We start from the raw sequence: 54,780 nt of genomic DNA, 5'->3' as shown, positions 1-54,780 counted from the left end.
TCGATCTGGCGACTGCACAGGGGAACTCGGGTTTCCGGCACTTAGCCGCTGCCAGGCCTGGAGGGGCGTGATCATCGATAGCGTCCTTTCGCGTTAGTTGAAGTACTCGGGGCGGCTGACGTAGGTTTCGGTCACGAACATCACTCCCGACGTGGCGTCCAGAAGCGGACGCAGACCGACGAGTAGTGCGTCGACCTTGGTGTCGGGTACGACCGTGATGATCAGTTCGAGGGTGGCCTGCTGGTTGAACAGAAGTCGGCCCTGGTGGTAGCCGTCATGGCCGAGGCCGGAGACCCCCGACAAGCTGGTGTATCCGGTGGCGCCGACACTGCCGATGAGTTCTCGGACGGCCGGGGCCTCGGCACCGGTGACGACGACTTCGACCTTGGTCATCTTGGTCAGGGCGGGTGTCATGAAATCATCTCCTTGTTGTGAACGGTTTCGCGACAACGGCTCTGGGGCCAGAGCTGCCAGCCGTCGCGAGTCCAGCGTTGCCACGGTTCGGTGGGGTGTTCGCGGGCCGCGAGGAAGACCCAGTCATTACCGAACATCTGCTGCAGGATGGTGTTTCGGTCGATCACGGCGTCTATGCGTTCGAGGGGTGCTTGCACGATCGCGAGCAGCCGTTGCGGCTCGTGCACCAGCCGATCCCGGTGTCCTACGGACTGCCACGGTAGGCCCAGGCGCAGATCTCCGACGTGGCCTGCGATGACTCCGGCGTTCCCGACGACATTGTGGACGGTCTTCGTGCCTGCGCCGAAAACATCCGGGGCGACGGCGGAGAAGTAGTACTGGCAGTTGATCCACTGCGCCACAACCAGAGGCGCGGTCAAGATGGTTTCCAGGGCGGTGCCGTCAGCATCCAGGGTGGCGTCGTAGGAATGCAGGAAGGTCCGCCGTTGCAGATCGACGTCGCGGGTGAGTTCTCGAGGCGCGATCACGAATGCGGCGTTTCCAGCCAGCGCCCACTCGGGATACACCTGGGCCCAGTCCACCGCTCTTCGCAAGACGTGTCGTGCCGCGGCGCGCGGCGACGTGGTTTTGGCACCGGGTAGCGTGGCGCAGCGCTCGGCGGCCAGTGCGCGGCCTGCGCGGCCGAGGTCGGCTCGGAGGCGGTCGACGTCGGCGCTATGGCTGGTGGGAATGAGATGGGCGTCGAGGATGGTGATCCGGTCCGTGGCAGTGTCATGCAGGGCCGCCAGGACGTGGGTGTGCTCGGAGATGTCGATGCCGGCGGAACGCAACTCGTCACGCACCTCGGTCTGGTTGAGAATGCGCGCCGCGGTGCGGGCGTTGGGACCACCGCCCTGACCGCCGCAGGCCCCGCAGTCGAGGGAAGCCTGATACGGATTGTTCTCGGTGGTGCTGTGGTGGGCGCACAGCACGATCAGCCGGCCGAAGTCTCTGGTCAATCCGATCGTTGTCAGGGTCACCTGCGCGAACAGGACCCGCTCCGCCAGCGACATCGCGTTCACGTTCAGTAGCGACTCCGCGGGGGGTGCTATCGCGTCCCGCAGCCTCCGCCGCAGGTTGCCGACGGCCGCGGGCGCCAACGTTTTGGCCGCTGCGAGAGGGGCGGCGATCCAGCCGGCGGCTTCGGCGAGGGCGAAAGGCGCAGCCACCGACTCCTTGGCGGAGTGGAAGGCCGACTCGGCCCCGGCCAGGTTACCGGTGCCGGTTACCTGGCGAACGGCGGTGCCGTGGGCGTGGGGGGCGGGTTGCTCGGTGATGTCGTGGCTTGGCGAAATCAGTACCGGGCACAGATCTGCCGGTGCGCCATTCAGCAGATCGGTGAACCGGATGGCGACGGCGAAGAAGCCGGCGAAGCCGAAGGTCTGATATCCACGGCATGCTTCGAGGTGCCGGCGTAGTCCCTCGGAGCGGGTGTCGATGCAGGTGACGAGGTGGGTGTGCGCGGGCGGATCAGTGGGCGGCCGGTGGGCTTCCAGATCGCTGAGGAGTTGATCGTGGTAGTGAGACTCGAAGGCGTTCTGCCACAGCATGAGTCGGGCGGGTATGGGGACTGCGGCGAGAATTCGAGCGGCCGTGGTGACGTCGCCGTCGGTAGCCTCGGTGACGCCCCACACCCGCAGCAGGTGTTCGGCGCGTTCCCTGGCGGTGGGCGGCGTCGGCTGCGGTGACGTTTTCGCGCTGTGCCCGCTGTGGTGTCGGAGCAGCGCTGCTTCGTAGCTCAATCGCATTGCCAGGTACTGCAGTAGGTCGATGCCCACGCCCCGGTCGGCGCTCCACTGCACGTGCGCGGCCCAGCCCGGTAACCGCGTCAGGTGGGCTTGCAGGTAGGTGATCCGGGCGTCGTCTGCGACGCCCAGGGCGTCCAGTGCTTCCAGTGCCGCATCGTCGGAACGTTCGGCGACGGCGCGCAGCGCCTTGCGCGCGGTGCGTGGCAGACTCCGGTCACCGGGTGCCAGCGTGCGCCATGCCGCGTAGAAGCCGAGTTCCCGGCCGGGCATCGGCCAGCTCGCCTGGCCGAAGAACGCGGCCGACCACTTCGCGGCGTGTGCGTCGATGTTGTCGGCCACGTGAGGGGCGAGTTGCTCGGCACGAATCCGCGAACGTCTGATCGGGTCCGGGGAGATGTGGCCGAACAGCAGATCGGCCCGCAGCAGTTCGATGGCCGTGAAGGTGCGCTCGGCCAGTCTCAGATCGGGTTCGTCGGCGAGTATCGGATAGCGACGGATCAGTGCGCTGTCCAGATCGGTGTCGGTGATTCGGCCCTGGCGGTAGAGCGAGCGAAAGGTGCTCTCCGGCAGAGTGCCGAGCGTTCCGTACAGGTCGCCTGCGCGTCGGATGGCCTGTTCGAACGGCATGGTCTGCAGACCTGCCAGGGGGTTGACCGCGATGAAGGTGCCCAGCGGATAGTGAGTCGGCAGTAGTCGGCCGGCAAGCCGGATGTCGCTGCGAAGCCGGGCTCGCCGGTGATCGGGCGGAATCAGGGTGCTCTCGGTCATCGGTGTGCTCCTGGTGTGACGGGGTTTATCGTTCCGGCGCTGAGGGCGTGGGTGTAGACGGCGCGGTGCAGTGCGGTGGCCGCCGGAGACAGGCGCAGACCCGCTAAGGCAGCGAGCAGGATCGCCGCAGCCCCGATGATCGGCCAGACGGCAGATACGGGAACGGTGGCGGTTGGCAGGGCGGGGTCGAGGAAAGCGCTGACAGCGTTGACGATGGCTATGTAGACGGCGGCGGATGGCAGCAGCAGCGCTGCGGCGTACAGTGCGCCGGTGATGTTCGGCCGGCGCTGCAGCCAGCCCCAGGTGGCGACTGCGCCGGTAACCCAAGCGAACAGCAGCAGGGCGTGTTGTGCGGCGTGATGGGTCCACGCGGGCACCAAATGTATTGCGGTGTAGAGCGCGACCGCCGGTAGCGTCATCGCGGCAGCCGCGCACAGCCCCCGGCGGTGTCCGGTGGGCCGGGGTGCGGCGGGCAGTGCGGCATGCCGGCGGATGCGGGCGATCGCAGAGCCGGAGGATAAGAACAGAGTGGCTTTGTAGAAGCCGTGGGCGAACAGGTGGAACACCGTGGCCGCCCAAAGTCCCAGTCCGCAGGTGAGGATCATGAAACCCATCTGGGCCATCGTCGAATAGGCAAGTGCCCCTTTGATGTCCGGCTTGACCAGCATGATGGCCGCGCCGTACGCCATGGTGGCGGCTCCGGCGGTGACAATGAGACCGGTCGCGACAACGGGACTGGGCAGGGGGCTCAGCCTGACCAGCAGGATCCCTCCGGCGTTGACCACTCCGGCATGCAGCAGCGCGGACACCGGAGTGGGCGCCGCCAGGGTGGCGGGCAGCCAGCGGTGGAAGGGAATCTGCGCCGAGCGCGACAGCGCGGCAACCACGACCAGCACGGCCGCGACTACAGCCTCGGGGCCCTGGAACTGCGTGGTGGGAAGCTCGGCCAAGGCCACGGAGCCCGACGAGATGCTGATCAGTGCGACCGCCAACCACAGTGCTGCATCGCCGATCAGGAACGCCACGGCGGCACGGCGGACGCCGTCGCGTGCGCTGGGATGCTGCCGGTAGGTACCCAGCAGCAGGCACAGCGCGATGCCGGCCACCGTCCAACCCGCAGCGATGCCGACCAGGGTGGAAGCGCTGACCAGCACCGCGGAGGCGGCGGTGAGAAGACTCGCCCCACCGGTGAACCACCCGGCTCGCGGGTCCCCCGCGAGATAGCGGATCGCGAACGTCTGCGTCACGGTGCTCACTCCGAAGATCAACATGAACAGAGCGACCGCGAGTCGGTCGGCGGCGAGGGCGAACACCCCTGCCCCTGCCGAGGCGACATCGCCGCGCGCTGCAGCCAGCCCCAGCGCTGCAGCGAGCAGGAAGCCCGAGCCCGCGGTCACGGCGCCGAGGCGCGCGGTCAACACGGGTGCCCGCCGGCCCAGCACCGAGGCCACCGCCGCCATCAGCAGAGGGGCCAGCACCAAAGAGATCAGCGCCGCTGTCTCGGTCCGCGTCCACATGCGAAGTAGATTACGTGTATTGTGTTGCATGTGTCAAACTTCGTGAGAGTTACGCCGCATGAGGGCGGACCGTCGGATGCCTCGCCCTATCGCGGGTGTGCGCTGGCCGTCGGCACCCGTCACGGCAAGGAACGTCAGTTCGCGCCTGCCTTCGACGAAATCCTGGGCGCACGACTGGTGGTTCCCGTCGATCTGGACACCGACCGGTACGGCACGTTCTCCGGAGAGGTTGCTCGCACTCGTCCGGCGGTCGAGGTGGTTCGCATGAAAGCCCGCCTGGGCATGCGCGCTACGGGGTTGAGACGCGGACTCGCCAGTGAAGCGAGCTATGAGCCTCTGGTGGGGTTGGGCTGGTCACTGCACGAGGAGATTCTGTTGTTCGTCGATGACGTCGACGGGTTCGAAGTTCTCGAAGGGTTGCGCGCCGTAACGCTTTTGACCGATAGCTATCGGGTCCGGTCGATTGCGGAACTCCCCGCCGCGGTACTCGACGCCGTAGCCGAACAGGCGCTCATCGTGCGACCTTCCGCCGCTGGTGGCACCGGTGAGATCACTAAGGGAATCACCAGGATCGACGAGCTGAGGACCGCCATCATGGTCGCGGCGCAGGCATCTGTCGATGAATCGGCAGTGGTCGAACCGGACCTGCGGGCCCACCACAACCCTGGCCGTCAGCAGGTGTTGAGGCAGCTGGCCTACCGGCTCGCGCGGCGGTTGGCGACGCCGTGTCCGTCCTGTGGCAGCCCTGGCTACGGCCGGACGGAGGTGGAGCGGGGATTGCCTTGCCGTGGTTGCTTGTCACCAACTGACCTGCTGCTCAACGAAATACACGCCTGCGCTGTCTGCACGTACCGCATCGCGGTGAAGGTGGCCCAGTCTGACGCGGACCCGGGCACGTGCACGCGTTGCAACCCTTGAACGACAGCCACCTCGGCCGGCGACAGCGGATCGCCAACTCGTCGACCGAATCGACGCTCAGTCATGCTTGGCCGCAACACCAGACACCACGGCTGACCGGGCGACACTATGTTTTTGGCGAAACCGATTACCTGAATCAGACCAGTAATATGTCGGCAATGATCGCCTCGTCGAGACGGACGCCGAAGAAAACCGCGCGGGCAGGTAGGCCGAAGTCGGTCGCCCAGTCACGAGCCGTCCGCAATCCGACGCCGGATATCGGGGCCGAGAGCCCCGCCCGCGGGTGGACGTTCTTGACTAATCACGCCCACGTTCTGCTGTGCCTCGCGCACGCCGGTTCACTGACCGCGCGGGAATTGAGCCTGCGTATCGGGATCACCGAGCGCTCCGTCCAAGCCATCCTGTCCGACCTGGTTGCAGACGGATACCTGGAGAAGACGAAGGTGGGCCGGCGCAACGATTACGCGGTGAACGAGTCCGGACGCCTGCGCCACCCGTTGGAAGCAGCGCACACAGTCGGAGAGCTGATCGAGGCGCTGACGTGACGTCCTGACAACGCCGGCCGTGTCGGGGGACGGCACGCTTAGCTGCTGATTCCGCCGCTCCAGTCCGACGCCGGGACACGCCGCATGACTCGAATCGTTACCCCGCTGTGGTCGTTCGGAAAGCGACTTGTAACCAGTGTGGCTGATGGTGCAAATGGGGTTTCTGCGACTAGGCTTACCGGCATGGCAAGTAAGACCGTCAGCCGATCTGGCTCGCGAAACCCCAGGTCAGGGACGGGCTCTCGCAGCACGGCGCGACCGAAGTCGGCCAAGCGGCCCGCACCGCCGCGGCGCAAGCCCGCGAAGCGCTCGGCCGCCGGGTCCGCCGGTGCCGCGCTCGGCCGGACCACGCGCGCCGGCTGGCTGATGCTCGCGAAGGGGGCGGGCACCACCGCGAGGTCGGTGGGCCGCGCCCGCGACCTCGAACCGGGCCACCGTCGCGACGGCATCGCCCTCGCACTGCTCGGCATCGCAGTCGTCATCGCCGCGAGTTCGTGGTTCGGGGTGGCCGGTCCCGCGGGGGAGTGGATCGACACCGCCCTGCGCACCGTCGTCGGCGCGGGCATCAACGTCGCGCCGATACTCCTCGGCGCGATCGCCGTCATCCTCATGCGCACCGAGCCCCATCCCGAGGCGCGTCCCCGGCTGGTGCTGGGCGGCGCGATGATCGCCCTGCCGATCCTCGGGCTGTGGCACCTCTGGTCGGGGGCGCCCCAGGATCCGGCGGGCCGCCAGCACGCGGCCGGCTTCGTCGGGTTCGCCATCGGCGGCCCGCTGTCCGACGGCCTCACGCCGTGGATCGCCGCGCCGCTGCTGATCATCGGAGTCCTGTTCGGGCTGCTGCTGATGACCGGCACCACCATCCGCGAGGTGCCCGCGGCGCTCAGCAGCTACCTGGCCATCGGCCGCGGACGCGAGTACGACGACGACTTCGACGATGACGAGTACTACGACGACACCGCGGAAGCGCCGGAGGACTTCTCCGACGGGTACTACGACGATCCGGCCAGCATCCGGTCGGACGAACAGCAGTGGCCCGTCGCCGCGTCGGCGACCCCCGCGGGCAGCCCGATGGACAACTACCCGCTCGACGAGCCGCCGACGGTTCCGGAGCCCGCGTTACCCGTCGCCCCCAAACGCAAGAAGGCGAAGAAGTCGGACACGCTGGTGCTCGACCGCGTTGTCGAGGGTCCGTATCACCTGCCGTCGATGGAACTGCTGATTGCGGGTGACCCCCCGAAGCGCCGGACGGCCGCCAACGACCAGATGACCGAGAGAATCACCTCGGTACTCGAGCAGTTCAAGGTCGACGCCGCGGTGACGGGCTGCACGCGCGGCCCGACCGTGACGCGCTACGAGGTCGAACTCGGCCCCGGCGTGAAGGTCGAGAAGATCACCGCGCTGCACCGCAACATCGCCTACGCCGTGGCGACCGAGAGCGTCCGCATGCTGGCGCCCATCCCGGGCAAGTCGGCCGTGGGCATCGAGGTGCCCAACACCGATCGCGAAATGGTCCGGCTGGCAGACGTTCTCACCGACGACGACGTCCGCGGCGACCACCACCCGCTGGTGATCGGTCTCGGCAAGGACATCGAGGGCGAGATGATCTCGGCCAACCTCGCGAAGATGCCGCACCTTCTGGTCGCCGGTTCGACGGGGTCGGGTAAGTCGAGCTTCGTGAACTCGATGCTGGTGTCGCTGCTGACGCGGGCCACCCCGGAGGAGGTCAGGATGATCCTGATCGACCCGAAGATGGTGGAACTGACGCCGTATGAGGGCATTCCGCACCTGATCACCCCGATCATCACGCAGCCCAAGAAGGCGGCCGCAGCCCTGGCGTGGCTCGTCGAGGAGATGGAGCAGCGCTACCAGGACATGCAGGCGTCGCGGGTCCGGCACATCGACGTCTTCAACGAGAAGGTGCGGTCCGGGGAGATCACGACACCGCTCGGTAGCGAGCGCGTCTACAAGCCCTACCCCTACATCCTGGCGATCGTCGACGAACTCGCCGACCTGATGATGACCGCCCCGCGTGACGTCGAAGAGGCGATCGTGCGGATCACCCAGAAGGCTCGAGCCGCGGGCATCCACCTGGTGCTGGCAACCCAGCGGCCGTCGGTCGACGTCGTCACCGGTCTCATCAAGACCAACGTGCCGTCCCGGCTGGCGTTCGCCACGTCGTCGCTGACCGACAGCCGCGTCATCCTCGACCAGCCCGGCGCCGAGAAGCTGATCGGCATGGGCGACGCGCTGTTCCTGCCGATGGGCGCGAACAAGACGATCCGCCTGCAGGGCGCGTTCATCAGCGACGAGGAGATCCAGGCCGTCGTCCAGGCGTGCAAGGACCAGGCGGAGCCCGAGTACACGGAAGGCGTCACCAAGGCCAAGCCCGCCGGTGGCGACCGCTCCGACGTCGACCCCGACATCGGCGACGACATGGACGTGTTCCTCCAGGCCGTCGAGCTCGTGGTGTCCAGCCAGTTCGGCTCGACGTCGATGCTGCAGCGCAAGCTGCGCGTCGGGTTCGCCAAGGCAGGCCGTCTCATGGACCTGATGGAGACCCGCCAGATCGTCGGGCCCAGCGAGGGCTCCAAGGCGCGCGAGGTGCTGGTCAAGCCGGACGAGCTGGCCGGCACCCTGGCGCTGATCCGGGGCGGTGCCGACGCGAACGGTGCCGACGCCGACGCCGACGAGGATTTTTAGAGGGTGAGCAGCATGCGGGTGTTGCCGAGGATGTTCGGCTTGACGTAGGACAGGTCGAGGAACTCCGCCACGCCGGTGTCGTAGGACCGGCACATCTCGTCGTACACCTCGGCGGTGACCGGGGTGCCCTCGATCTCGGTGAAACCGTGCCTTCCGAAGAACTCGGTCTCGAACGTCAGCACGAAGATGCGTGCGAGGTGCAGGTCGCGGGCGACGTCGAGCAGACGTTCGACGACCGCGTGTCCGACGCCGGTGCCCCGGACCTTCGGGTGGACTGCGACCGTGCGCACTTCGCCCAGGTCGGACCACAGAACGTGGAGTGCGCCGCAGCCCACGATCTCGCCGTCGAGCTCGGCCACCTGGAACTCCTGGACCGCCTCGTAGAGGTTCACCAGGTTCTTCTCGAGCAGGATGCGGCCCGCGTAGATGTCGACGAGCGCCTTGACCGCGGGGACGTCCGAAGTGCGGGCGCGACGGACGACCAGCCCGGTCGGATGGGGCGCTTCGGTCACAGCTGCGAGGGTATCGGCTGGCGCAACCGATATTCTGTTGCGGTGCCGGGCCAGTCTGAAGTCAATCCCGTGGTTCCGCGTGTCGGGGTGGCCAACGTCGCCAACATGCTCACGGGTGTGCGCATGGCGCTGGTCCCGGTCTTCCTGGCGGCGCTCTTCGTCGGCGACGGCCATGAAACCACTTGGCGGATCGTGGCTTTCGCGATCTTCGCCACGGCTGTGATCACCGACCACGTCGACGGCCGCATCGCGCGGTCGTACGGAATGGTCACGGAGTTCGGCAAGCTGGCCGATCCGATCGCCGACAAAGCGCTGATCGGGGCCGCCCTGATCGGACTTTCGCTGCTCGGTGACCTGCCGTGGTGGGTCACCGCCGTCATCCTGGTGCGTGAGATCGCGGTCACCGTGCTGCGATTCGCCGTACTGCGGCGCGGTGTCATCCCCGCCAGCCGCGGCGGCAAGCTCAAGACCCTGGTTCAGGCGATGGCGATCGGCCTGTTCGTCATGCCGCTGTCCGGTCCGTGGCACTCCGGAGCATGGGTGATGATGTGGGCCGCGATCGTCCTGACGGTGGTCACCGGGGTCGATTACGCCGTGTCGGCGGTCCGCGACGCGCGCGACCGACCGGCCGATCGCTGACGAACACGCCGGCTCGGGAACTGAATCGCGTCGTGTGCGCGTTCTGACTCGTAGAACCCCAGTCGGAAGGAGAGCGCGATGACCGCATTGCTGCGCGAGGTGATCGGCGACGTGCTGCGTCGCGCCCGGATGGAGCAGGGCAGGACGCTGCGTGAGGTGTCCGATGACGCGCGCGTCAGCCTCGGCTACCTCTCCGAAGTGGAGCGCGGCCGCAAGGAGGCCTCCAGCGAACTGCTCAGCGCCATCTGCGGCGCCCTCGAGGTGCCGCTGTCGCGGGTGCTGACCGATGCCGGTGAGGAACTGGGTCGCCAGGAACTCGTGCTGGCCGACGCACCGGCTTCGAGCGCCACGAACATCGACGTCAGCACCAAGGTCGTCATCCCCCAGGTCGTGACGATGGCCGTCGCCTAGGTCGGTCCGGGTCGGCGGGTCCGAAATCGGCGGCAGGGGTGTGGACACCACCGCGAAACCGATAAGTTGGCACTAGCGCAACCACAGGGCCCGCTCCAGGGCAGACAAGCACGACACGAAGGCGGACACGTTCTCATGGCCAACCCGTTCACCAAGGCGTGGAAGTACCTGATGGCGCTGTTCAGCTCCAAGGTCGACGAGTACGCCGATCCGAAGGTGCAGATCCAGCAGGCCATCGAGGACGCGCAGCGGCAGCACCAGGCGCTGACCCAGCAGGCGGCCCAGGTCATCGGCAATCAGCGTCAGCTCGAGATGCGCCTCAACCGGCAGCTGGCCGACATCGAGAAGCTCCAGGTCAACGTCCGGCAGGCGCTCACGCTCGCCGATCAGGCCACCGCGTCGGGTGACGTCGCGAAGACGACCGAGTACACCAACGCCGCCGAGGCGTTCGCGGCGCAGCTGGTGACCGCCGAACAGAGCGTCGAGGACCTCAAGACCCTGCACGACCAGGCCCTGCAGGCCGCGGGTCAGGCCAAGAAGGCCGTCGAGCAGAACGCGATGATGCTGCAGCAGAAGATCGCCGAGCGCAGCAAGCTGCTGAGCCAGCTCGAGCAGGCCAAGATGCAGGAGCAGGTCAGCGCGTCGCTGAACTCGATGAGCGAGCTCGCCGCCCCCGGCACCACGCCCAGCCTGGACGAGGTGCGCCAGAAGATCGAGCGACGCTATGCCAACGCGATGGGCGCAGCGGAGCTGGCGCAGAACTCCGTGCAGGGCAGGATGATGGAAGTACAGCAGGCGAGTGTTCAGATGGCGGGACACTCGCGGCTCGAGCAGATCCGGGCGTCGATGCGGGGCGAGGCGTTGCCCGCCGGCGGAGCGGCGGCTCCTGCCACCCCGGCCACGCCCCCGCCACTTCAGAAGCCGGAAAACCCACTACCCCAATAAGTCTCGAGGTTGATAGCAGTGGACGTGAAGACTGGACGCGCGGAGACCTGGCGGACGCTGCTGCAACGCGGTGTCGACACGGCCGCCGAGCTGTCCGACGGGCTGGCCCAGAAACTCGGAGCCGCGGCCGACCCGCGCGCCAAGCTGCTGCGCAAGCGGCGCTGGGCGCTGCGCGCCGGCTGGTTCTTCACGTTCGCGACGGGATTGTGGACCGCGGTGACCGCCGTGCTCGCGATGTGGAGCACACCCGTCTGGGTGCTGATCATCACCGGGTGCATCGCCGCGGGCGCCGCGTTCTGGGCGACGCTGGCCTTCCTCCGGTATCGGTGGCTGCGGGCGACCCCGCTGCCGCCCGAGCGCACGCTGCGGCGGTTGCCCCCGTGGGGATCGGCGGCGCGCCAGCCCATGGCGGCGCTGGCGTCCGCTGAGCGCGGGCTCTTCTCGCTGCTGGGCGTGATGCAGCGCAGTCAGATGCTGCCCGCCGACGAGTTGGCGGAGGTGACGCACGCCGCCTCGCTGACGGCGGCCGCGATGGCGTCCACCGCCACGGAGATCATGTCGCTGGAACGCGCGATGAACAACGCGCCGCAATCGCGCTCCCATCTGGCGCCGACGGTCCGCGCGTTCGCCGCACAACTGGACGCGGGTGCCCGGCAGTACAACGAGATGGTCACCGCCGCAGCACAACTGGTATCCACGGCCCCTGGACCGTCGACGACGGCGCAGCGCTACCGTCATGAACTGTCAGGTGCCACCGACCGCCTCACCGGCTGGGCGCAGGCGTTCGACGAACTGGGCCAGTTGCGCCGCGCCTGAGCCTCACACGTCGTGGCTGTACGACGGCCCCTCCCGTGGGCCGTACTTCTCGATGTACGCCTCGTGGATGTGGGCGTTGCGCTGGCGCGAGATGTAGTCGACCAGCGCCGGGTCCAACCCGTGTTTGCGCAGCATGTGTCTGCGCCACACCTTGTTCAACGCGTGCGAGAAGAACACGAACGGGATCAGGATCGGCAGCGTGGTCGACAGGTGCAGGTACAACGACATCGGGATGAGCCAGAACGGCGTCAGGATCAGCACCGCGGGGATGAAGACGCGAACCATCATGCGCACCGTCGCCCCGCGGCCGGCCAGATCGTCGGCCACCCACTGCTTCATCGAGTCGGGGAGCCGCCGCCCGTAGCAGTAGGTCACGTACTCCCACGCGTTGGGCCTGCTGCGTGCGGTGTCGGCGGCGGTCACATCTTCGGGCGCAGGGCGGGAACGGCGATCCCGACGAGGCCGCGCACCGTGGCCTTGAACATGTCGAAGAAGTCGAAGTAGTCCCGCCACAGCGTGATCCGGCCGTCGTGCACTTCGAACACCCCGCACACCCAGAACTGCAGGCGCAACGGTCCGAACACCATGGCGTCGGTGCGCTCGTTCAGCACCGTCGAACCCTCTGCGACGTTGCGGTGGAACTTCACCTCGAAGCCCATCCGGCCCTCCATACCCCGCATCAACTTCACCACCTTGACGCGGCCGTTGATGGTGGGCAGGCCGACGTTCTGGTACACGACGTCGTCGGCGAGCAGCGCGTCGATGGTGGTGAAGTCCTGGTCCTGCAACGCGTCGAGGAAGGTTTCGACCACCAGCGCATTGTCCGGGACGGTCGATGTCTGCTCAGTCATAGCGCCGAGCGTAGTGCGCCGGGCCTGTGGCAGGGTAGGCCGATGCGTGTCGCGGTGGTCGCCGGACCCGACCCCGGCCATGCCTTCCCCGCTCTCGCGCTGTGTGTGCGATTGCGCGCCGCGGGCGACTCGCCGATCCTGCTGACCGGCGTCGAATGGCTGGACACCGCGCGCGGTGTCGGCGTCGACGCCGTCGAACTCGCCGGCCTGGACGCCGACGACGACGATGACGACGCGGACGCCGGAGCGAAACTCCATCGGCGCGGCGCGCGGATGGCGGTGCTCAACCGGCCGGTGCTCGAGCGGATCGCGGTCGATCTGGTGGTGTCCGACGTCATCACCACCTGCGGCGGGATGGTCGCGGAGTTGCTCGGGTTGCCGTGGGTCGAACTGAGTCCGCACCCGCTGTACCGGCCGTCGCGTGGGCTGCCTCCGCTCGGCAGCGGCCTGGCGCCGGGCGTCGGCCTGCGCGGTCGGGCGCGCGACGCCGTGATGCGCAGGCTGTCCGCCAGGTCGTTCCGGGCGGGGCAGCGACAACACGCAACCGCCCGCGTCGGAATCGGTCTGCCCGCAACCGGTCCGGGGCCGGCGCGGCGACTGATCGCGACGTTGCCCGCCCTGGAGGTGGAGCGCCCCGACTGGCCCGCCGAAGCCGTCGTCGTCGGGCCGTTGCACTTCGAGCCGACGGACACCGTGCTCGACGTGCCGCCGGGGGACGGCCCACTGGTGGTGGTGGCCCCGTCGACCGCGACGACGGGTACGCGGGGCCTCGCCGAGGTGGCACTCGACGTGCTGCAGCCGGGGGTGGCGCTGCCGCCCGGTGCGCGGGTCGCGGTGTCACGTCTCGGCGGTGCCGACGTCGCGGTGCCGCCGTGGGCCGCGGTGGGGCTGGGCAGGCAGGACGAACTGCTGTCGCGCGCCGACGTCATCGTGTGCGGCGGCGGTCACGGGATCGTGTCGAAGGCGCTGTTGGCAGGGGTGCCACTGGTGACGGTGCCCGGCGGGGGCGACCAGTGGGAGATCGCCAATCGCGTTGTGCGACAGGGCAGTGGACTGCTGGTGCGACCGCTGCGTGGCGATGCGCTCGCGACCGCGGTCGCCGACGTGCTGGCATCGCCGGCCTGTCGTGCCGCCGCGCGGGCGGCGGGCGCCTCCGTCTCGGCGGTCGCCGATCCGGTACGGGTGTGCCATGAAGTGCTGGCGTCCCGCGCGTAAGTTGGTCACGTGCGGTTGACGGAATTCCACGAACTCGTCAGGGGGCGGTTCGGCTCGGTGCGCGGTGGTTCGATGCTCGTCGACCACGTTCTGACCGCGTTCGGAGGCCGGACCGCGGCGCAGGCCATCGAGGACGGTGTCGATCCGCGGGAGGTCTGGCGCGCCCTGTGCGCGGACTTCGACGTCCCGCGCGAGGAGTGGTGACGACCGGTTAGGCCGAGGGCGTCAGCACCGCGCTCAGGAAGGCGAGTTGATCCCGTTTGACGCGCGGGTCGTGGTAGATGTCGAAGTGGCCGTACGGGTAGCGCCGCAACTGCCCACGGGGAGCGCGGCGGGCCGCCTCGACGGACGGGCCGGGTGGTGTGACCACGTCGTCGTCGCATACGCAGAAGAGCACCGGCATCCGCAGGGTCGCCGCCTTGCGGCCGGGCCGATCGAACGGGAACGCGAACATCAGACGCGCGGCGAACTCGTTGCGCCACAGCGAATGTGCGTCCACTATCTTCCTGAAGCCGGGTTCGGCGTCCGGGGAGGTTATGGCGGCGACGGTGCCGGGGGCGCCGACGGCCGGCACCACGTGCGGCGGACGTCCGCGCCAGGCCCGGAACTGGTCCTTGACGGCGGCCAGCACGATCGGCGGTATGTTGCGCGCGGGCACCTCGCGGAGCACTGCGATGGCGTCGGTCATGGGCGCCTGAGCGATCACCGCGGCGATTCGGGGATCCTGCGCCGCGACGACGAGCACGTGGCCGCCGCTGAAGGACGAACCCCACACCACGATCCGGTCCGGATCCACGCCGTCGAGGTGCCGCGCCCAGGCGATGACGGTGTGGTAGTCCTCGCGCTGTTCGGCGATGTCGAGGAGTTGGCGGGGTTCGCCCGTCGAGGCGCCGAAGTGGCGGTAGTCGAACAGCACCACGACGTAGCCGGCCTCGCAGAACGCCTCGGCGTATGCGGGTAACCCGTCGTCGCGGGTGGCGGTGAAGCCGTGTGCCATCACCACGCAGGCGGTGTTCTCCCCGGTGCCGAGGGGACGGTAGAGGTAGGCGGCGATGTGGCCACCTGCGGCTGGGATCCGAACATCCCGTCGCGTCGACATGTGCAGAAAGTAGCCCACCGGCGTGTCCACTTGAATCGAACACCTGTTCGTCTACTGTGGTGTGAGTTCGACCGGACGGCTTGTCGGTGGCCTCGCCTAGCGTCACAGCCAACCGATCGAGAACCGGTCGACAACGACTACCTGAGAGGTATCACAATGCCGCAAGCACCAGACCGCGAGAAGGCCCTGGAACTGGCTCTCGCTCAGATCGAGAAGAGTCACGGCAAGGGATCGGTGATGCGCCTCGGTGACGAGGTCCGCCAGCCCATCTCGGTCATCCCGACGGGATCGATCGCGCTCGACGTCGCGCTGGGTATCGGCGGGCTGCCGCGCGGCCGCGTCGTCGAGATCTACGGCCCGGAGTCCTCGGGTAAGACCACGGTCGCGCTGCACGCGGTCGCCAACGCGCAGGCCGCAGGCGGCATCGCGGCGTTCATCGACGCCGAGCACGCGCTCGACCCCGACTACGCCAAGAAGCTGGGCGTCGACACCGACTCGCTGCTGGTCTCCCAGCCCGACACCGGTGAGCAGGCGCTTGAGATCGCCGACATGCTGATCCGGTCCGGCGCGCTGGACATCCTCGTCATCGACTCGGTGGCCGCGCTGGTACCGCGCGCCGAGATCGAGGGCGAGATGGGCGACAGCCACGTCGGCCTGCAGGCCCGCCTGATGAGCCAGGCGCTGCGGAAGATCACCGGTGCGCTGAACAACTCGGGCACCACCGCGATCTTCATCAACCAGCTCCGCGAGAAGATCGGCGTCATGTTCGGTTCGCCTGAAACCACCACGGGCGGTAAGGCGCTGAAGTTCTACGCCTCCGTCCGCCTGGACGTGCGGCGCATCGAGACGCTCAAGGACGGCACCGACGCGGTCGGCAACCGGACCCGCGTCAAGGTCGTCAAGAACAAGGTGTCGCCGCCGTTCAAGCAGGCCGAGTTCGACATCCTGTACGGCAAGGGCATCTCCAAGGAGGGTTCGCTCATCGACATGGGCGTTGAACACGGTTTCGTGCGCAAGTCCGGGTCCTGGTTCACCTACGAGGGCGAGCAGTTGGGGCAGGGCAAGGAGAACGCCCGCAACTTCCTGCTCGAGAACCCGGAAGTCGCCGCCGAGATCGAGAAGAAGATCAAGGAGAAGCTCGGCATCGGAGCCGTGCTGACCGACGAGCCCGGCAATGTCGAGCCCCTCCCCGCTCCCGTCGACTTCTGAGTCGCAGGGTGAGCAGGCGCGGGCCCTGTGCCTGCGCCTGCTCACCGCTCGAGCTCGGACCAGAGCCGAGTTGGCCGGCCAGCTGGCCAAACGGGGGTACCCGGACGACGTCAGCGAGCGGGTGTTGGACCGGCTCGCCGACGTCGGCCTGATCGACGATCGCGACTTCGCCGAGCAGTGGGTGCGCTCCCGTCGCGTCAACGCCGGGAAAGGCAAGCGCGCCTTGGTCTCCGAATTGCGAACCAAGGGCGTCGACAACGAGGTGATCGACGCGGCGCTGGCCGATGTCGATCCGGAGTCCGAGCGGGCCCGCGCCGAGCAACTGGTCGTCGACCGGTTGCGGCGCGAGAAGCTGACCGATGACCCCGGTGACGACGCCAGGTTGGCTCGTCGACTGGTCGGCATGCTGGCTCGCCGCGGCTACGGACAGGGTCTGGCGTTCGACGTCGTGAAGGTCGCATTGGCCAACGAACGCGAACGCAGGCGCGTCTAGCTCGTCGCGTAGTCGGCCGACAGGCTGATCGCCCGCCACGCCTCCTGATCGCGGGCGGTGCGTTCGAGCTTGCCTGCCACGTCGTTGACGGCGTTGGCGCCCAGCTGGATTCGTTCAGGCAGTTCGGCGTACGACGCCAGGTCGACGATGATCTTCGCGGCCATCAGCGGGTCACCGTTCTGCCCGTAGTTGGAGTCGACGGCCCACTCCCTGGCGGCGCCGGCGGTGTCGGCGTAGTCGTCGATCCGCGCCTCGGCGACCGAGAGGCTGGTGCCGTCGAGGAAGTTCGTGCGGAACGGTCCCGGCTCGATGGCCACCGACGTGATGCCCAGCGGCGCCAGCTCGTGCGTCATCGCCTCCGACAGCGCTTCGACGGCGAACTTCGTCGCCGCGTACACACCCCAACCGGGCCAGGCGACGAACCCGCCGACCGACGACAGGTTGACGATCAGGCCGGAACGCTGCGAACGCATCTGCGGCAGCACGGCGTTCGTGACGGCCAGCAATCCGAACACGTTCACGTCGAAGACGGCACGGGCTTCCGCGTCCGACGTCTCCTCGACGGCGCCGACGAGGCCGCGGCCCGCGTTGTTGACCAGTGCGTCGATCCGCCCGAAGCGGGCGATCGCGGCGTCGACCGCGTCGGTGATCTGTGCGGGCACGGCGACGTCGAGCTGGACGGCGAGTAGTCGGTCCCCGCCGCCGGGGATCGCGTCGAGGACGGTCTGCGGATTTCGGGCCGTCGCCACGACGCTGTCGCCGCGCGACAACGCCTCACGGGCGATTTCCAGGCCGAAGCCACGGGATGCTCCGGTGATGAACCACACGGTCATGTCGAGTCCTTTCGGGATTCACGCTGAGTGTCTGTGACACCCGAATCAACACCACCGGCAGGCGAATCCACCGCGGTCAACGCGCCCCGCTGAACCCGGGTCTGTCAGACCCCGGCGGAATCGTCGATAATCGGCGGGTGGCCGCGCGTCAGGACGAGCTCTCGGAGTTCCTGAAGTCGCGTCGTGCCCGACTCGCACCCGCTGACGTGGGCCTGCCGGCGGCGGCGAATGGACGACGTGTCGCGGGCCTCCGCCGTGAGGAGCTCGCGATGCTCGCCGGCGTCAGCCCGGACTACTACGCGCGCCTAGAGCAGGGTCGAGCCACCAACGTCTCCGATCAGGTGCTCGACGCCGTGGCGGGGGTGTTGCGGCTCGACGCGCTCGAACGCCGTTACCTGGCCGCACTGGTGAGGCCGACGCGGACGACGGCCACCGCCCCGCCGCGGGTGCGGCCCGCGCTGCGCTCGATGGTGGCCGCGCTCGATCCGACCCCCGCCGTGCTGCACGGTCCGAGGCTCGAGGTGCTCGCCATCAACCGCGCGGCAGCGCTGCTGATCCACGACTTCGACGCGTTGCCGGTGCCCGAGCGCAACATGGTGCGGTGGATGTTCACCGACGCACGAGCACGCCGGGTCTACCCGGACTGGCGCGATATCGCCGCTCAACTGGTGGCGATTCTGCGGCTGAACGGCGGACAGAACGGCGCCGATGCCCACCTCACCGATCTCGTCGCCGACCTGTCGATGAGATCGGCCGAGTTCGCGACGCTGTGGGCTGACCGGAAGCTGTTCCAACACACGCACGGGCCCAAGCGTTTTCACCACGACGGCGTCGGTACGTTCACCGTCAACTACGAAACCGTGCACCTGCCCGACGACCCGGGCCTGTCGCTCATCCTGTACTCGGCGGACGCCGGATCGCCGGGGGAGGCGAAGCTGCGCGAGCTGCTGGCCTAGACGGCCTTCGCTCCCGGCGCGCCCTCCTGTTCGACGTTCTCGACCTCCAGGGGGGCCGGCCCCTTCGCCGACCGGCGCATCCTGGCCTCCAGCCGCACCGCGAGCGAGGACAGCGCGAAGTTGACGGCGATCATGAGGACGGCGACGACGATGAGCGCGGGCAGGTAGTTGCTGAACGACGCGCCGATGTTCTGTCCCGCCGACAGCAGTTCGGAGTACGTGATGGCGATGCCGATCGCGGTGTCCTTCAACACGACGACCAACTGGGACACCAGCACCGGCAGCATCGAGGTGATGGCCTGCGGCAGCAGGATCGAGCGCATCGTCTGGCCCCAGCGCAGCCCGAGCGACCACGCGGCCTCCGACTGCCCACGGGGCAGGGCGTTCACGCCGGCCCGGACGATCTCCGCGATGACGGCGCCGTTGTACAGGGTGAGACCCGTGACCACCCCGGCGAGTGTCGAGTACTCCGAGTCGAAGACGTCGTACTTCGAGTAGACGAAGTACGCGAAGATCATCATGATCAGCACCGGTACCGCGCGGAAGAACTCGACGAACACCGCGCACGGCACCCGGATCACCCGATGCGTCGACAACCGCCCGACCCCCAGTGCCACCCCGAGCACCAGGGCGAGCACGATCGAGATCGCCGCCGCCGTCAACGTCCCCTCGATGCCGGGGACGATGTAGTTCACCCACACGTCCGGTGTGACGAACGGCTCCCACTTCGCCGCGGTGAACTGGTCCTTGGTCCACAACTGGTACAGCACGAACGCGAGCACCGCCGCCACGACCAGCACGGTGATCGCGGTGGAGATGTGGTTGCGCACCCTGGCGCGCGGGCCGGGTGCGTCGAAGAGAACCGATGAGCTACTCACTACCGCGCCACCGCCATCCGCTTGCCCAGGTACCCGAACAGCAGCCCGAGGGGCAGTGTCAGAACCACGAATCCGGCGGCGAACAGACTGCCGATCAACAGCAGCGCCGACGAGTTCTCCACCCACTCCGACATCAGCAACGACGCCTCCGCCACGCCGATCACCGATGCGATCGTCGTGTTCTTGGTGAGCGCGATCAGCACCGAACCCATCGGGATGATGGTCGCCCGGAAGGCCTGCGGCAGCAGGATCAGCCGCAGGTTCTGGCCGAAGGTCAGGCCGAGCGAGCGGGCCGCCTCGGCCTGACCCAACGGGATCGTGTTGACACCGGACCGCAGCGTCTCACACACGAATGACGCCGTGTAGACCGACAATCCGAGCACCGCGAGTCGGAAGTTGTTGTCCACCAGGAAGGTCGGGGAGCCCTCGCTGGCCAGCGAGACACCCAGTGATGCGTACAGCCCCAGCGAGGTGAACAGGATGATCAACGTCAGCGGGGTGTTGCGCACCACGTTGACGTAAGTGGTGCCGAGCCAGTTGAGCACGGGCACCGGCGACAACCGCATCGCCGCCAGCACCGTGCCGAGGATCAGGGCCCAGAAGGCCGAGAACACCGTCAACTGGATGGTGACCCAGAACGCTCGGAAGAACGCGCCCGGATCCTCGGTGAAAACCTCCATGTACGCTCCGCGCAGCGACCGTCGCCGGCCGTCAGCCGATGGCCGGGGGTTCCGGGGTCTTGATACCGGCGGGCCCGAGGTTCTTCTCGAACGCCGCGGTCCAGGCGCCGTCGGACTCCATCTTCTTCAGCGCGTCGTTGATCTTGGTCTGCAGCTCGGTGTCGCCCTTCTTCAGGCCGATGCCGTAGTTCTCGGTGGAGAACGTTCCGCCGACCAGCTTGAACGCGCCGGGGCTCTGCGCGGCGTAGCCGGCGAGGATGACCTCGTCGGTGGTCACCGCGGCGACCTTGCCCGTCTTCAACGCCTCGACGCACGCCGAGTAGTTGGGGTACTCCTGCAGCTGCACCGTCGGGAACTCGTCCTTGATCTTCTGCGCGGGCGTCGACCCCTTGACCGAGCACAGGATCTTGCCGCCCAGCGAGTCCTTGCTGGTGATGTCGTTGTTGCTCGCCTGGACCAGCAGGCTCTGCCCGGTGACCAGGTACGGCCCGGCGAAGTCGACGCGCTTCTTGCGCTCGTCGGTGATCGAGTAGGTCGCCACGACGTAGTCGACCTGATCGTTGTCGATCAGGTTCTCCCGTTGGGCGGAGACCGCTTCCTTCCACTCGATCTTGTCGGGCGCGTAGCCGAGCTGCTCGGCGACGTAGGTGGCGACGTCGACGTCGAAGCCGCTGTAGGTGCCGTCGGAGTTCTTGATACCGAGGCCGGGCTGATCGAACTTGATGCCGACGGTGATGTTCTCCTTGTCGCCGGACGCGGCGCTGCCGCCGGAGTCACCGCCACCGCACGCGGTCAGGGTGAGGGGGAGTGCGACGGCCGCGACGGCCGCCGCCAATCGAATTCGCATGGACGGCATAGCTGGAATTCCTTTCGCCGGAGCGGTTTCAGTGGTTGAGGATCTTGCCGAGGAAGTCCTTGGCACGGTCGGATTTCGGGTTGGTGAAGAACTCCTCGGGCTCGGCGTCCTCGACGATCGCGCCGTCGGCCATGAAGACGACCCGGTGGCTGGCGCGGCGTGCGAAACCCATCTCGTGGGTGACCACGAGCATCGTCATTCCGTCCTCGGCGAGCGACGCCATCACCGCGAGGACCTCGTTGATCATCTCCGGGTCGAGCGCGCTGGTGGGCTCGTCGAACAGCATCACCTTGGGATCCATCGCCAGCGACCGCGCGATCGCGACCCGCTGTTGCTGGCCGCCCGACAGCTGCGCCGGGTACTTGTCCTTCTGATTGGCGATGCCCACCCGCTCGAGCAGCTCCATCGCGCGGGCCCTGGCCTTGTCCTTGGACGCCTTGCGGACCTTCATCGGCGCGAGGGTGACGTTCTCGAGGATGGTCTTGTGGGCGAACAGGTTGAACGACTGGAAGACCATCCCGACGTCCGCGCGCAACTCCGCCAATCCGCGACCCTCCGCGGGAAGCAGTTTGCCGTCGATTCTGATCGTTCCGGAGTCGATCGGTTCGAGACGATTGATGGTGCGGCACAACGTCGACTTGCCCGACCCCGAGGGACCGAGCACCACGACGACCTGCCCGCGGGCGACTTCGAAGTTGATGTTCTTGAGCACGTGCAGATCGCCGAAGTGCTTGTCGACGGCCTGCATTGAGATCATCGGCTGGTCCACCGACGCCGGTTCGCTCGATGCGGTCGCCGACTCGTCGATCACCATGCGCCCAGACCTTACCCGGGAACGGCGCGGTCCGCCGAGGTCTGGGCAATCCGGCGAATTTGGCCTGCGAGTGCGCCCCCGTAGGATTGGACCGTGACTTCGATGGTGACCGACGATGCGCGGGCGGCCTCCCCGCCTGTCGGCGACGTGGCGCGCACCTACCAGGTCCGCACCTACGGCTGCCAGATGAACGTCCACGACTCCGAGCGCCTCGCGGGCCTGCTCGAACAGGCCGGCTACCGGCGCGCCGCCGACGGAACCGACGCCGACGTCGTCGTGTTCAACACCTGCGCCGTCCGCGAGAACGCCGACAACAAGCTGTACGGGAACATCAGCCACCTCGTTCCGCGCAAGGAGGCCAATCCCGACATGCAGATCGCCGTCGGCGGCTGCCTCGCGCAGAAGGACCGCGAGGCGGTGCTGACGCGGGCGCCCTGGGTCGACGTGGTGTTCGGGACGCACAACATCGGGTCGTTACCGACGTTGCTCGAGCGGGCCCGGCACAACCGGATCGCTCAGGTCGAAATCGCCGAAGCGCTACAGGAGTTCCCGTCGGATCTGCCCACCGCTCGCGAATCCGCTTACGCGGCCTGGGTTTCCATCTCCGTCGGCTGCAACAACACGTGCACGTTCTGCATCGTGCCCGCGTTGCGCGGTAAGGAGGTCGACCGCAGACCCGGTGACATCCTGGCCGAGGTGCAGTCGCTGGTCGACCAGGGCGTGCTCGAAGTGACGCTGCTGGGCCAGAACGTGAACGCCTACGGGATCTCCTTCGCCGACCCCGACGTCCCGCGTGATCGCGGTGCGTTCGCCGCACTGCTGAGGGCGTGCGGTTCGATCGCCGGTCTCGAGCGGGTGCGGTTCACCTCGCCGCATCCCGCCGAGTTCACCGACGACGTCATCGAGGCGATGGCCGCCACCCCGAACGTGTGTCCGACACTGCACATGCCGCTGCAATCGGGATCGGATCGCATCCTCAAGGCGATGCGGCGGTCTTACCGCGCCGAGCGCTACCTCGGCATCATCGACCGCGTGCGCGCCGCGATTCCGCACGCCGCCATCACGACCGACCTCATCGTCGGATTCCCCGGCGAGACCGAGGCCGACTTCCAGGCCACCCTCGACGTGGTGGAGCGGGCGAGGTTCGCGAGCGCGTTCACGTTCCAGTACTCCAAGCGCCCCGGCACACCGGCGGCTACGCTGCCCGATCAGCTGCCGAAAGCCGTTGTGCAGGAGCGCTATATGCGACTCGTCGAGCTTCAGGAGCGGATCTCCTGGGAGGAGAACCTCGCGCTGGTCGGAACCGGGGTGGAACTGCTGGTGGCCACCGGCGAGGGACGCAAGGACTCGAGTACCGCGCGCCTGTCCGGCAGAGCGCGTGACGGCAGGCTGGTGCACTTCGCGCCGGGCGACCGTGACGTGCGCCCTGGCGACATCGTGTGCACGACCATCACGGGCGCCGCACCGCACCATCTGATCGCCGACGCCGACGTGGTCGAGCACCGGCGCACCCGTGCGGGCGATGCGCACGCCGCGGGCCACCAGGTCAAAACCGTGGGACTGGGCGTGCCGGGACTCGGCCTTCGCCCCGCGCAGCCCGCGGCGAAGGGATGCGGCGCATGACGAATTTCGATGAGTTCAAGGGCGACCTCGACGCGGTGGAACGCCGAATGGCGCGCGAAATCGATCCCGGCGCACGGGCTTTGGTCGTTTCGATCCTGGTGTTCGTGGTTCTGGTCAGCTTCCTGCTGCCGCACACCGGCAGCGCGCGCGGGCTCGACGTCCTCGTCGGCAGCGACGCCGCGGTGCGCGAGGCCATCGCCCTCCCGTCGCGGGTGTTCGCCTGGCTGCTGCTGGTGTTCAGCATCGGCTTCTCGATGCTGGCGCTGATCACGCGGCGGTGGGGGCTCGCGTGGGTCGCACTGGCGGGTTCCGCGGTGGCGTGCTTCATCGGCATGCTCGCGGTGTGGTCGCGTCAGACGGTGGCCGCCGGTTACCCCGGACCGAGCTACGGCCTGATCATCGCGTGGATCGCCGTGATCCTGCTGACCTTCCACTGGGCGCGCGTGGTCTGGTCGCGCACCGCGGTGCAGCTCGCGGCCGAAGAGGAACGCCGCCGGGCCGCGACCGCGAAACAGGGCAGGGGCCTTCTCGACGATCTGGGCCCCGACTCCGCCGAGTAGTCGCTAGCGCTTCCTGCCGAGGGCCTCGACGGCCGCCTCGGCCCACTCCCGCCACTGCGTGGCGTTGGCTCTGGCCTGCTCGGCGTCCTTGGTCTTGCCCGCCGCCTCGGCCTTCTCGGCCTGCCGCTCGTACTGCTCGGCGCGTTCGCGGAACTGGTCGGCCCTGGCCTGTGCCTCGGGGTCGGGTCCGCTGGTCGCGGCGTCGCGCACCTTCTTCTCGACGGCCCGCAACCGGCGCTCGAGGTCGGTGCGCTCCTTCGGCACCTTGCCGATGGCGTCCCACTTGTCGCCGATGACGCGCAGCGCCTTGCGGGCGGCGTCGGCGTCCGAGATGTCGATGGCCTCCGCTTCGGCCAGCAGCGCCTCCTTGGCCGTCGCGTTGGCGCCGAACTCGGCGTCACGTTCGGCGTTGTTGGCGTTGCGGGCCGCGAAGAACGTGTCCTGCGCGGCCTTGAACCGGGCCCACAGCGCGTCGTCGAGGTCCTTGGCGGCGCGACCGGCCGCCTTCCACTCGGTGAGCAGGTCGCGGAACTTGCCCGCCGTCGGACCCCAGTCGGTCGAGTCGGCCAGCGCCTCGGCGCGCTCGCACAGCGCCTCCTTCGCCTGCTTGACGCCGACCCGTTCGCGGTCGAGTTCGGCGAAGTGCGACCCGCGGCGGCGGTTGAACGTCTCCCTGGCGGCGGAGTAGCGCTTCCACAGGGCGTCGTCTACCTTGCGATCCAGCCCGGTGATCGTGCGCCACTCCTCGAGGATGTCGCGCAGCCGATCGCCCGCGGCCTTCCACTGCGTGGAGTTGGCGGCGATGTCCTCGGCCTCGACGGCAAGCGCCTCCTTGCGTTCGGTCTGGGCGGCGCGGTGCTGGTCGCGCCGCTCGCGCTCCGCCGCGGCGGCGGTGTCCGCGGTGTCGGCGATCGCGGTCAGCCGGGCCGCCAGCGCGTCGACGTCACCGAGCACCGCGGCGGTGGGCAGGCTCTCCAGCAGTGTGGCCGCCGCGCTCTTGATCTTGCGGGCGTCGCCGGTACCGGACGACAGCCGGCCCTCCATCAGCGCGATCTCGGTGTGCAGGTCCTCGTAGCGCCTGCCGAAGTGCGCGAACGCCGCCTCGGTGTCACCGGCTTGCCAGGACCCGATGGTGCGCTCGCCCGCCGCCGTGATCAGCCACACCGTGCCATCCGGGTCGACGCGGCCGAACCGGTGCGGATCGGCGGGTGGTGGCGGAGCCGGGACGGGCGGGGCCGCGCTGGGCCGTGGGGCGGGACGCGGCGGTCCGGGTCGGGGGGTGGGCTTGGGCGCGCCGCCTGACTCACTGATGGTCATATCCGTGTTCCTCGTACCCTCCGCGCGGAACCCGCGCATCTGCCGCGCGACGCGGCGCCTTTAGCTGTTGTCCGCCCGCTATTCAAACAGGTCGTCGTCGCGCGTGCGCACGCCTTCGCTTTAACCGTTGCCTAGGCTGAGCGCCGAGGAACGGAGTGGAGCGTTGGACGTGGCGTTGGACCGAGCGGACATCGCCGCCCTGCTGGCGCTGGGCGCCGCGCTCTTCATCGCCGTAGGGGACGTCATCCACCAGCGCTCGGCGCACGAGGTGACCGACGAACCCGTCGGCCACCTCGAGTTGTTCACCCGGCTACTGCGGGATCGGCAGTGGTGGTTGGGCAGCACGGTGTCCGCCGTCGGGTTCGCCCTCCAGGCAGCTGCGCTGGGCTTCGGGTCGGTGCTGCTGGTCCAGGCGATTCTGGTGACCTCGCTGCTGTTCGCGCTGCCCATTCACGCGCGCCTCAACCGGCGCCGCGTCACGCGCTTCCAGTGGACGTGGGCCGCCCTGCTGGCGTCGTCGGTCGTGATCATCGTGACCGTCGGCAACCCCAGCGCCGGGGACTCGCGGGCGTCGCTGGAGACCTGGTCGCTGGTCCTGCTGGTCCTGGGGCCGGCCCTCCTGGCCTGCGCGATCGGCGCCCGCCTGCTGTCGGGACCGATCAGCGCCGTCCTGCTGGGCTGCATGTCGGGGGCGATGTGGGGCCTGTTCGCCGTCCTCACCAAGGGCGTCGTCGACCGCCTCGACGACGGGGTGTGGGAACTGCTCAAGACGCCGGAGCTCTACGCGTGGGCGCTGGTGGCGACACTGGGCACCGCGTGGCAGCAGGCGTCGTTCCGCGCCGGCTCGCTGACCGCGTCGCTGCCGACGATGACCGTCGTCGAACCCGTCGTCGGCTCGGTGCTGGGTGTGGTCGTGCTGGGTGAGACCCTGCGACCGGACGACGTGGGGTGGGTGACCCTGACCGTCGCCTTCGCGGTCATGATCGTCGCGACCGCGGCACTGGCCCGCGGCGAGGCCGCCGCTAGCGTGGCGGAATGCTGAGTGCCGTCGCGTGGGTCCCGTCCGCGCCCGTCATGGTGCCCGAGCTCGCCGCCGGTGCCGCGTCCGAGCTGGCCGAACTGCGCACGGCCGTCGTCGCCGCCGCGGCCGAGCTACCGGATCGGTGGATCGCGGTGGGCGTCGGCGACGCCGACGGCGTCATCCCCCCGAGCGCGGTGGGTACGTTCGGCGGTTACGGAGCCGACCTGCCCGTCGCGCTGGCACCCGAACCGACCGGCGCTGCGACACGACTTCCCCTGTGCGCGTTGATCACCGGATGGATTCGCGGCTGTGTGAATCCGGCGGCGCGTGCCGAGGTTCGCGTCTTCGCGGCCGCCCTGGACGCCACCGCCGCGGGCGACGCGGGCCGCGCCCTGCGCGCGGAGATCGACGCCGCGCCCGAGCCGATCGGTGTGCTGGTGGTGGCCGACGGCGCGAACACCCTGACCCCGCCCGCGCCGGGCGGTTACGACCCCGAATCGGTCGCCGTGCAGGAGGCCCTCGACGCCGCGCTGGCCGCGGGCGACGACGCCGTGCTGGCGGCGCTGCCCGACGGGATCGTCGGTCGGGCGGCCTATCAGGTGTTCGCCGGGTTGGCGGCGCCCGGCGCCGTGCGCGAGCTCTACCGGGACGCACCGTACGGGGTGGGGTACAGCGTCGGCGTCCGGGCGATCGGCCCGTGACCAGGCCCGTCGCGGTCGTCGGACCCACCGGCACCGGCAAGACCGCGCTGGCGCTCGAGCTGGCCGAGCGGCTGGGCGGCGAGATCGTCAACGCCGACGCCATGCAGCTCTACCGCGGGATGGACATCGGCACCGCGAAGCTGCCCCCCGGCGAACGGCGAGGCATCCCACATCACCAGCTCGACGTTCTGGACGTCACCCAGACCGCGACCGTCGGCCGCTACCAGCAGCACGCCGCCGCCGACGTCGAGGACATCGCCGCCCGCGGCCGGGTGCCGGTCGTGGTGGGCGGGTCGATGCTGTACCTGCAGTCGCTGCTCGACGACTGGGCTATTCCGGCCACCGATCCGGGCGTCCGCGCCCGGTGGGAGACCCGCCTCGCCGAGGTCGGCGTCGGGGCGCTGCACGGTGAGCTGGCCGCCACCGACCCCGCCGCGGCCGCGGCGATCCTGCCCACCGACGGCAGGCGGATCGTGCGCGCGCTGGAGGTCGTGGAGCTCACCGGTCAGCCGTTCGCCGCGAGCGCCCCGAAGATCGGCACGCCGCGCTGGGACACGGTCATCGTCGGATTGGATTGGGAGACAACGGTTCTGGACGAACGACTGCGGCGTCGCACCGATGTCATGTTCGCCGACGGCCTGGTCGACGAGGTGCGGGCGCTGCGCGAGCACGGCCTGCGCGTCGGTGTCACGGCGTCCCGCGCGCTCGGTTACGCGCAGGTGCTGGAGGCGCTGGATGCGGGCGGGGGAGCCGACGCGGTGGCCGAGGCGCGGGAGCGGACGTTCATCGGCACACGGCGCTACGTGCGGCGGCAGCGGTCGTGGTTCCGCCGCGATCACCGCATCCACTGGTTCGACGGCGCCTCCGGAACCCTCGCGGACGACGCCGCACGTATCCTGAACAGGTGAAGTTCGCCAAGGGGCACGGCACGCAGAACGATTTCGTGATCCTGCCCGACCTGGACGCCGCGACGGAACTTCACCCGTCGGCGGTCGCCGCACTGTGCGATCGGCGTCGCGGACTGGGCGCCGACGGCGTGCTTCGGGTGACCACCGTGGGCGCGGCCCTGGCCGCCGGCGTGTTCGAGCGCGTCCCCGAGGGTCTGGCCGACGACCAGTGGTTCATGGACTACCGCAACGCCGACGGCTCGATCGCCCAGATGTGCGGTAACGGCGTCCGCGTGTTCGCCCACTACCTGCGGGTCAGCGGGTTGGAGTCGCGCGATGAGTTCGTCGTCGGCTCGCTCGCCGGTCCGCGCCCCGTGGTGCTGCACTCGGTCGATGCGCTGGCCGCCGACGTCACCGTCGAGATGGGCAAGGCCAACCGGGTGGGGACGGGCAGCGCCGTCGTCGGCGGCCGCACGTTCACCGGGCTGGCCGTCGACGTCGGCAATCCGCACCTCGCCTGCGTCGCCGCGGGCCTGACCACGGGCGACCTGGCCGCCCTCGACGTCGCGGCGCCGGTCGAGTTCGACACCTCGCTGTTTCCGGAGGGCGTCAACGTCGAGGTGCTCACCCCGCCCGAGCAGGGCACGGTGACGATGCGGGTGCACGAGCGCGGCGTCGGTGAAACCCGTTCGTGCGGAACGGGAACCGTCGCGGCCGCGGTCGCGGCGCTGGAGTACCGGGGCGAGACCACGGGCACGCTCGGGGTGCGCGTCCCCGGCGGCGAGGTCACGGTGACCGTCACCGACGCGACCAGCTACCTGCGCGGACCGTCGGTGCTACTCGCCCACGGAGAGTTGTCGACGGAATGGTGGATGGCGCAGCAGTGTTAAACGAGGTGCATGAACACCGAATTCCGTGCGAACCTGTATTCGCCTATGACATTTCCTGATCCCACCACCCCCAGTACCGGCGAACTCGCCCTCGAAGACCGCGCCGCCCTGCGCCGCGTCGCCGGGCTGGGAACCGAGCTCACCGACGTCTCCGAAGTCGAGTACCGCCAACTTCGCCTCGAACGCGTGGTGCTGGTCGGCGTGTGGACCGAGGGCAGCGCCGCCGACGCCGATGCCAGCATGGCGGAACTCGCCGCACTCGCCGAGACCGCGGGCTCCGAGGTGCTCGAGGGCCTGGTGCAGCGGCGCGACAAACCCGACGCGGGCACCTACATCGGTTCCGGCAAGGCCCAGGAGCTACGGGACATCGTCGTGGCCACCGGTGCCGACACCGTCATCTTCGACGGCGAGCTGACACCCGGCCAGCTCAACGCGCTGGAGAAGATCGTCAAGGTCAAGGTCATCGACCGCACTGCGCTGATCCTCGACATCTTCGCCCAGCACGCCACCAGCCGCGAGGGCAAGGCGCAGGTGGCCTATGCGCAGATGGAGTACATGCTGCCGAGGCTGCGCGGCTGGGGTGAGTCGATGTCGCGCCAGGCGGGCGGCCGCGCGGGCGGCGCGGGCGGTGGCGTGGGCACGCGCGGACCGGGCGAGACCAAGATCGAAACCGATCGCCGTCGCATCCGCGAGCGGATGGCCAAGTTGCGGCGCGACATCAAGGACATGAAGAAGATCCGTGACACGCAGCGCAGCGGAAGGCGGCGCAGCGAGGTCGCGTCGGTCGCGATCGTCGGCTACACCAACGCGGGTAAGTCCAGCCTGCTCAACGCGCTCACCGGAGCCGGGGTCCTGGTGGAGAACGCGTTGTTCGCCACCCTCGAACCGACTACGCGTCGTGGACATTTCGAGGACGGCAGGCCCTTCGTCCTGACCGACACCGTCGGGTTCGTGCGGCACCTGCCGACGCAGTTGGTCGAGGCGTTCCGCTCCACGCTGGAGGAGGTCGTCGACGCCGACCTGCTGGTGCACGTCGTGGACGGCTCCGACGTCAATCCGCTGGCGCAGATCAACGCCGTCCGGCAGGTGGTCAACGAGGTGGTGGCGGAGTACGACATCGCGCCGCCGACCGAACTGCTGGTGGTCAACAAGACGGACGCGGCCAGCGGGTTGATGCTGGCGCAGTTGCGCCGTGCCCTGCCCGACGCGGTCTTCGTGTCGGCGCGCACCGGTGACGGCCTCGAGAAGCTGCGGTCGCGGATGGGTGAGCTCGTCGAGGCGACCGACAGCACCGTCGACGTCACGATCCCGTACGACCGCGGCGACCTCGTCGCGCGCGTGCACGCCGACGGCCGGATCGACGCCACCGAGCACACCGAGTCCGGCACCAGGATCAAGGCCAGGGTGCCGGTCGCGCTGGCCGCCAGCCTGCGCGAGTACGCGACGTTCTAGCCCAACGGCTCGCAGTACCGGTTCTGGTTCTCAAAACGCTTGTGCGCCGGTGCTTTCGCGCCGAAGCTCGTCAGCCGATCGTAGGCGTTGTCGAGCCGCTCGACGCCCCGTACCAGCCCGCCGAGGACCCCGAGGTCCGCGTGAGCGTCGGCGATCCGGCGGCGCGCCTCGGTCTGCAGGTGCAGCCGGGCGAACAGCACGTCGCTTTGGTAGTCGGCCCAGCGGCGCCGCCCGTCCGCGTACGCCGGGCTGTCCCGATAGGCGATCACCACCCGGGTTCCGGCGTGCAGCCGCCGCCTCGGCGTGCCGTCGGCGCACGGGAGTTCGACGGCGTCGGTGAGCTTCAACGTCGCCATCGAGAGCTGACCGTCAGTGCGATTGCGGACTTCGCCGCATTCGCGGAACCGGTCGATGGTCACCTGCGCGGCGTAGCAGTCGGCGGGCCGCACGCCCACGATCTCCAGATACGCCGTGAGCACCTCCTGGCCCGACGACGGCAGATACGGGAACGGCGACGGCGCCTCCGGTGGCCGCTGTGGCCGGGGATGCACCGCTCGAGCCACCGCCCCCCAGTTCAGCACCTCGACGTGGGTACCCGGCACGCCGTCGGACGGCACGGCGACCTCGCCGGCGGGTGCGGGAACGTCCGCGGCGAGCAGCACGCTGACGCCCTGCACGCGCGCGAACACGTCCGCGTCGGGGTTGGCCACGTCGCTGTCGCCGAACCAGCCGTCGCTGAGTTGCATGACGACCTCGCGGGCCACCCCGAGGCAGCGTTCCGGGCCGATCCGCACCGACGACAGCCACGCGATCGCCAGGTCCTCGTCGAGGACGGCCCGCTCACCTTTGCGCCGTGACACCCATCGCGTCTCGCCGTCGAAGCGGTACCGGCGCGGCGGGTGCGCGGGCGGCAGAGATCGGGCCGAAGCGTGGGCCGTGTGCACGACGTCCCACTCGACGACGCGGCTGGCCTCCGAGCCCGGCATCTTCGGGTCGAGCCGGTCGGGCACCCGGTAGAGCCCGAACACCAGATCGGGGCGCGCCGCGAGCCCGGTGCGCGCGAGAAACGCCGCCACGTCCTCGAACTGGCTGTCACCGCGCGTCGCGATCCTGGTGATCGCCGGCGGGATGCGGTCCGGCGCGAGATACGGGTGGCGTGCGGTGTCACGGGCCGCTCGTTCGCGATGTTCGACCTGTCGACGTTGCTCCGGGGTCAGGTCGGGACCGAATTCGCTGCCGATCCCCAACAGCCCCTTGGCATTCGCGAGATCAAGCGCGGTCTCCCTCAGCCCCTGCAGCGAGTTCCGAATCTCGGCCTCGACGGACGGCGGGTTGCGCAGCACCTCGCTGGGCCGGGGGACGTCGGGCACGATGCCGTGGATGTGCGCGCCCGCCGGGCCGCCGAGAACCTCGGCGTCCAACCGGGCCCGGTGCTCGGCGCGGTTGCGCTCCCATTCGGCGTCGACGCCGTCGGCGACCGCCGCACGGCGTTGCTCGTCCGCCTGCTGCCGCTCGGTCATCTTCGCGACGACCGCGGCGCGTTCCTCCGGCGACTTCGCGTCCCACTGCCGGGTCTTCCGTGTGACGTACGCGTTCCAGAGCCCCATCGGGGGAGTATCGCCGCACCGCGCGCGTCAGGGGCGGGTTCGGACAACCGGGGGTTCGTGCGCGCGCACCGGGGGCAGCGCCCCCGTGAACCTCTCGATCTCGACCAGCACGTGCGCGCCGGTGCAGCCCTTGGCCAGAGCCGACGTGCCGACGTCGGCGGTCAGCACGTTGGGGTTGCCGTGCACGCACATCGAGTCGGGGTCGGCCGCATCCAGCGGGTCGTACCACGCGCCCGTCGACAGCTGCACGACACTGCGGCGCAGACCCTCGTCGAGCACCACGCCGGCCAGGCACGAGCCGCGGTCGTTGAACACGCGTACCACGTCGCCCGCCTCGACTCCACGCGTCGCGGCATCGGCCGGATGCATCCGGATCGGTTCGCGCCCTTGGATCTTCGACGCCTTGCTGGTGGTGCCGCCGTCGAGCTGACCGTGCAGCCGCGTGGCCGGCTGATTGGCGAGCAGCAGCAGCGGGAAACGTCCTGCTCGGACCCCGCCGAGCCACTCGTCGGGCTCGAACCACGACGGGTGCCCCGCGCAGTCGGCGTAACCGAACGCGTCGATGTCGGGGGAGAAGATCTCGATGCGCCCGCTGGGGGTGCCCAGCGCGTGGCTGACCGGATCGGCGCGGAACTCGGCGAACAGCGTCAACCCGTCCTCGACTGGCAGTCGCAGCCGGCCGGCCGCCCAGAACTCCTCGAACGACGGGATGGCGAAAGCCAGTTCCGCAGACCACTTCTCGTAGAGGTGAACAAGCCACTGCCGCGCTGACCGTCCCTCGGTGAACCGCTCCCCGAAGCCCAGCGCATCGGCCAACTCGGAGAAGGTCGTGTAGTCGTCGCGGGCCTGCTCGTGGGGCGGCACCAGAGCGGGCATCGCCATCAGCAGCGGATCGTTGCGCGAGCCGGAGAAATCCTCGCGTTCGTAGGCCGTGGTGGAGGGCACCACGATGTCGGCGTGCTTGGCCATCGCCGTCCAGTACGGGTCGTGCACCACGATCGTGTCCGGCCGTGCCAGGGCGCGCCGCAGTCGGGGGATGTTCTGGTGGTGGTGGAACGGGTTACCGCCTGCCCAGTACACCAGCCGGATGTCGGGATAGGTGAGCGACTCACCGTTGTAGTCGAAGCGCTCGCCGGGATGCAGGAGCATGTCGGTCACCGCGGCCACCGGGATGAAGGTGCGAACGGGGTTGAGGCCCTGGGGCAGCGACGGCAGCCGGCAGCGCAGCGGAGCGAGCCCGTTCTCGTTCATCGAGCCGTAGCCGTGCCCGAAACCGCCTCCCGGCAGCCCGATCTGGCCAAGCATCGCCGCCAGCGTGACGCCCATCCACGGGGCCTGCTCGCCGTGCCTGGTGCGCTGCAGTGACCAGCTCACCGTGACGATGGTGCGGCCCGAGGCCATCCGCCGGGCCAACTCGGTCAGTTCCTCGGCAGTGACGCCGCAGATCGATTCCGCCCAGGCGGGGGATTTCGGGACGCCGTCCGCGGTGCCGAGCAGGTAGCGCTCGAAGATGTCGTAGCCGAAGCAGTACTCGGCCAGGAAGGCGCGATCCGCCAGCCCCTCGGTCGCGAGCACGAAGGCGAGCGCGAGCATGATCGCGACATCGGTGCCCGGCGACGGGGCCAGCCACTGGCAGTCGCCGACGACGTCGTCGCGCAGCGGGGAGAACGACACGATGCGCCCGCCGCGATTCCGGAACCGCGCCAGGGCGTCGCGGGCGGGATGCGCCGTCGTACCACCGTCTTTCACGGCCGTGTTCTTGAGGCCCACGCCACCGAAACACACCAGGAGGTCCGTGTGCTCGGCGATGACGTCCCAGTGAGTGGATCGACGGAAGAGGTCGTCGTGGGTGCCGACGACACGCGGCATGATGACGCCGGTGGCGCCGAGGCTGTAGGAGTGCCGGGAGAAGGTGTATCCGCCAAGCAGTTTCAGGAACCGATGCACCTGGCTCTGCGCGTGGTGAAAGCGTCCGGCGCTGGCCCAACCGTAGGAACCGCCGTAGATCGCCTCGTTGCCGTGTTCGTCGACGACGCGTCTCAGTTCGTTCGCGAGGAGTTCGGTGAGTTCGTCCCACGACACGGCGACGAACTCGTCGTAGCCCCGTCGCTCGCTGGGGCCGGGACCGTCGTCGAGCCAGCCGCGTCGCACCGCGGGTCCCGCGACGCGCGAGCGGTGGGTCACCGATCCCGGCAGGTTGCCCAGCAGGGGGGAGGGATCGGCGTCGCCCGCCAGTGGGCGGACCGACGCGATGTCGCCGTCGCGGACGTCGGCGGAGAAGCCGCCCCAGTGCGTGAGGCTGGTCCGACCCGACATGGGCTTCAGCTTAGGCGCGGCGGCGGCTCCCGACCGGTACCGCGGGTATCAACCATCCGGTTGGCTGGTATATCGTCGTGACACATTCCGATTCCCGATCCGGAGGTCTATCCGTGGGCTCTTCCAGCCAGGTCATCAAGTACGACCGCACCCTGTTCGAACCCGAGCACGAGCTGTTCCGCGAGTCGTACCGCGCCTTCCTGGAGCGTCACGTCGCGCCGTTCCACGACCAGTGGGAGAAGGACAAGATCGTCGACCGGGGCGTCTGGCTGGAGGCCGGCAAGCAGGGCTTCCTGGGCATGGCCGTGCCGGAGGAGTACGGCGGCGGCGGCAATCCGGACTTCCGCTACAACGTGATCATCACCGAGGAGACCACCCAGGGCCGCTACGGCGGTCTCGGCTTCCCGCTGCAGAACGACATCATCGCGCCGTACCTGCTCCGGCTGGGGACCGACGAGCAGAAGCAGCGGTGGCTGCCCGGCTTCTGCTCGGGCGAACTGATCACGGCGATCGCGATGACCGAGCCCGGCACCGGTAGCGATCTGCAGGGCATCAAGACGCGCGCCGTCAAGCAGGAGGACGGCAGCTGGGTGCTCAACGGCTCGAAGACGTTCATCACGAACGGTATTCACTCCGACCTGGTGATCGTCGTGGCGTGCACCGATCCCGAGAAGGGCGCCCTGGGCTTCAGCCTCCTGGTGGTCGAGCGCGGGATGGAGGGCTTCGAGCGCGGGCGGCACCTCGACAAGATCGGCCTCGAGGCTCAGGACACCGCCGAGCTGTCGTTCACCGACGTGAAGGTGCCGGCCGAGAACCTGCTCGGCGAGGAGGGGCAGGGCTTCATCTACCTGATGCAGAACCTGCCCCAGGAGCGCATCAGCATCGCCATCATGGCCGCGGCCGGCATGGAAGGGGTGCTCGAGCAGACCCTGCAGTACACGAAGGACCGCAAGGCCTTCGGCAAGCCCATCGGCAGCTTCCAGAACACCCGCTTCACCCTCGCTGAGCTGGCGACCGAGGCCACGGTCGTGCGCATCATGGTCGACGAGTTCATCGCGCTGCACCTCGAGGAGAAGCTCAGCGTCGAGCAGGCCGCGATGGCCAAGTGGTACGCCACGGAGGCGCAGGTCCGGTTGAACGACCGCTGCCTGCAACTGCACGGCGGATACGGCTACATGCGCGAGTATCCGGTGGCACGCGCCTTCCTGGACTCCCGGATTCAGACGATCTACGGCGGCACGACCGAGATCATGAAGGAGATCATCGGGCGCAGTCTGGGCGTCTGATCACCGTCATGTGGAGCCCCGACCTGGGGTTTCGCCTCCGCCGGCGCGCCGTACGCGCCCCGGTCCGCTTCGCCGACACGGCTGTCTCGGCGAACCGGATTGCCATGATGGCGTGGTTATCCACCAAGATGGACGTCGACTGAAGCAGAGTTGACGGGCGCGATGGTTTGCGGGGCACCTGGCTCCGATCGCGGGGAGGATTGATGACCCGGTTGCGAAACCCGGTGGGCACGACGATGACGCGTGCCGCCACAGCCCTACTGGCGGTGCTGACCGTCGCGTTCCTGGTGTCCCCGTCCGCGCTGGCGGACCCGGCCAGTGACGCGGACGGAGCGATCACCGCCGCCTGGGATGCGGGCGGTGGCGCGGCTGGTCCGCTCGGCGTCAAGGACGGCGGCGTCTACCCCGTGGGCGAGGGCTTCGGCCAGAACTTCGCGGGCGGTCGCATCTACTTCACCCCCGATGTCGGCGCGCACATCATGACCGGCGCGATCCTGGACAAGTACCTCTCGCTGGGCGGCCCCGTCGACAGCGATCTGGGCTTCCCGAACATCGACGAGGGTGCCGGGCGGGCACCCAACAGCCGCAACACCACCTTCAGTGCGGCCGACAACCCGGTCATCTTCTGGACCCCGGACACCGGGGCGCGCGTCGTCCGCGGCGCGATCAACGCCGCCTGGGACAAGCTCGGTGGTTCGGCGGGCGTGCTCGGCGTGCCGTCGGACGACGAGATGTACCGCGGCGACGTCGTCTCGCAGGACTTCACCGGCGGCCAACTGACGTGGAACCGCAAGACGGGGGAGTTCACCTCGACCCCACCGGAACTGGCGCAGCAGCTCACCGGGCTCGCCATACCCGGCGACGTGACCACCGCCATCGCGGCGGCACGCCGGGCGGCCGGCGGTTCGATGGGCCCCCTCGGCGTCGAGGAGGGCGCCCAGTACAAGGTCGGCGATACCGGCGTCGGCCAGAACTTCGCCGGCGGCACGATCTACTACAGCCCCGAGACGGGCGCCAACGTCGTCACCGGGCAGATCCTGGCCAAGTACCAGAGCGTCGGCGGGCCGGAAGGTGATCTCGGCTTCCCCACCAGCAGTGAGGGCGATGGCGGGCTGCGGCCGTCCAGTTCGATCGTGACGTTCGCCGCGGACGACAAGCCGGTGATCTTCTGGACCCCCGACTTCGGCGCCGTGATCGTGCGCGGAGCGATGAACGCGGCGTGGTCGAAGCTCGGAGGCGCGACCGGCGACCTCGGCGCACCGACGGCCGATCAGTCCGAGAACGGCGACGTCGTCACGCAGAAGTTCAGCGGCGGGGCCATCTCGTGGAACAAGGCCACCGGCGAGTTCAGCACCGAACCCGGCAGCCTGGCATCCCAGCTCTCCGGCCTCGAAGTCCCCGGACTCGGGTCGACCCCGGAGGCGCCCGCGGCCCAGGACGAGCCGGCAGCGGGTGGCGACAAGTGGTACCAGTGGCAGCAGTGGTGGCTGCTGGCGATCGTCCCGCTCGCGCTGCTGCTGGTCGCGGTCATCGTCGGCATCGTGCTGAATCGGCGTCGGCGCGATCACGACAACCGGGATCCGCTGGACCGGTTCGACGACTACGACGACGACCACCACGTCCACGACGACGGTGATGATCACCACGACGATTTCGACGACCTCGACGAACTGCACCCGATCGCGCATCGAGACGCCGAGTCGGGCCCGCTGCCGATCGTCGACGCGGGAGACGACTCGCCGTACACCCCCGCCAGCATGTGGGCCATGCCGGTCGACCGGGGTACGCCCGCCGCGGCGGAGCCGGCTGCGAAGGTGGTCGACGAACCCGCTCCCGACCCGGCGCCGCAGCCCGCCGCCGATGCCGACCCGGTGTTCGCCGAGGACGAGGATGCGATCGACACCGCGCCGACGCGGATCGAGGCGGAGCCCGCCGAGGTGGACGCCGAGACCAGCCGGATGGACATCGAATCGGTCGGGGTCGCAACGCCGTCGGCCGATCGAACCGCATCGACCGTGGAGGACGATCCGGACGACCAGCTCGCGAGCGGGCCGCCGAGCGGCAGGCACGCGGCGATCACGCTCTCGGAGACGACCGCTACTCGGACGGCGTTCCGGCTCGCCGGCGACGACCAGTACACCGCACCCGAGGGTTATCCGATCAAAGCCGACACCAAATCGGGCCTGTACCTGCTGCCGGGAAGCAGCCGCTACCAGCAGGCGCGGGCCGAGATCTGGTTCTCCAGCGAGGAATTCGCGTTGACCAACGGCTTCGAGAAGGGCTGAACCGCCCGCTCGTCAGACCTTGCGGATGACGGTGACGACCTTCCCGAGGACCGCCGCGTCATTGCCGGGGATCGGATCGAACAGCGGGTTGTGCGGCATCAGCCACACCTGGCCGCGGGTGCGCTTGAAGGTCTTCACGGTGGCCTCGCCGTCGATCATCGCCGCGACGATGTCGCCGTTGTCGGCCACGTTCTGCTGGCGCACGACCACCCAGTCGCCGTCGCAGATCGCGGCGTCGATCATCGACTCGCCGACGACCTTCAGCAGGAACAGCGAGCCCTCGCCGACGAGTTCACGCGGCAGGGGGAAGACGTCCTCGACGGCCTCCTCCGCCAGGATCGGGCCGCCCGCGGCGATGCGTCCGAGCACCGGCACGTACGTGGGCTCGGGTAGCGCGTCGGACCCGACGACGTCGGTGGTGACGGCCGCGGCCACGTCCTCGGCGGTGCGCACGTCGACCGCACGCGGCCTGTTCGGGTCGCGGCGCAGATAGCCCTTGCGCTCGAGTGTGCGCAGTTGGTGGGCGACCGAGGACGTGGAGGTCAGGCCGACCGCGTCGCCGATCTCGCGGATGCTCGGCGGATAACCGCGGGTGGTGACCGAGGTGCGAATGACCTCGAGGATGGTGCGCTGTCGTTCGGTCAGGCTCGCGTCGCGCGGTGTGCCGTCCGTGTCGCTCATGGCGGCGAATCTAGTCGCATCCCGACCATTAATCAAACATGTGTTCGAGGCGTGTCGTGCGCCGGTTTTCTGTCGGTGGCCCGAGATAGCGTTTGCAACAGTTCGATCACATGTTCTATTCATCGAACACGTGAGCGATTACAGTTTCGAACACAGGAGCGAAAGCCGCTTCCTCGAGGAAGGCCAAGGACATGACGATCATCACCCGCGAAACCCCTACCGACCTGGTCGTTCGCCCGGCTCGGCCACGCCCCGACGTGCGTCGGCGGCCCCGCGCCCACCGCCCACAGGGAGCGGCGATGCCGCACCGCGGCACCGGCGTCCTGATGTCGCGCGCCTCGCACCGCAGGCGGCCCCTGACCCCGGCGAGCACCGTGGTCCTCGCTCTCGTCGCGGCGGCCATCACCGTGTGGCTCGGACTGGTCGCACAGCTCGGCGAGACCACCGGATCGGCCGAGACGCCGGCCGCGGTGCCCACCAGGCTCGCGGTGGTGCAGGTGCAGACGGGGGAGACGCTGCAGCAGCTCGCCCAGCGGATCGCGCCGGACGCGCCGGCCGGCGCGATGGTGGATGAGATCCGCGAGCTCAACAAGCTCGACACGTCCGCCGTCGCCGCCGGGCAGACGCTGATCGCACCGGTCGGCTGACGCTCGACCATGCGCCGTGAATCGTGCTCCCGTGCGACGGTACGCTCGTATGCGACCCAGGTAGGCGCGCGCGGCGAAGGAGCGGTGATGCACTGTCCCTTCTGTCGCCATCCCGATTCCCGAGTGGTCGACTCCCGCGAGGCCGATGAGGGCCAGGCGATCCGCCGGCGCCGGTCGTGTCCGGAATGCGGGCGTCGCTTCACCACGGTGGAAACGGCGGTGCTCGCGGTTGTCAAACGCAGCGGCGCCACTGAGCCGTTCAGCCGCGAGAAGGTCATCAAGGGCGTGCGCCGGGCGTGCCAGGGTCGCGCCGTCGACGACGACGCGCTGATGCTGCTCGCCCAGCAGGTCGAGGACGCGGTGCGTGCCGCCGGTTCTCCCGAGGTGCCGAGCAACGAAGTCGGTCTCGCCATCCTCGGCCCGTTGCGGGATCTCGACGAGGTCGCCTACCTGCGCTTCGCGTCGGTGTACCGGTCGTTCTCCTCGGCCGACGACTTCGAGCGCGAGATCGAGGCGCTGCGCGCCCACCGCCGGATCCCGACCAACGGCTGACCCGCCGTCTCAGACGAGGCGCCGCACCCCGTCGTCGACGACGCGGCCGGCCACCGTCACCCAGCCCTGCGGGTCCCAACGGGCGATCAGCTGTGAACCCCTGCCCTGGGTGATGTCCAGGTCGCGACCCAGGTGCGCGGCGATCCGCACCGCACCCGCACCGGTCGCCTCGTCCTCCCGAATACCCAAGTGGCTCGCGAAGAGTCGCGACCGGATCGTTCCCGCGTCACGGTCGATCCAGGCCCACACGTAGTGCTCGACGTCATCGCCGTAGGCGTCGGGATCCGCGGCGAGCACCTCATCGACGGAGTCGAACTCGTAGATCCCGAAGTCCGGGGCCCACTCGGCGCGCGCCCTGATGAACGTGAACTCGTCGCCGTGCTCGACCGCCACCGCGCCGGCGGGTACCTGCAGCGTCGCGACGGTCGTGCCGCGCTGCTTCAGCCACCACGCCGCGCCGACGGTGGGGTGTCCGGCGAAGGGCAGTTCAGTGGTCGGCGTGAAGATGTGCGCTCCTGCGCTGTCGGCACCGGTCGCCGGGATCTCGATGAAAATCGTTTCGCTGTAACCGAGTTCGGCGGCGACGGCCTGCCGGTCGGCGGGCGCCACCAGTCGTGCGTCGACCACTCCCAGCGGATTGCCGTGGTTGCCCTCGGCGTCGGTGAACACCCGCAGCACGCTGACATCGACGGCCATGCCCGAATGCTATCGGTCAGGTGGCGCTGCGCTCGTCGTGGCCCATCGCGTCGAGGACCGCGACCCTGGTGTCGATGGGACCGGACAGCGTTCCCTCGTTGGTGCCGCTGCGGAGCAGGCTGCGCAGCATGTCCTGGTCGTACACCGCGGGCTCGGTGGAGTCGATGAACTTCTCGACCAGCTCGCAGAACCGCTCCGGATCGTCGCGGAACGGGAAATGGCCGGAGCCCTCGAATATCTCGAGCTGGGAGCCGGGCATGGCCGCGTGCGCCATGAGGGCGTGCGCCATGGGGATCACCGAGTCGCACTCGCCCCAGATGAGCTGCACGGGAACGGATTCCGTCAGATAACATCGGTCGAGCATCGTGACGACCTGGCCGCGCCAGTCCACCACGGCGCGCAACGTGCGCGCGAAGGCCGACGAGGCCGTCGGCTCGGGCAGGGCCTCGAGGATGCGCAGCGCCTCCGGGATGTCGCGGCCGAGGCCGGTCTGCCCGAACACCGCGCCGCCGACCCGCCCGAACAGTTGCAGGGCGGGCAGGATCAGCGGTAGGCGCAGCAGAGCCAGCGCCTCGCTGCCCAGCGGCATCGACGCGATGCGCAGCGCGACGTTGACGTCCTTGGTCACGCCCCCCGCACCGACGAGGATCAGCCGATCCACCAGTTGCGGGAACTGGTACGCGAACTGCATGGCGACGCCGCCGCCCAGCGAGTGGCCGACGACGGTCACCCGCTCGATGTCGAGGACGCTCAGCAAGTCGCGCATGCCGTTGGCGTACGCCGCGACCGAGTAGTCGGCGCGCGGTTTATCGGACTGTCCGTGACCGAGCAGATCGGGGGCGATCACGGTGTAGCGCTGCGCGAGCTTGCTCTGGACGACGTCCCACGTCGTCGAGTTGTCGCCGATGCCGTGGATCAACAGGATCGCCGGTCCCGTGCCCGCGATGCGAAAGGCCCGTCGATAGCCGTGGATGGTCTGGAACCGCAGCGTGGGCGTGACCTCGCGCACCGTACGCAGGTTGGGCTTGCGCTTCGTCATGATGGCCGACTCCTCGCCGCCGTCGGACCGGTTACGACGGAGGCGTACCGCCGTCGTCGCCGGTGGGCTCGTCGCCGGTCTGCTGGGCGAGAAATTCCTCGAACTGGGCGCCGAGTTCCTCCCCGCTGGGCAGGTCCTCGTCACGCGCCAGCAAGCTGCGGTTCTCCTGAGCGGCGACGAACGCATCGTACTGGCGCTCAAGCGCCGTCACCACTTGAGCGACCTCCGGGCTGGACTCCACCTGCTCGTTGATCTTGTCGTGCACCTCGGCTCCGGCACTGGTCAGAGCGTTGAGCGGCAGATCGAGCGCGGCCGTGCGGGCCACCTGAGCCAGCAACGCCTCGGCAGCGGGCGGGTAGTCCGTCTGCGCCAGGTAGTGCGGCACGTGGACGGTGAAGCCGACGGCTTCGTGCCCGTGCTGTGCGAACCGGTACTCCAGCAGGTTCGACACGCTCGCGGGCACCTGCACCTCGCCCACCCACGGCTCGTGGTCGGCGATCAGGTCCTTGTTCGTGGAATGGGCCGTCATCGTGATCGGCCGGGTGTGCGGCACGGCCATCGGGATGGTGCCCAGTCCGATGGTCTGACGGACCCCCAGCCGCTCCGCGAGCAGTCGGACGGCGGTGATGAACCGCTCCCACCGCAGATCGGGTTCCAGACCGGCTAGCAGCAGAAACGGCGTGCCCACGCTGTCGTGCAGGGCGTACAGATTCAGCTGCGGATCGTCGTAGCCCGTGAAGTGGTCGGTCTTGAACGTCATCAGCGGTCTGCGCGACCGGTAGTCCAGCAGGTCGTCGATGGCGAACGACGCGACCAACTCGGTGTCCAGGGTGTCCTTGAGTTGGGCGGCGGCGAGTTTGATGGCGTGGCCGGCGTCGGAGAACCCCTCGAGGGCGTGGATCATCACCGGCCCGCGACCGTCGGCAGCGGACAGCTGCGGGGCGGGGAACTCCAGCTCGTACATCCCGCTCTGGTCGGGCTGGTAGTGCTGTTCTGGGTTGTCGGCCATGCGCTTGCCTCCTCGTGAGCTCCAGTGTCCCGTATCGCGGCGGGATTGCCGCTACAGGGGCGTTGAACCGTGTGAACGGGATTCCGGTGGTCCCGCATTCCGCGCAGTGCCCGTCTTGTCGGGTTCGGGCAGGATCGATCCTGATGAGTATCGCGAGGAGGTTGCCGGCGGCCGTGCTGACGGTGCTGGTCGCCGCGTGCTCGGGCCCCGCACCGACCCGAGCGCCGACCGCTGTGGGTCCGGCCGCCGAGGCGTCGCCGTCGGACGAGTCGACAGCGGAGGAGATCGCGCCCGATCCGAGGATCGGTGCCGTGTTCGCGGGTGGGCAGACGCTGCACGTGTGCAGCGGTTCGGTGCTCGATACGCCGGCAGGCGACCTCATCCTCACCGCCGCGCACTGCCTCGCCGACGGCGTGGATACCTACTTCGTTCCCGGTTTCGCCGACGACTCGGGCGCCGACGACTTCTGGACCGTCGACGAGGTGTACCTGGATCCGCGGTGGGTAGAGGGCCGAGATCCGTTGGTGGACTTCGCCATTGCGCGTGTCAGTCGGGACGGCGGAGGACGGATCGAAGACCGAGTCGGCACCGGGCTCTCGCTGGGGGAGGCGCCGCCGACCGGCACCGAGGTGACGGTGCACGGCTATGCGTTCGGCGTCGGCGGCGACCAACTGGGCTGCCGCGCGCACACCACGATGCACGGGGTGTTCCCCGAACTCCCGTGCGCGGGGTTGGTCGCCGGCACCAGCGGGTCGCCGTGGGTGGCCGGATCCGCCACCGTCACCGGCGTCGTCGGCGGCCTCGAGGGGGGCGGCTGCGACGAGAACGTGTCGTACTCGGCGCCGTTCGACTCCCGCGTCCGGCAGGTGCTGGCCCGTGCCGAGCAGGGCGGCCACGGCGATACCGCGCCGACGGTGTTCGACGACGACTGCTAGGCCCTGAACTGGTTCAGCGCCCGCAACTTGTTCATCACGTCCAGTGCTGCGACCTTGTAGGCCTCCGAGAACGTCGGATAGTTGAACACGGCGTCGACCAGGTACTCGACCGTGCCACCGCAGCCCATGACGGCCTGCCCGATGTGCACCATCTCGGTGGCGTTGGTGCCGAAGATGTGGACGCCGAGCAGCCGCAGATCCTCTGTGGACACCAGCAGCTTCAGCATGCCGTACGAGTCGCCCGCGATCTGGCCGCGCGCCAGCTCGCGGTACCGCGAGACGCCGACCTCGTAGGGGATCGAGTCCTTGGTGAGGTCGACCTCGGTGGCGCCGACGTAGGACACCTCGGGGATGGAGTAGATCCCGATCGGCTGGAGTTCCGTCATGCCCTTACAGGGTTCGCCGAAGGCGTGGTAGGCGGCGAGTCTGCCCTGGTCCATCGACGTCGCCGCCAGAGCGGGGAAGCCGATGACGTCGCCGACGGCGTAGATGTGGTCGACCTTGGTCTGGTAGTCGTCGTCGACGAAGATGCGGCCGCGGTTGTCGGCCTCCAGCCCCGCGTTGGCCAGATCCAGGTGTGCGGTCTGGCCCTGGCGCCCGGCGGAGTACATCACCGTCTCCGCTGGAATCTGCTTGCCGCTGGCCAAAGTCGTTACGGTGCCGGATGATCCGACGTCGACGGCGGTGACCTCTTCGCCGAAGCGGAACGTGACCGCGAGATCGCGCAGGTGGAATTTCAGCGCCTCGATGATCTCGGGGTCGCAGAACTCGAGCATGTTGTCCCGCTTCTCGACCACGGTCACCTTGGTTCCGAGTGCGGCGAACATCGACGCGTACTCGATGCCGATGACACCCGCGCCGACGACGACCATCGACGTGGGGATGGACCTGAGATCGAGGATGCCGTCGGAGTCGAGTACCCGATCGGTGTCGAACTCGATGCCCACCGGCCGGGCGGGCAGCGTGCCCGTGGCGATGACGATGTAGCGGCCGCTGACCGTGATGCGCTCGGCCCGGTTGGGATCGTCGACGTGGATGGTGTGCTCGTCGATGAAGCGCGCGTGCCCGACGTAGAGCTCGATGCGGTTGCGCATCAGCTGTGAGCGCACCACGTCGATCTCCTTGCCGATGACGTGCTGCGTGCGCGCCAACAGGTCGGCCGGGGTGATCTTCTCCTTGACGCGGTAGCTGGCGCCGTAGAGCTCGCGCTGGCTCATACCGGTGAGGTAGACGACGGCCTCGCGCAGGGTCTTGCTGGGGATGGTTCCCGTGTTGACGCACACGCCGCCGAGCATGCGGCCGCGTTCGATGATCGCGACCGACTTGCCGAGCTTCGCAGCGGCGATCGCAGCCTTCTGGCCGCCCGGCCCTGATCCGATGACGACGAGGTCGTACTCCTGCATGGAACCCATGGAACACAGGTCTACGCCGGTTCGTGTCACCTTGCATGCCGGACGCGTTGACAGCGGATGAACTATCCACAGACGCGAGTTCGTCCACAGGGCGGCGCCGGGGCGGGCGACGCGGGTGTTCGGTGTCTGCGCGCGCTGACAGCGTGCGCCGCATGGACACCTACGACGCGTACCGCCCCTGGCTCGACCATCCCGGCACCCTCATCGCCGCGCTGCCCGCGATGCTCGGCTTCGTCCCCGAGCAGTCGATGGTGCTCGTCACCATGGACCGCAACGGTCTCGGCTGCGCCATGCGGGCCGACCTGTCCGATGACGCCGCGTCCACGGCCAGGCAGATGGCCGAGGTCGCCGCATCCAGCGGCCCGGACCTCGCGGTACTGGTGTTCGTCGACGGGGCCGGTGCGTCCTGCCGGATGTGCAACGACGACTACCGACTGCTCGCCGATGAGGTGACCGCGGTGCTCGACGCGCACGGCGTCGTGCTGTGGGCCGGCCACGTCGTGGACCGGATCGCCGACGGCGGGCGGTGGCACTGCGTCGACGGGTGCGGTCACAGCGGCGTCGTCGACGACCCCGCGGCGTCGCCGCTCGCCGCTGCGGCGGTGCTGGACGGGCGTCGCCTCTACCGCAGGCGCGACGAACTCGTCGAGATCGTCGCCGCCACCGACGCCGACCGCGCACGGGGTCTCGCCGATCTCATCGGGCAAGCCGGCCACGGCGGTGGCGACCGCCCGGCAGCGGCGGCTCGGCGCGATGTCGAACACGTCATCGCCGCGGCCGCTGCACTCGCCGAAGGTGAGACGGTCACCGACGGTGACGTCGCCAGGATCGCGTGCGCGCTGACCGATCCGCGCGTCCGCGACACGCTCTACGCGCTGTGCGTGGGCCGCACCAGCGATCAGGTGGAGGCGCTGTGGTCGATGCTTGCGCGGGTGCTGCCCGTCCCGTGGCGATCGGAAGCGCTTGTGCTGCTCGCTTTCACGGCGTACACCCGCGGTGACGGGCCGCTAGCGGGGGTGTCGCTGGAGGCCGCGCTGCAGGCGAACCCGGACCATCGGATGGCGCGCCTGCTCGATCAGGCGCTGCAGACGGGTATGCGTCCCGAGCGGATTCGCGAACTGGCCCGCACCGGCTACCGGATGGCCAAGCGCATCGGCGTCGAGTTGCCGCCGTTCGGACTGCGAGCCTGCTAGACCTTCTCGACCTTCACGGCGTGCGCCATGTGGTGGGGGAGTTCGACCTGTTCGTGGCCGGGGATTACGATCATCACGCTGCCGTGCTCGGAAACCTGAACGGTCACACGCGCATTCGGCACCACGCCGGCGTCCTTCAAGCGGTAGATCAGATCCGTGTCGCCCTGGACGTGTTCGGTGAGCTGACGCACGCGCACCGCGATCGGGAAGCCGCTCGGCAATTCGGTGAGCCGTACCAGCGTCACGTCGTCATCACCGGTCGACGCGACGCCGAGTTCCGACAGACCGGGGATGGGGTTGCCGAAGGGTGACGTCGTGGGGTTGTCGAGCACCTTCACCAGCCGACGCTCGACGTCCTCGCTCATGACGTGCTCCCAGCGGCAGGCCTCGGCGTGCACTTCCTCCCACGGCAGTCCGATGACGTCGACCAGGAGGCGTTCGGCGAGGCGGTGCTTGCGCATCACCGAGATGGCGAGAGCGCGACCCTTGTCGGTGAGTTGGAGGTGACGGTCACCCGCCACGTGCAGCAGGCCGTCGCGCTCCATCCGAGACACCGTCTGGCTGACCGTCGGACCGCTCTGCTCCAACCGCTCCGCGATGCGGGCACGCAGGGGCACCACGCCCTCTTCCTCGAGGTCGTAGATCGTCCGCAGGTACATCTCGGTGGTATCGATCAGATCGTTCATGGCCGCCCTCCGTCTGGGCCGAGTCTACCGGGGCGAGCGCGCGAACTGGGATGCAACATGGCGTCGCGCCGTGTGATGTCCATCCGCAGCGACACCCGGCCGAAAAGCGACCTGGCCCCCGCCACGGCACGGCGGGGACCAGGTCTTGAAAGGGATTATCGGCTAACTCGCGTACGAGCGCAGCCTGTCAGCGCGGTCGCCCTGGCGAAGTTTCGACATGACCTCGCGTTCGATCTGACGAACACGCTCACGGGACAACCCGAACAGCTTGCCGATCTGGTCGAGCGTGCGCGGCTGGCCGTCGTCCAGGCCGAATCGCAGCCGGATCACCTGCTGCTCACGCTCGTCGAGCGTGGCCAGCACGTGGCGGATGTCGGTGTGCAACAGCTCGGAGATCACGGCGTTCTCCGCGGACATGGCCTCGGCGTCCTCGATGAAGTCGCCCAACGGAGCCTCCTCGTCGCTGCCGACGGGCATGTCGAGGCTGACCGGGTCGCGGCTGTGCGCGAGCAGATCGGTGATCTTCTCGACGGGGATGCCCGACTCCTCGGCCAGTTCCTCGTCGGTGGCTTCGCGACCGAGGTTCTGATGCATCTCGCGCTTGATCCTGGCTAGCTTGTTGACCTGCTCGACCAGGTGGACGGGCAGCCGGATGGTGCGACTCTGGTCGGCCATGCCGCGCGTGATCGCCTGACGGATCCACCACGTCGCGTACGTGGAGAACTTGAACCCCTTCGTGTAGTCGAACTTCTCCATCGCGCGGATCAGACCGAGGTTGCCCTCCTGGATGAGATCGAGCAGCGGCATCCCGCGACCGGTGTAGCGCTTCGCCAGGGACACGACGAGGCGCAGGTTGGCCTCGAGCAGGTGGCGGCGGGCGGCTTCGCCGTCGCGCACCACGGCTGCGAGCTCGCGTTTGCGAGTATCGCCGAGGCGCTTCTTCGTCGCGAGCACGTGGTTGGCGTAAAGGCCTGCTTCGATCCGCTTGGCCAGTTCGACTTCGTCTGCGGCGGTGAGCAACGCGGTTTTGCCGATGCCGTTGAGATACACCCGAACGAGATCGGCGGCCGGGCTCTGGGCGTCCAGATCGCTGTTCTCACGGGTTGCGGTGGCGTTTGCCATTGCGGCCTCCTGATCGGCTGGAACTGTCACTGGCTACAACGCCGGTGACGGTCTGAGAGTTCCCGCGACCGTTCGGTTTCACACCTTCTGACCTGCAGTTTTTTCCCGCCGACCTTAATTTCTGCTGAGAATCGACCAAGAAATCCCAACTCAGGGAACGTCGTACTGCGACGCCGTCGAATCCCGTTGCGGTGTTTCGTACCCACCACGCGATGGCTCGGCTTCGATTGCCGGCCGCTCCGCAGTGGGGAACAGTGGGATGCGCCGTGGCGAATCGAAACGGCGGGGTTCCTCGGCCCGGCGCGGGGGCCGGTCGTTGGCGATCAGAACGGCGATCCAGGGCAGCGGGATGGACGCCACCAGGATGGCCAGCGAGATCAATCCGTTGTGCCAGAGGCCGTACGCGCCGGCGGCCAGCAGCAGCGCCGGGATACGGAAGGACATGATCTTCAGGTACTTGCGGACCCGCTCGCGGTGCTGTTCCTCGTAGGGAACGGCAGCGCGGGTGATGAGCACGGGCCGACCCTCGTCGTCGAAACCCAACTCCTGGCCCTGCTTCATACACCCACTGTTCCACATCTGGGACGGGCCAAACGATCGGGTTTCTTACCGAAGTATGGCCGGGCACAATGAACGTCATGGACACCCAGACCATCGAGCGCACCGACACCGACGAACAGGTCGACGACGGCACGGATGACGACACTCCCAAGGTCTTCCACTACGTCAAGAAGAACAAGATCGCGGAAAGCGCCGTCATGGGCACGCACGTCGTCGCGCTCTGCGGTGAGGTCTTCCCCGTCACCAAGTCCGCGAAGCCGGGATCGCCGGTGTGCCCGGACTGCAAGCGGATCTACGAGTCGCTCAAGAAGTAGCCGCCGGGGCCGGCGGCTCGTCGGTCGTCGGGCTGACGGTCGCCGGTGGCACCGCGGTGCCGTTGCGGGCCTCGTCGGTCTTCTCCTCGATCCACTCCCGGAACCTGCGCGCATGCGTTTCCGGGGCGGGGAACTCCTCCTGAATGGCGGCGTTCAACTCCGCGCCCATCATGATCGCGAAACCGAGGAAGAACGCGTACAGCAGGAACGCGATGGGCGTGGCGAGCGCGCCGTAGGTGTAGCCGGTCTCGGTGATCCACGTCAGGTAGAACCGCAGTCCCAGCGTCGCGATGAGGAACACTGTCGCGGCGAGGACCGCCCCCGCCACCAGCCGATGCGAGGGCAGCGGCTGGGGCAGTGCCACCCGGTAGAGGATCAGGATCACGATCATGAGGCCGAGCACCAGCACCGGGTAGTAGCCGAAGTGCAGCACGTAATCCCAACTGTCGGGCAGGTATTCGGCGATCTTTATCGGGCCCAGTGCGATCAGCGGCGCGGTCGCGATCACGAAGACGAGGCTGATGACGTAGAGGCCCAGCGCGTAGAACCGCTGCCGGACGGGGTGGCGCAACTCGGTCTGATCGTGCGCCTCGACCACCGAGTCCACGAAGGCCGATACCGCTGACGAGCCGGCCCACAGCGAGATGACGAACCCGATCGAGACGACCTCGCCCCGCGCGGTCTGGACGATGTCGCGAATCGTCGGCTCGATGACCTCGTTGACGACGTTGGGGGAGAAGAAGCTGTTGGCCGTGCTGATGATCCGGTCCTCGATCACCGGAAGCGTGTCAGGACCGAATATCGGTGCCACGTAAGCGAGCATGCCGAGCATGCCCAGCAGCAGCGGCGGCAGGGACAGCGCGCACCAGAACGCCGCCGCCGCCGACTCGGAGAAGATCGAGTCGTCCCAACTCTTCCCGAGCGTGCGCTTGAAAAGATGCCAGGCGTGGTGCCGATTCGGCTTGGCGGGCGCTGACTGGTCGGTCATGACCAGACCAGCATTCCCGATGAGTGCCTATTCGGTCGAAAATCCCTGGTGTTCGGTGAGTCCGTCAGGACTCGACCGGGCTGACCTCGATCACGGCTGCGAGTTCGACGAGCTTCGCCTCGTGCTCGTTGGCGTGGTGCTGGCAGAACAGCAACTCCGCGCCGGAGGGGAGCTTCGCACGGACGCGGGCGGCGGCGCCGCAGCGGTCGCAGCGATCAGCCCGTGTCAGTTCAGGACTGGTCAGAGTTGCGTTCATGGCGCCCCCTCCGTTTCTGCTCGTGCGAATCGTTCGTACTTCTACTGTCTCAGACGTTTTTGCTTCTGGCCTTGTTCCCCGGCCGTTCACCGGTGTGTCGTGTCTCACGCGTTACCCCGGTTGCGGGTCGTTCACACTGAGGCGATGATCACAGGCCGTTCCGTGCTGCTTCACCTGTGCACGGTCGACGAATGGCAACAGGCGCAGCAGTCGGGTGAGCGGCGGCCGCCATCGCTCGCGGATGTCGGCTTCGTCCACATGTCATCCCCTCAGCAAGTGCATTTGCCCGCGAACCGGCTCTTCGCCGGCCGTACCGACGTGGTGGTGCTGTGGTGCGACCCCGCCGAGCTCGGTGCCACCGTGCTCTGGGAGCCGGGCGTACCGGGTGATCCGGAGTCGATGGTGTTCCCGCACCTGTACGGCCCACTCCCGCTAGCCGCTGTGATGAGTGTCACGAGCTATCTTCCGGACGCCGACGGAGTGTTTGCCGAGATCGGCGATCAGCCCGCGACGTAAGCGTCGACCTCGATCTCGACGAGCAACTCCGGCGAGATCAACGCCGACACCTCCACCATCGTGGCGACGGGGCGGATGTCACCGAACACCTCGGCGTGGACGTCCGCGACCTTCTCCCAGCTACTGATGTCAGTGACGAACATGCGCGTGCGGACGACGTCGGACAGCGTTGCTCCGGCCTCGACGAGAGCGGCCTCGATGCGGCGTAGCGCCTCCCGCGCTTGCTCAGCGGGGCCGTCGCCGGGTGCGGTCGTGCCCGCCACGACGACGAGCGGCCCGTTGCGCACGGCCCGCACGTACCCGACGCGGTCCTCGAACGGAGATCCCGACGACACGGTGATGCGGCTCATCGCATCATGCTGGCACGGCTTCGACGATCGACATCGGCCCGGTGGTCGCAATGACGCGCGTCTGGCGGAAACCGGCCTGCGACAACAACTTCGCGTATTCGGCGCCGGTTCGCTCACGCCCGCCTGCATGCACCAGCATCTCGAGGTCGAGCAGCAGACCGGGATGGGGCGGGGCGCCCTCGGGCAGCACCAGTTCGAAGAGCAGCAACCTGCCGTCGTCGGCGATCGCCGCGCGCACGTTGCGCAGGATCGCCAGTGCCTTCTCGTCGTCCCAGTCGTGAATCACGGTCTTCATCAGGTAGGTGTCGCCGCCCGCGGGGACTGAGTCGAAGAACGACCCGCCCTCGACGGTGCAGCGCTGCGCCAACCCGGAGGCCTGCACTGCGGAGCGGCCACCGTCGGCCACGGACGGGAGGTCGAAGAGCATGCCGTCGGCGGACGGTGCTGCCTTCAGCACGGCGACCAGCAGGGCGCCGTGGCCGCCGCCGACGTCGACGATCAGGCGGCGATCGGTGAAGTCGTATGCCGGGACGGCAGCCTCGATCGCCATCGCCGACACGCCCGTCATCGCGTCGTTGAAGATCGCGGCGTACTCGGGATTCGTCTCGAGGTACTCGAAGATCTCTGCGCCGCGCTGCTTCTGGACTGCGGTGCGACCCGTCCGCACCGAGTACAGCAGGTCGGACCAGTGCTGCCAGTGCTCGGTGCTGCCCACCATCGCGATCATCGGGGCCATGGAGCCGTCGACGTCCGATCGCAGCATCCGCCCCATTCGAGTGAGGGCGAAGCGGCCGTCCCGGCGCAGCGTGAAGACCCCCTGGCCGGCGAGTGCGCGCATGACGCGGTAGGTCGCCCCCGCGTCCGAGTTCGCGCGCCGAGCCAGTTCGTCGGCGGACAGGGGGCCGTCGGCGAGTTCGTCGGCCAGTCGCAACTTGACGGCGGCGTACAGCGCCTGTGTCACCCAGGCGCCCTGCGCGAGTTCGAGTAGGGCGACGTTGGGCGGCACCGCCGAACGGCGCAGGAATCCGAGTCCTGCGCGCACACGTCCGATCGCGTTCATCAGGCGGGCCGGTGGAGTCTTGGAAAGGGCTGGCATGGTGCCGACCCTAGGTCGATCGGCTTGGACGCGGCTTGGATTCGACTTGGAGGGCCGGGGTCATCCCCTAACAGTTGGTCCGGTTTTTGTAAACTGGTTCACTGTGAGCATCCTCGCCGGCTTCGCGCCGTGGATCGTCTACTGGGTTCTCGTCGGAAACGTCCCGTTCAAGGTCGCCGTGCTCGCCGCACTGGCCACCGCGGTGGTGTCGTTCGCGGTCGGACGAATGCAGGGCAGGCCCGGCCGCACGCTCGAGGTCGGCGGCATCGGGGTGTTCGTCGTGCTGACGGTGTTGACGTTCACGGTCAGTCAGGAGTTCCTCGAGCGCTGGGTGCAACCGCTCAGCAGCGCGGGCATTCTGCTGGTGGCTCTCGTGAGCGTGCTGATCGGCAGGCCGTTCGTGCGGGAGTTCGCCGAGGTGGATCAGGCTCCCGAGGTGATCAAGAGCGAATTATTCAGCCGCATAACCACTTTGGTGACGTGGATCTGGGTCGGCGCCTTCGCCGTGATGACCGTGGCATCGGCCATCCCTCCGATCGTGCAGGGCGACGCCACGCTGCTCGACGTCAACTCGCCGTTGTCGATCGTCTGCTACTGGGTGGTGCCGATGCTGGCGCTGTTCGGCGCAGTGGTCGCGGGCCGGATGCTGACCGACCACATGGTGGCCGAGGCCAACAGTCCCCACACCGTGCGCAAGACGACGTTCATCGCGTTCAAGGAACTGGGCATCGACGAACTGCTGTACCTCGCGCAGGAGAAGGCCAACCGCGAAGCGGGCCCCGGCAGGGAGGCATTCGCGGTGCAGGTCGGCGGTAAGGGCACACCGCTGACGGGTGACGAGTCGCGCGAATCCTGGCCCGCGTCGTACAAGGTGCGCGAGGCGGGCCAGAAGTAGCCCGCGTCTCGTCTAGTCCAGATAGTCGCGCAGTACCTGCGAGCGGCTCGGGTGGCGCAGCTTGCTCATCGTCTTCGACTCGATCTGGCGGATGCGCTCACGCGTGACGCCGTAGACCTGGCCGATCTCGTCGAGGGTGCGGGGCTGGCCGTCGGTCAGGCCGAAGCGCAGCCGCACCACACCGGCTTCGCGCTCGGACAGCGTCTCGAGCACCGACTGCAGCTGATCCTGCAGCAGCGTGAAGCTGACGGCGTCCACGGCCACCACGGCCTCGGAGTCCTCGATGAAGTCGCCGAGCTGGCTGTCGCCCTCGTCGCCGATGGTCTGGTCCAAGGAGATGGGCTCACGCGCGTACTGCTGGATCTCCAGCACCTTCTCCGGCGTGATGTCCATTTCCTTCGCGAGCTCTTCGGGCGTGGGCTCGCGACCCAGGTCCTGCAGCAGCTCGCGTTGGATGCGGCCGAGCTTGTTGATGACCTCGACCATGTGAACCGGGATGCGGATGGTGCGGGCCTGGTCGGCCATGGCGCGGGTGATGGCCTGCCGGATCCACCACGTCGCGTAGGTCGAGAACTTGTAGCCCTTGGTGTAGTCGAACTTCTCCACCGCGCGGATCAGGCCGAGGTTGCCCTCCTGAATGAGGTCCAGGAACGCCATGCCGCGGCCGGTGTAGCGCTTGGCCAGCGAGACGACGAGACGCAGGTTCGCCTCGAGCAGGTGGTTCTTCGCGCGATCGCCGTCGCGACAGATCCACGTCATGTCGCGGCGCTCGGTGGGCGTGAACTTCTCGCCCTTGGCGGCCTTCTGCTCGACCAACTGGGTGGCATAGAGACCCGCCTCGATGCGCTTGGCGAGCTCGACCTCCTCCTCGGCGTTGAGCAGGGCGACCTTGCCGATCTGCTTGAGGTAGGCGCGGACGGAGTCGGCCGACGCGGTGAGCTCGGCGTCCTTGCGCGCCTGGCGCAGGGCCTCGGACTCCTCCTCGTCCCAGACGAAGTCGCCCGACGCCTTGTCCTTCTCGGTCGGCTCGGGGTGCTCCTCCTCGGCCGCATCGGCGGGCTTCACCTTCGCGGCGGGCTTCTTCGCGTCCTCGCCGTCCTCGGCGTCGTCGTCGGCGGGCTCCTCGATCGCGTCGTCGTCGGCCACCAGATCGGTCAGGTCCAGATCGGCGTCGTCGGCCTCGAGCACCTCGGGCTCACCGTCGAGTTCGTCGTCGGTCTCCAGCCCGTCGGCGACCTCGACGTCGGTGCCGGTCACGTCGCCGTCGGCCTTCTTCGGACGTCCCGGACCGGCCTTCTTAGCGGGAGCCTTGGCCGCGGCCTTCTTGGCGGGAGCGGCTTTCTTCGCCACGGCTTTCTTGGCGGGGGCGGCCTTCTTGGCCGGGGCCTTGGTGGCGGTGCGCTTCACCGTCTCATCGGTGTCAGTGCTTGCCTTCGTCGCGGCCACATGCACCCCTTCGGTATTGCGGATCTCAGCGGCGTGGGCACGCGCCACCGTGAATCGTCGGCTGTCGATTGTCGGCGGTGGATCTCGGCTTGAACCTCGCCGCCATGTCGTCCTGCGACCGCCGTTGACCATTGTAACGACAGAGTGGCGCAGGTGACGATACGAGCGGCAAACCGCGCGTTGCGCGGCCCGCCTACTGCGGGTGCGCCGCGACCTCGCTGGCCATCGCGGCACCGACGATGCCCGCCGTGTTCAGCAGCGCGGCGGGGACCACCGGGGTCCGGTTCGCGAGCAGCGGAATCCACTTGTCGGCCTTGCGGCTGATGCCGCCGCCCGCGATGAACAGGTCGGGCCAGATGGCGTTCTCGATGACCTCGAGGACCTTCGTGACCTCCTTGGTCCAGCGCTCGTAGCTCCACTCCTTGCGCTCCTTGACCGATGACGCCGCGCGGTGCTCGGCCTCCTTGCCGTCGACTTGGAGATGCCCGAACTCGGTGTTGGGCAACAGGATTCCGTTGTGGATGACGGCGGAGCCGATGCCGGTGCCGAACGTCAGGAGCACCACCAGGCCGGTGTTGTCCT

58 protein-coding genes (2 of these 58 only partly in view) are annotated in these 54,780 nt (G+C 68.6%); 28 read left to right on the top strand and 30 right to left on the bottom strand.

Annotation, left to right across the window (positions count from 1 at the left end; all coding sequences use genetic code 11):
* The 4 genes in view from NM203_RS13195 to NM203_RS13180 are tightly spaced (at most 18 nt apart) and all read right to left on the bottom strand, a layout consistent with a single transcriptional unit that may run on beyond the window.
* A protein-coding gene (locus NM203_RS13195) for a carbonic anhydrase (RefSeq protein WP_255060378.1) crosses the window boundary here: on the bottom strand, positions 1-75 show its start. It extends 513 nt beyond the left edge of the window; 75 of the gene's 588 nt are visible here — the first part of the coding sequence; its start codon is at positions 73-75; its stop codon lies off the left edge, out of view.
* A gap of 18 nt (positions 76-93) precedes the next feature.
* Positions 94-414: a P-II family nitrogen regulator gene (locus NM203_RS13190; RefSeq protein ID WP_255060377.1), complete on the bottom strand. Its 321-nt coding sequence runs from the start codon at positions 412-414 to the stop codon at positions 94-96.
* On the bottom strand, positions 411-2,969 hold the full coding sequence (locus NM203_RS13185) for a DUF2309 domain-containing protein (RefSeq protein WP_255060376.1): 2,559 nt from the start codon (positions 2,967-2,969) through the stop codon (positions 411-413). Before NM203_RS13185 ends, NM203_RS13190 begins: the two co-directional genes overlap by 4 nt.
* Positions 2,966-4,486: a proton-conducting transporter transmembrane domain-containing protein gene (locus NM203_RS13180; protein ID WP_255060375.1), complete on the bottom strand. Its 1,521-nt coding sequence runs from the start codon at positions 4,484-4,486 to the stop codon at positions 2,966-2,968. Before NM203_RS13180 ends, NM203_RS13185 begins: the two co-directional genes overlap by 4 nt.
* 30 nt (positions 4,487-4,516) lie before the next feature.
* On the opposite strand from NM203_RS13180, the gene NM203_RS13175 reads away from it, so the two are divergent.
* The 3 genes from NM203_RS13175 (at position 4,517) to NM203_RS13165 (ending at position 8,652) form a co-directional block, all read left to right on the top strand.
* On the top strand, positions 4,517-5,404 hold the full coding sequence (locus NM203_RS13175) for a DUF6671 family protein (protein WP_255060374.1): 888 nt from the start codon (positions 4,517-4,519) through the stop codon (positions 5,402-5,404).
* Between the two features lie 161 nt (positions 5,405-5,565).
* Complete coding sequence (locus tag NM203_RS13170) at positions 5,566-5,949, top strand: helix-turn-helix transcriptional regulator (RefSeq protein WP_408633343.1); 384 nt, start codon at positions 5,566-5,568, stop codon at positions 5,947-5,949.
* Positions 5,950-5,991: 42 nt separating this feature from the next.
* Entirely contained in the window at positions 5,992-8,652 is a 2,661-nt protein-coding gene (locus NM203_RS13165) for an FtsK/SpoIIIE family DNA translocase (RefSeq protein WP_408633342.1), read from the top strand.
* Here NM203_RS13165 and NM203_RS13160 read toward each other — a convergent pair.
* Positions 8,649-9,164 (bottom strand): amino-acid N-acetyltransferase, encoded by a 516-nt coding sequence (locus tag NM203_RS13160; RefSeq protein WP_255060372.1) that lies wholly within the window; start codon positions 9,162-9,164, stop codon positions 8,649-8,651. The two genes, NM203_RS13165 and NM203_RS13160, sit on opposite strands and share 4 nt — an antisense overlap.
* Before the next feature lie 105 nt (positions 9,165-9,269).
* Here NM203_RS13160 and pgsA point away from each other — a divergent pair, with 105 nt between their 5' ends.
* From pgsA to pspM, 4 genes are all read left to right on the top strand, one after another.
* Positions 9,270-9,803: a CDP-diacylglycerol--glycerol-3-phosphate 3-phosphatidyltransferase gene (gene pgsA, locus NM203_RS13155; RefSeq protein ID WP_408633341.1), complete on the top strand. Its 534-nt coding sequence runs from the start codon at positions 9,270-9,272 to the stop codon at positions 9,801-9,803.
* Between the two features lie 78 nt (positions 9,804-9,881).
* Positions 9,882-10,214, top strand: a complete 333-nt coding sequence (clgR, locus tag NM203_RS13150) for a transcriptional regulator ClgR (RefSeq protein ID WP_255060370.1) — start codon at positions 9,882-9,884, stop codon at positions 10,212-10,214.
* Positions 10,215-10,349: 135 nt separating this feature from the next.
* Complete coding sequence (gene pspA / locus NM203_RS13145) at positions 10,350-11,159, top strand: phage shock protein PspA (protein ID WP_255060369.1); 810 nt, start codon at positions 10,350-10,352, stop codon at positions 11,157-11,159.
* A gap of 18 nt (positions 11,160-11,177) precedes the next feature.
* Positions 11,178-11,975 (top strand): phage shock envelope stress response protein PspM, encoded by a 798-nt coding sequence (gene pspM, locus NM203_RS13140; RefSeq protein WP_255060368.1) that lies wholly within the window; start codon positions 11,178-11,180, stop codon positions 11,973-11,975.
* Between the two features lie 3 nt (positions 11,976-11,978).
* Here the strand turns inward: pspM and NM203_RS13135 are convergent, their stop codons facing one another.
* Both NM203_RS13135 and NM203_RS13130 read right to left on the bottom strand, forming a co-directional pair.
* Positions 11,979-12,398: a DUF5313 domain-containing protein gene (locus tag NM203_RS13135; protein ID WP_255060366.1), complete on the bottom strand. Its 420-nt coding sequence runs from the start codon at positions 12,396-12,398 to the stop codon at positions 11,979-11,981.
* On the bottom strand, positions 12,395-12,826 hold the full coding sequence (locus NM203_RS13130; protein ID WP_255060365.1) for a limonene-1,2-epoxide hydrolase family protein: 432 nt from the start codon (positions 12,824-12,826) through the stop codon (positions 12,395-12,397). Before NM203_RS13130 ends, NM203_RS13135 begins: the two co-directional genes overlap by 4 nt.
* A gap of 42 nt (positions 12,827-12,868) precedes the next feature.
* On the opposite strand from NM203_RS13130, the gene NM203_RS13125 reads away from it, so the two are divergent.
* Together NM203_RS13125 and NM203_RS13120 are read left to right on the top strand one after the other, a co-directional pair.
* Positions 12,869-14,041 (top strand): glycosyltransferase, encoded by a 1,173-nt coding sequence (locus tag NM203_RS13125; protein WP_255060364.1) that lies wholly within the window; start codon positions 12,869-12,871, stop codon positions 14,039-14,041.
* A gap of 9 nt (positions 14,042-14,050) precedes the next feature.
* Entirely contained in the window at positions 14,051-14,245 is a 195-nt protein-coding gene (locus NM203_RS13120; RefSeq protein ID WP_255060363.1) for a DUF3046 domain-containing protein, read from the top strand.
* Between the two features lie 7 nt (positions 14,246-14,252).
* On the opposite strand, the gene NM203_RS13115 is transcribed toward NM203_RS13120, so the two are convergent.
* Positions 14,253-15,146: an alpha/beta hydrolase gene (locus tag NM203_RS13115; RefSeq protein WP_456299313.1), complete on the bottom strand. Its 894-nt coding sequence runs from the start codon at positions 15,144-15,146 to the stop codon at positions 14,253-14,255.
* A 150-nt stretch (positions 15,147-15,296) separates the two neighbouring features.
* On the opposite strand from NM203_RS13115, the gene recA reads away from it, so the two are divergent.
* Positions 15,297-16,349, top strand: coding sequence for a recombinase RecA (recA, locus tag NM203_RS13110; RefSeq protein ID WP_255060361.1), 1,053 nt, complete (start codon positions 15,297-15,299; stop codon positions 16,347-16,349).
* Positions 16,315-16,842, top strand: a complete 528-nt coding sequence (gene recX / locus NM203_RS13105) for a recombination regulator RecX (protein WP_255060360.1) — start codon at positions 16,315-16,317, stop codon at positions 16,840-16,842. The genes recA and recX overlap by 35 nt, the downstream gene beginning before the upstream one ends.
* Here the strand turns inward: recX and NM203_RS13100 are convergent.
* Positions 16,839-17,675 carry an oxidoreductase gene (locus NM203_RS13100; RefSeq protein ID WP_255060358.1) on the bottom strand — a complete coding sequence of 279 codons (837 nt, stop codon included), beginning with the start codon at positions 17,673-17,675 and terminating at the stop codon, positions 16,839-16,841. The genes recX and NM203_RS13100 overlap by 4 nt on opposite strands.
* Positions 17,676-17,812: 137 nt before the next feature.
* Here NM203_RS13100 and NM203_RS13095 point away from each other — a divergent pair, with 137 nt between their 5' ends.
* The gene (locus tag NM203_RS13095; protein ID WP_255060357.1) at positions 17,813-18,631 is read left to right on the top strand and encodes a helix-turn-helix domain-containing protein; all 819 of its coding nucleotides are present in this window, start codon (positions 17,813-17,815) and stop codon (positions 18,629-18,631) included.
* Here the strand turns inward: NM203_RS13095 and NM203_RS13090 are convergent.
* Genes NM203_RS13090 through NM203_RS13075 form a run of 4 tightly spaced genes read right to left on the bottom strand, consistent with a single transcriptional unit; the run spans position 18,628 to position 21,802 of the window.
* Positions 18,628-19,509 (bottom strand): amino acid ABC transporter permease, encoded by an 882-nt coding sequence (locus tag NM203_RS13090; protein WP_255060356.1) that lies wholly within the window; start codon positions 19,507-19,509, stop codon positions 18,628-18,630. The two genes, NM203_RS13095 and NM203_RS13090, sit on opposite strands and share 4 nt — an antisense overlap.
* Positions 19,509-20,189, bottom strand: a complete 681-nt coding sequence (locus NM203_RS13085; protein WP_255060355.1) for an amino acid ABC transporter permease — start codon at positions 20,187-20,189, stop codon at positions 19,509-19,511. Before NM203_RS13085 ends, NM203_RS13090 begins: the two co-directional genes overlap by 1 nt.
* Positions 20,190-20,220: 31 nt before the next feature.
* Entirely contained in the window at positions 20,221-21,045 is an 825-nt protein-coding gene (locus NM203_RS13080) for a glutamate ABC transporter substrate-binding protein (protein WP_255060354.1), read from the bottom strand.
* Between the two features lie 28 nt (positions 21,046-21,073).
* The gene (locus NM203_RS13075) at positions 21,074-21,802 is read right to left on the bottom strand and encodes an amino acid ABC transporter ATP-binding protein (protein ID WP_255060438.1); all 729 of its coding nucleotides are present in this window, start codon (positions 21,800-21,802) and stop codon (positions 21,074-21,076) included.
* 159 nt (positions 21,803-21,961) lie between these two features.
* Here NM203_RS13075 and miaB point away from each other — a divergent pair, with 159 nt between their 5' ends.
* Together miaB and NM203_RS13065 are read left to right on the top strand one after the other, a co-directional pair.
* Positions 21,962-23,482: a tRNA (N6-isopentenyl adenosine(37)-C2)-methylthiotransferase MiaB gene (gene miaB, locus NM203_RS13070; protein WP_255060437.1), complete on the top strand. Its 1,521-nt coding sequence runs from the start codon at positions 21,962-21,964 to the stop codon at positions 23,480-23,482.
* Entirely contained in the window at positions 23,479-24,042 is a 564-nt protein-coding gene (locus NM203_RS13065; protein ID WP_408633336.1) for an Rv2732c family membrane protein, read from the top strand. The genes miaB and NM203_RS13065 overlap by 4 nt, the downstream gene beginning before the upstream one ends.
* Positions 24,043-24,045: 3 nt before the next feature.
* Here NM203_RS13065 and NM203_RS13060 read toward each other — a convergent pair whose 3' ends face one another.
* On the bottom strand, positions 24,046-25,359 hold the full coding sequence (locus NM203_RS13060) for a DUF349 domain-containing protein (protein ID WP_255060352.1): 1,314 nt from the start codon (positions 25,357-25,359) through the stop codon (positions 24,046-24,048).
* A 175-nt stretch (positions 25,360-25,534) separates the two neighbouring features.
* On the opposite strand from NM203_RS13060, the gene NM203_RS13055 reads away from it, so the two are divergent.
* From NM203_RS13055 to hflX, 5 genes are read left to right on the top strand one after another with little or no spacing between them, the layout of a single operon-like run.
* Complete coding sequence (locus NM203_RS13055; protein ID WP_255060436.1) at positions 25,535-26,401, top strand: DMT family transporter; 867 nt, start codon at positions 25,535-25,537, stop codon at positions 26,399-26,401.
* A complete protein-coding gene (locus tag NM203_RS13050; protein ID WP_255060351.1) occupies positions 26,395-27,081 on the top strand; it encodes a class III extradiol ring-cleavage dioxygenase family protein in 687 nt (228 codons plus the stop codon). Before NM203_RS13055 ends, NM203_RS13050 begins: the two co-directional genes overlap by 7 nt.
* Complete coding sequence (gene miaA / locus NM203_RS13045) at positions 27,078-27,989, top strand: tRNA (adenosine(37)-N6)-dimethylallyltransferase MiaA (RefSeq protein ID WP_255060349.1); 912 nt, start codon at positions 27,078-27,080, stop codon at positions 27,987-27,989. Before NM203_RS13050 ends, miaA begins: the two co-directional genes overlap by 4 nt.
* On the top strand, positions 27,986-28,858 hold the full coding sequence (gene dapF / locus NM203_RS13040; protein ID WP_255060348.1) for a diaminopimelate epimerase: 873 nt from the start codon (positions 27,986-27,988) through the stop codon (positions 28,856-28,858). Before miaA ends, dapF begins: the two co-directional genes overlap by 4 nt.
* A 45-nt stretch (positions 28,859-28,903) precedes the next feature.
* Positions 28,904-30,310 (top strand): GTPase HflX, encoded by a 1,407-nt coding sequence (gene hflX / locus NM203_RS13035; RefSeq protein ID WP_255060347.1) that lies wholly within the window; start codon positions 28,904-28,906, stop codon positions 30,308-30,310.
* Here hflX and NM203_RS13030 read toward each other — a convergent pair.
* Positions 30,307-31,917, bottom strand: coding sequence for a hypothetical protein (locus NM203_RS13030; protein ID WP_255060346.1), 1,611 nt, complete (start codon positions 31,915-31,917; stop codon positions 30,307-30,309). The genes hflX and NM203_RS13030 overlap by 4 nt on opposite strands.
* A gap of 27 nt (positions 31,918-31,944) precedes the next feature.
* Complete coding sequence (locus NM203_RS13025; protein ID WP_255060344.1) at positions 31,945-34,233, bottom strand: molybdopterin guanine dinucleotide-containing S/N-oxide reductase; 2,289 nt, start codon at positions 34,231-34,233, stop codon at positions 31,945-31,947.
* A 113-nt stretch (positions 34,234-34,346) separates the two neighbouring features.
* Between NM203_RS13025 and NM203_RS13020 the strand changes: the two genes are divergently transcribed.
* The gene (locus tag NM203_RS13020; protein WP_255060343.1) at positions 34,347-35,519 is read left to right on the top strand and encodes an acyl-CoA dehydrogenase family protein; all 1,173 of its coding nucleotides are present in this window, start codon (positions 34,347-34,349) and stop codon (positions 35,517-35,519) included.
* Positions 35,520-35,722: 203 nt separating this feature from the next.
* Entirely contained in the window at positions 35,723-37,804 is a 2,082-nt protein-coding gene (locus NM203_RS13015; RefSeq protein ID WP_255060342.1) for an LGFP repeat-containing protein, read from the top strand.
* Between the two features lie 12 nt (positions 37,805-37,816).
* On the opposite strand, the gene lexA is transcribed toward NM203_RS13015, so the two are convergent.
* Positions 37,817-38,485 carry a transcriptional repressor LexA gene (gene lexA, locus NM203_RS13010; protein ID WP_255060341.1) on the bottom strand — a complete coding sequence of 223 codons (669 nt, stop codon included), beginning with the start codon at positions 38,483-38,485 and terminating at the stop codon, positions 37,817-37,819.
* A gap of 191 nt (positions 38,486-38,676) precedes the next feature.
* Here lexA and NM203_RS13005 point away from each other — a divergent pair, with 191 nt between their 5' ends.
* Positions 38,677-39,132, top strand: a complete 456-nt coding sequence (locus NM203_RS13005) for a LysM peptidoglycan-binding domain-containing protein (protein WP_255060340.1) — start codon at positions 38,677-38,679, stop codon at positions 39,130-39,132.
* 87 nt (positions 39,133-39,219) lie between these two features.
* Entirely contained in the window at positions 39,220-39,684 is a 465-nt protein-coding gene (nrdR, locus tag NM203_RS13000; protein ID WP_255060339.1) for a transcriptional regulator NrdR, read from the top strand.
* A gap of 9 nt (positions 39,685-39,693) precedes the next feature.
* Here the strand turns inward: nrdR and NM203_RS12995 are convergent, their stop codons facing one another.
* From NM203_RS12995 to NM203_RS12985, 3 genes are read right to left on the bottom strand one after another with little or no spacing between them, the layout of a single operon-like run.
* Positions 39,694-40,380: a PhzF family protein gene (locus NM203_RS12995; protein ID WP_255060338.1), complete on the bottom strand. Its 687-nt coding sequence runs from the start codon at positions 40,378-40,380 to the stop codon at positions 39,694-39,696.
* A 16-nt stretch (positions 40,381-40,396) separates the two neighbouring features.
* Positions 40,397-41,419, bottom strand: a complete 1,023-nt coding sequence (locus NM203_RS12990; protein ID WP_255060337.1) for an alpha/beta fold hydrolase — start codon at positions 41,417-41,419, stop codon at positions 40,397-40,399.
* Positions 41,420-41,450: 31 nt separating this feature from the next.
* Positions 41,451-42,428 (bottom strand): proteasome assembly chaperone family protein, encoded by a 978-nt coding sequence (locus NM203_RS12985; protein WP_255060336.1) that lies wholly within the window; start codon positions 42,426-42,428, stop codon positions 41,451-41,453.
* Between the two features lie 143 nt (positions 42,429-42,571).
* On the opposite strand from NM203_RS12985, the gene NM203_RS12980 reads away from it, so the two are divergent.
* Entirely contained in the window at positions 42,572-43,363 is a 792-nt protein-coding gene (locus NM203_RS12980; protein ID WP_255060335.1) for a trypsin-like serine peptidase, read from the top strand.
* Here NM203_RS12980 and sthA read toward each other — a convergent pair.
* Positions 43,360-44,775: a Si-specific NAD(P)(+) transhydrogenase gene (sthA, locus tag NM203_RS12975; RefSeq protein ID WP_255060334.1), complete on the bottom strand. Its 1,416-nt coding sequence runs from the start codon at positions 44,773-44,775 to the stop codon at positions 43,360-43,362. The two genes, NM203_RS12980 and sthA, sit on opposite strands and share 4 nt — an antisense overlap.
* A gap of 152 nt (positions 44,776-44,927) precedes the next feature.
* Between sthA and NM203_RS12970 the strand changes: the two genes are divergently transcribed.
* Entirely contained in the window at positions 44,928-45,968 is a 1,041-nt protein-coding gene (locus NM203_RS12970) for a DUF4192 domain-containing protein (RefSeq protein ID WP_255060333.1), read from the top strand.
* On the opposite strand, the gene NM203_RS12965 is transcribed toward NM203_RS12970, so the two are convergent.
* From NM203_RS12965 to NM203_RS12955, 3 genes are all read right to left on the bottom strand, one after another.
* On the bottom strand, positions 45,965-46,654 hold the full coding sequence (locus NM203_RS12965; RefSeq protein ID WP_255060332.1) for an iron-dependent transcriptional repressor DtxR: 690 nt from the start codon (positions 46,652-46,654) through the stop codon (positions 45,965-45,967). The genes NM203_RS12970 and NM203_RS12965 overlap by 4 nt on opposite strands.
* Before the next feature lie 162 nt (positions 46,655-46,816).
* Entirely contained in the window at positions 46,817-47,776 is a 960-nt protein-coding gene (locus tag NM203_RS12960) for a sigma-70 family RNA polymerase sigma factor (protein WP_255060331.1), read from the bottom strand.
* A gap of 150 nt (positions 47,777-47,926) precedes the next feature.
* Positions 47,927-48,337 carry a DUF3099 domain-containing protein gene (locus NM203_RS12955; RefSeq protein WP_255060329.1) on the bottom strand — a complete coding sequence of 137 codons (411 nt, stop codon included), beginning with the start codon at positions 48,335-48,337 and terminating at the stop codon, positions 47,927-47,929.
* Between the two features lie 77 nt (positions 48,338-48,414).
* Here NM203_RS12955 and NM203_RS12950 point away from each other — a divergent pair, with 77 nt between their 5' ends.
* A complete protein-coding gene (locus NM203_RS12950; RefSeq protein WP_255060328.1) occupies positions 48,415-48,651 on the top strand; it encodes a DUF3039 domain-containing protein in 237 nt (78 codons plus the stop codon).
* Here the strand turns inward: NM203_RS12950 and NM203_RS12945 are convergent.
* Both NM203_RS12945 and NM203_RS12940 read right to left on the bottom strand, forming a co-directional pair.
* Positions 48,641-49,639 (bottom strand): YihY/virulence factor BrkB family protein, encoded by a 999-nt coding sequence (locus NM203_RS12945; protein ID WP_255060327.1) that lies wholly within the window; start codon positions 49,637-49,639, stop codon positions 48,641-48,643. The genes NM203_RS12950 and NM203_RS12945 overlap by 11 nt on opposite strands.
* A 64-nt stretch (positions 49,640-49,703) precedes the next feature.
* A complete protein-coding gene (locus NM203_RS12940; RefSeq protein WP_255060326.1) occupies positions 49,704-49,895 on the bottom strand; it encodes a DUF7455 domain-containing protein in 192 nt (63 codons plus the stop codon).
* A 144-nt stretch (positions 49,896-50,039) separates the two neighbouring features.
* On the opposite strand from NM203_RS12940, the gene NM203_RS12935 reads away from it, so the two are divergent.
* Positions 50,040-50,411, top strand: coding sequence for a DUF952 domain-containing protein (locus NM203_RS12935; protein WP_255060324.1), 372 nt, complete (start codon positions 50,040-50,042; stop codon positions 50,409-50,411).
* Here NM203_RS12935 and NM203_RS12930 read toward each other — a convergent pair.
* Together NM203_RS12930 and NM203_RS12925 are read right to left on the bottom strand one after the other, a co-directional pair.
* Positions 50,396-50,761 carry a RidA family protein gene (locus NM203_RS12930; RefSeq protein ID WP_255060323.1) on the bottom strand — a complete coding sequence of 122 codons (366 nt, stop codon included), beginning with the start codon at positions 50,759-50,761 and terminating at the stop codon, positions 50,396-50,398. The two genes, NM203_RS12935 and NM203_RS12930, sit on opposite strands and share 16 nt — an antisense overlap.
* 4 nt (positions 50,762-50,765) lie before the next feature.
* Entirely contained in the window at positions 50,766-51,857 is a 1,092-nt protein-coding gene (locus tag NM203_RS12925; protein ID WP_255060321.1) for a methyltransferase, read from the bottom strand.
* 103 nt (positions 51,858-51,960) lie between these two features.
* On the opposite strand from NM203_RS12925, the gene NM203_RS12920 reads away from it, so the two are divergent.
* The gene (locus NM203_RS12920; RefSeq protein ID WP_255060320.1) at positions 51,961-52,752 is read left to right on the top strand and encodes a hypothetical protein; all 792 of its coding nucleotides are present in this window, start codon (positions 51,961-51,963) and stop codon (positions 52,750-52,752) included.
* Positions 52,753-52,764: 12 nt separating this feature from the next.
* On the opposite strand, the gene NM203_RS12915 is transcribed toward NM203_RS12920, so the two are convergent.
* Positions 52,765-54,198, bottom strand: a complete 1,434-nt coding sequence (locus NM203_RS12915) for an RNA polymerase sigma factor (RefSeq protein ID WP_408633335.1) — start codon at positions 54,196-54,198, stop codon at positions 52,765-52,767.
* 193 nt (positions 54,199-54,391) lie between these two features.
* Positions 54,392-54,780: the final stretch of a polyphosphate--glucose phosphotransferase gene (gene ppgK, locus NM203_RS12910; RefSeq protein ID WP_255060318.1), read on the bottom strand. 412 nt of this gene lie beyond the right edge of the window; only the last 389 of its 801 coding nucleotides appear in the window; its start codon lies beyond the right edge, outside the window — the gene reads right to left on this strand; the stop codon is at positions 54,392-54,394.

This window comes from Mycolicibacterium arenosum (assembly GCF_024320865.1).
In the GTDB taxonomy this organism is placed as follows: Bacteria; Actinomycetota; Actinomycetes; order Mycobacteriales; family Mycobacteriaceae; genus Mycobacterium; species Mycobacterium arenosum.
This window is presented reverse-complemented; position numbering and strand designations above follow the sequence as displayed.

Excerpts from the sequence above, each read along its gene's own strand:
- NM203_RS13075 (WP_255060438.1), bottom strand. The coding sequence starts at position 21,802 with ATGATCTCAATGCAGGCCGTCGACAAGCACTTCGGCGATCTGCACGTG.
- recX (WP_255060360.1), top strand. The coding sequence starts at position 16,315 with ATGTCGAGCCCCTCCCCGCTCCCGTCGACTTCTGAGTCGCAGGGTGAG.
- NM203_RS12925 (WP_255060321.1), bottom strand. The coding sequence starts at position 51,857 with ATGCCAGCCCTTTCCAAGACTCCACCGGCCCGCCTGATGAACGCGATC.
- NM203_RS13190 (WP_255060377.1), bottom strand. The coding sequence starts at position 414 with ATGACACCCGCCCTGACCAAGATGACCAAGGTCGAAGTCGTCGTCACC.
- pspA (WP_255060369.1), top strand. The coding sequence starts at position 10,350 with ATGGCCAACCCGTTCACCAAGGCGTGGAAGTACCTGATGGCGCTGTTC.
- NM203_RS12990 (WP_255060337.1), bottom strand. The coding sequence starts at position 41,419 with ATGACGAAGCGCAAGCCCAACCTGCGTACGGTGCGCGAGGTCACGCCC.
- NM203_RS13085 (WP_255060355.1), bottom strand. The coding sequence starts at position 20,189 with ATGGAGGTTTTCACCGAGGATCCGGGCGCGTTCTTCCGAGCGTTCTGG.
- pgsA (WP_408633341.1), top strand. The coding sequence starts at position 9,270 with ATGCTCACGGGTGTGCGCATGGCGCTGGTCCCGGTCTTCCTGGCGGCG.
- NM203_RS13050 (WP_255060351.1), top strand. The coding sequence starts at position 26,395 with ATGCTGAGTGCCGTCGCGTGGGTCCCGTCCGCGCCCGTCATGGTGCCC.
- NM203_RS12935 (WP_255060324.1), top strand. The coding sequence starts at position 50,040 with ATGATCACAGGCCGTTCCGTGCTGCTTCACCTGTGCACGGTCGACGAA.
- NM203_RS13080 (WP_255060354.1), bottom strand. The coding sequence starts at position 21,045 with ATGCCGTCCATGCGAATTCGATTGGCGGCGGCCGTCGCGGCCGTCGCA.
- NM203_RS13130 (WP_255060365.1), bottom strand. The coding sequence starts at position 12,826 with ATGACTGAGCAGACATCGACCGTCCCGGACAATGCGCTGGTGGTCGAA.
- miaB (WP_255060437.1), top strand. The coding sequence starts at position 21,962 with ATGGTGACCGACGATGCGCGGGCGGCCTCCCCGCCTGTCGGCGACGTG.
- hflX (WP_255060347.1), top strand. The coding sequence starts at position 28,904 with ATGACATTTCCTGATCCCACCACCCCCAGTACCGGCGAACTCGCCCTC.
- lexA (WP_255060341.1), bottom strand. The coding sequence starts at position 38,485 with ATGAGCGACACGGACGGCACACCGCGCGACGCGAGCCTGACCGAACGA.
- NM203_RS12965 (WP_255060332.1), bottom strand. The coding sequence starts at position 46,654 with ATGAACGATCTGATCGATACCACCGAGATGTACCTGCGGACGATCTAC.
- NM203_RS13025 (WP_255060344.1), bottom strand. The coding sequence starts at position 34,233 with ATGTCGGGTCGGACCAGCCTCACGCACTGGGGCGGCTTCTCCGCCGAC.
- NM203_RS13005 (WP_255060340.1), top strand. The coding sequence starts at position 38,677 with ATGACGATCATCACCCGCGAAACCCCTACCGACCTGGTCGTTCGCCCG.
- clgR (WP_255060370.1), top strand. The coding sequence starts at position 9,882 with ATGACCGCATTGCTGCGCGAGGTGATCGGCGACGTGCTGCGTCGCGCC.
- NM203_RS12970 (WP_255060333.1), top strand. The coding sequence starts at position 44,928 with ATGGACACCTACGACGCGTACCGCCCCTGGCTCGACCATCCCGGCACC.
- NM203_RS13065 (WP_408633336.1), top strand. The coding sequence starts at position 23,479 with ATGACGAATTTCGATGAGTTCAAGGGCGACCTCGACGCGGTGGAACGC.
- NM203_RS13060 (WP_255060352.1), bottom strand. The coding sequence starts at position 25,359 with ATGACCATCAGTGAGTCAGGCGGCGCGCCCAAGCCCACCCCCCGACCC.
- NM203_RS12950 (WP_255060328.1), top strand. The coding sequence starts at position 48,415 with ATGGACACCCAGACCATCGAGCGCACCGACACCGACGAACAGGTCGAC.
- NM203_RS12985 (WP_255060336.1), bottom strand. The coding sequence starts at position 42,428 with ATGGCCGACAACCCAGAACAGCACTACCAGCCCGACCAGAGCGGGATG.
- NM203_RS12960 (WP_255060331.1), bottom strand. The coding sequence starts at position 47,776 with ATGGCAAACGCCACCGCAACCCGTGAGAACAGCGATCTGGACGCCCAG.
- NM203_RS13100 (WP_255060358.1), bottom strand. The coding sequence starts at position 17,675 with ATGACCGTGTGGTTCATCACCGGAGCATCCCGTGGCTTCGGCCTGGAA.
- NM203_RS12940 (WP_255060326.1), bottom strand. The coding sequence starts at position 49,895 with ATGAACGCAACTCTGACCAGTCCTGAACTGACACGGGCTGATCGCTGC.
- sthA (WP_255060334.1), bottom strand. The coding sequence starts at position 44,775 with ATGGGTTCCATGCAGGAGTACGACCTCGTCGTCATCGGATCAGGGCCG.
- NM203_RS12980 (WP_255060335.1), top strand. The coding sequence starts at position 42,572 with ATGAGTATCGCGAGGAGGTTGCCGGCGGCCGTGCTGACGGTGCTGGTC.
- recA (WP_255060361.1), top strand. The coding sequence starts at position 15,297 with ATGCCGCAAGCACCAGACCGCGAGAAGGCCCTGGAACTGGCTCTCGCT.
- NM203_RS13030 (WP_255060346.1), bottom strand. The coding sequence starts at position 31,917 with ATGGGGCTCTGGAACGCGTACGTCACACGGAAGACCCGGCAGTGGGAC.
- NM203_RS13125 (WP_255060364.1), top strand. The coding sequence starts at position 12,869 with ATGCGTGTCGCGGTGGTCGCCGGACCCGACCCCGGCCATGCCTTCCCC.
- nrdR (WP_255060339.1), top strand. The coding sequence starts at position 39,220 with ATGCACTGTCCCTTCTGTCGCCATCCCGATTCCCGAGTGGTCGACTCC.
- NM203_RS13185 (WP_255060376.1), bottom strand. The coding sequence starts at position 2,969 with ATGACCGAGAGCACCCTGATTCCGCCCGATCACCGGCGAGCCCGGCTT.
- NM203_RS13015 (WP_255060342.1), top strand. The coding sequence starts at position 35,723 with ATGACCCGGTTGCGAAACCCGGTGGGCACGACGATGACGCGTGCCGCC.
- NM203_RS12945 (WP_255060327.1), bottom strand. The coding sequence starts at position 49,639 with ATGACCGACCAGTCAGCGCCCGCCAAGCCGAATCGGCACCACGCCTGG.
- NM203_RS12930 (WP_255060323.1), bottom strand. The coding sequence starts at position 50,761 with ATGAGCCGCATCACCGTGTCGTCGGGATCTCCGTTCGAGGACCGCGTC.
- NM203_RS13180 (WP_255060375.1), bottom strand. The coding sequence starts at position 4,486 with ATGTGGACGCGGACCGAGACAGCGGCGCTGATCTCTTTGGTGCTGGCC.
- NM203_RS12995 (WP_255060338.1), bottom strand. The coding sequence starts at position 40,380 with ATGGCCGTCGATGTCAGCGTGCTGCGGGTGTTCACCGACGCCGAGGGC.
- NM203_RS12955 (WP_255060329.1), bottom strand. The coding sequence starts at position 48,337 with ATGAAGCAGGGCCAGGAGTTGGGTTTCGACGACGAGGGTCGGCCCGTG.